Here is a 57,671-nt window from a genome sequence, read left to right as displayed (position 1 = left end):
CATACACGTCCCTTATCAGGGTGATGCACTCTCCTCTGGTAAAAAATACTACTGGCAGGTGAGGATATGGGATGAAAACGGCCGTGCTACTGACTGGAGTCCGGTAGCACAGTGGCAGATGGCATTATTACACTCCTCCGACTGGAAAGCCAGCTGGATAGAACCTGGTATAAAACTGGACAGTCTGACAAGACCCAGTCCGCTGTTCCGCAAGACCTTCAGCGCAGCTAAAAAGATCCAGTCCGCTACGGCCTATATCACGGCCCGTGGTCTGTATGAAGCCTATATCAATGGGCAGCGTGTCGGAGACGCTTTTCTGACACCTGGCTGGACCACCTACCGCAAAAGATTACAGTATCAGCAATATGACGTAACCGATCTGTTACGTCAGGGCAACAATGCCATCGGTGTTACGCTGGGTGTAGGCTGGTATAGTGGGTATCTGGCCTGGGGAGATAGCCGGAATCACTTTGGCTCACGTATCGGACTACTATTTCAACTGAATATCCAGTATACGGATGGTACAGAGGAGGTGATCACTTCTGATAATAGCTGGAAGTCATCCCTTGGCAGCATCCTTTATTCGGAGATCTATCATGGCGAAACGATCGATGCCCGCAAGGAAAAGCAGGGCTGGTACAATCCTGATTATAATGACAAAGACTGGGCGGCGGTACAACTAAGCCCCGATACCACAAAAAGCACGCTGATCGCTACGATCAACGAGCCTATCAGAAAACATGAGCAGATCAAACCGCTTAAAATATTGACCACTCCTGCCGGTGAAAAAGTGATCGATTTTGGTCAGAACCTCGTGGGATGGGTACAGGTACGTGTGAACGGACGTGCGGGTGACAGTATCGTACTGCAACATGCAGAAGTACTGGACAAAGCCGGTAATTTCTATACAGAGAATCTGCGTCTGGCCAAACAGAAAAACACCTACATCTTTAAAGGGAATGGCGTTGAACAGTTTGAGCCACATTTCACTTTCCAGGGCTTCCGTTTTGTAAAAATAACAGGTTATAAAGGCACGATAAAACCAGAAGATTTTACGGCGATCGTGCTTTATTCCGATATGCCTGCAACCGGTTCTTTCAGCTGTTCGCATCCGCTGATCAATCAGTTGCAGCATAATATTCAATGGGGACAACAAGGCAACTTCCTGGATGTACCTACTGATTGTCCGCAGCGTGACGAGCGTCTTGGCTGGACCGGAGATGCGCAGGCATTCTCGAGAACAGCTGCTTTTAACCGCCAGGTAAATAATTTCTTTGCCAAATGGCTGAAAGACGTGGCGGCAGATCAAAGAGCGGATGGCAGCGTCCCTTTTGTGGTGCCCAATGTACTCGGTAATGATGCGATGGGTTCTGCCGGCTGGGCAGATGTTGCTACTATCGTACCCTGGAATATGTACCTGGCTTACGATGATAAACGTCTGCTGGAGCAACAGTATCCCAGTATGAGATCCTGGGTGGAGTATATCCATAAAAATAGTCCGCAGGACTTATGGAATACCGGGTTCCACTTTGGTGACTGGCTGTTTTATCGCCCGGATGATGACAATGACGGCAGAGCTGCTATTACTGATAAATACCTGATCGCGCAGTGTTTCTATGCACACTCTACACAGCTGCTGATCAATGCGGCAAAGGTATTGGGTAAACAGGCTGACGTAGATACCTATACGGCGCTTTTACAGCGTATCAAAACTGCTTTTGGAAAGGAATACCTGACGCCTAACGGCCGACTGGTATCCAGTTCGCAGACCGCCTACGTACTGGCCCTGAACTTCGATATGCTGCCGGAGAACCTTCGCGCACAGGCAGCCCGCCGGCTGGCAGAGAATATCAAAAGTTATGATACACACCTGACCACCGGATTCCTTGGTACACCTTATCTCTGCCATGTGCTGAGCCGTTTTGGGTATACCGACCTGGCTTATTCCCTGTTGTTGCAGGAAAGCTATCCATCCTGGTTATATCCCGTAAAAATGGGTGCTACCACGATCTGGGAAAGATGGAATGGCGAAAAGCCTGATCATACCTTTGAAACACCTGGTATGAACTCTTTCAATCACTATGCATATGGGGCTATCGGCGACTGGATGTACAGAGTGATCGCAGGGATCGATACGAAAGAAGATATGCCGGGTTACAAGCATATCACCATTGCACCACATCCGGGAGGTACGCTGACACAGGCATCCGCCAATCTGCTGACCTACTACGGAAAGGTCAGTTCTTCCTGGAAGCTGGAGAATGGACAATTATCGCTGGATGTGGAGATTCCGGCGAATACAAAAGCAACGGTTTATATACCTGTGAAAGATGGAAATAAAGTACTGGAAGGCGGACAGCCAGTTGCCAGTCAGAAAGACATAAAAGTAGCCGGTACGGAGAAGGGGGTGACGACCCTGGAAGTAGGTTCCGGACAATATCATTTTGTAGTAGGAAGTTGAGATTGTTATTGCTGCAAATACAAGGGGCCGGATGCATGATCCGGCCCTTTTTGTTTTGCTTATAACTATATAAGCACTATTTTGGCGCAAATGTCTCAGATGTATACCCGTACCTTGTTTTGTTTATTTTTCCTATTGCAGTCACTGGTAATATCCGCTCAGCAGTTTACCGAATATCACAGAAGCGAAAATCACCTTTGTGGTGAATCGATCTTATTGTATCCCAATGGCATTTACAATTATGAAAGTCATTGTGAAAGAAGTTCCTTTTTTTCAATGGGATATTGGAAACGGAACAAAGACAGCATTCATTTTCGCCAGCTGGACAGCTCATTCAAGATCATTAACAAGATTGTCACCGCCAATACTGGTAAGAAGATGATCACAGTCAGATTATTTGATCTGGGTGGCAATAATATTACTGCAAAATACCGGGCGGCTCAATGGGTTAGAGGTAAAGGAAGTTATACGATGGATCTGGATAGCAGTCGTACTTTCCGTACGGATATCCGGAGAGACAGCGGTTTTATTATATTGGCTTCAATAGAAAACAAACTGGGCATAAAGAACAATATACCTGTAGTCCCTGATGCGGATACATATGACATATACCTGAACGATCTTAGTATACTTGACTGGGTTTACTTTAAAAATTCATATTGGCTTGCACGTGGAGACTTCTCCATGCTGATTGATAACGATGGGCTGATCACTACAACTGACTATCCGGATGAATATTATTTCCCGGCGAAACTGGTGTATTGTAAAGAGTAATAACGTTTGAATTATATTAGCAACATCATGGATAATATCACCCTTCTAAGAACTGCCAGTTCACATACCGATTTCCAGTTACTCATACACGAACTGGATGTTGATCTTCGCAAGCGTAACGGCGACATTATGGATATTTACGACCAGCATAATAAGCTGGAATTACTGGATACTGCCGTGATTATCTATCTGAATGACATACCCGTTTGCTGTGGTTGTTTCAAGTCTTATGATGAAGAAGCGGTAGAAGTAAAAAGGGTCTTTGTACGGGAACAGGCAAGAGGAAAAGGCATCAGTAAATTGCTGATGCAGGAACTGGAACATTGGGCGGTAGAACTGGGTTTCAGGAAAACCGTCCTTGAAACCGGCAGTCAGCAGCAGGAAGCATTAGGCCTCTATCAGCGGCTCGGGTATAAGCGTATTCCAAGTTATCCGCCGTATACAGACCTGCCGGACAGTGTCTGTTTTGAAAAGGAACTGACTATTTCCGGGCAATAAGCTGGAAGATCTCCGCCGGATTCCCATTCATAGTCTTTACCGGGATAATCTGTTCATCCAGCATGGTGAAGCGCTTTAAGAGTGTCTGGATCCATTCCCTGGAATGATGGCGAAGCGTAGCGCCCTCCGGTAAGGTAAAAACACCATAATTCTCCTGATCTCCTTCATACCAGGTATAGCGGTCCGTATTGGCCTGCAGGTAATAATCACTGATATAGATAACCCCTCCCGGCCGCAGCTTGTCATATAAAATGTCAATGAGGTGTTGCTGTCCTGCATTTGTAGGGATACAGGTGAGTACGGCAAAGAGCAGTACCGCATCTGCTGTGGCTTCCGGCACGGGTAGTGCATCGGGACTGTCCACATGCTGCAACGGCAGTTTATTACCCAATCCACGTTGAATTAGCTTTTCGGAGCTATCAAAACCGGTAACATTTGTGTAACCTGCTGCCAGTAATTCTGATACGATACGGCCATATCCGCAGCCATAATCGAGTATAGCAGCATCTTTACCGACGTGTTGCTGAAAGAGGGGAAGATCAAGTGGGTGGGTGAATACTTTCTGGTCGGCGACCTTATCCCAGTAGTTTGATTGATTGTTGATATCCATGTGCGAAGGTAATGGATAATTCCGGAACAACCATTTTAAGGTTTCGCCAGGTACGGATAAAGCAGTGCATTTACCAGTTGCTGGTAGGCTGCTGCCGCTTCTTTTCCCTTTAGGCGGTCCGTCATTTCATTCATGGACAACCAGTAATCATTCACGATAAAGATCTGTGTCACCAGGGCTGACCATATCTCATCAGGGATATCTTTTCTGAAAACACCGGCTGCTGCCAGCTGGTAAAAGAGCGCTTTAAACTCCGCTTCCCTCCTTTTTACCAGCTGATGATACGCGTTCCTTATATCCGGGACACGGGTGCCTATTTCAACAAAATGAAGAAAGATAAAGCGGTATTTATAAAGGACCTGAAAGGACTGTCCGAATGACCGATTAAGAGTCGCCAGACTCATCTCTCCTTCCTCCTGTACATTCCCCATTAATCCATCAAATTCTGCCTCCAGTTTCTCATACAGTGTACGGATGATATCATCAGTATGTTTGTAGTGATAGTGGAGATTACCGGCGCTGATGGACATGCTGGCAGCAATATGCCGGGTCGTCGTATTGATCCCTTTACTGTTGTATAGTTTAAGGGCTGCTGCCAGTATCTTTTCTTTTGTGTCCATGATCAAATTTAGAACATTTGTTCTATTTTATGAAATTTAGTACATTTGTTCTAAATTCAATCAGCATGGAGCAACAACCTGCCACAGAAAAGAAGACATTATTACAGACGCTCAGGGAAAGCGTATTGCCTGTAAAACCGAATGATCATGTCGTTGTAAAGTTTGGTAAGAACATAGGTTTTGGCGTATTTCTGGTGTTATTCTCATGCGTGTCACTAGCCATCGTATTATCCATTTCCCTGGCCTTATAGTCAGGCGGATCTTTGATCCCTTCTTCAGCTGCTATATCGGTCTATGGTGGGTTATACATCTTTTCAGATGGGGCGGTCACCCGATACCAGTGCTGAACAACTGGCTGACAGATTTCCTGTTCATACCCGTTGTGGCACACATTGCGCTGGTCTTCACAAGACTGCTCCTGCGTGATACCGGATACCGTTATCCCCTCTCCTTTCTGTTATGGATGGCTGCATATACAGCGATCGCGTTTGAGTACGTTTTGCCGTTTTTTTCTGCGAATACGACAGCAGATCTTTTCGATGTACTGGCTTATTTCACGGGGGCTGTATACTATTATTTTGTTCACCAGCAGCAGAGCGGCAAACAGACACAAAAAGCATCCTGATGATCAGGCCGATACTGCTGTTACTACCACTGGCTTCTTCTCTTTCCAGATATTCAGCCAGATGATCGCGCCAAGCATCAGCAGGATCCCAAGGATCTGCAGGGAGTTCACTTCCTCCTTCAGTATAAAATGCGCACAAAGCACGGCTACCGGCAATTCCATTGTTACCAGTATGGCACTCAGTCCTGCGCCAATTTTGGGCATTCCCTTCGTAAACAATACAGGTGGGATCACGGTACCGAAGAGCGCCAGGAAAGTACCCCATTGTAACAGTCTGCCGTCAAAATGTTCACTATGCCAGAGTGTATTAAAATTGATCATGAAAATGATAGCAGCAGAACCCGTGATCATCATGGCGCTCTTTTCAAACATGGGCACCTTTGTTCCGAGTCTGCTGGTACAGATGACAGCGATCGCATATGTCAATGCAGACAACAACCCATATACAATACCAATCAGGGAAAATTCAAATGTACCCGCATGTAACAGATTACCGGCCAGCACCGTTCCTATCAGGATCACGGCGGTGACATAAAGTTCAATTGTCAATGGTTTTCGTTTAAAAAGCAGCCATTCCATGAATATGCTCATCCAGGTCATCTGCATCAGCAGGATGATGGCAAGGGAGGCCGGAATGTACTGGACGGCCAGGTAATAAGTATAGGTAGAAATGCCGATGCCCACACCGGCGAGTAAGAGCCGCCAGTTGGCCAGTGAAGGCAGCTGTTTTTCCTTGATCCTCTTAATCAGCACCGGCATCCACAATAATAAAGCGCCGATAGCAGCCTGTGCGAAAGTGATCTCCGCCGCGTTATATCCTTCACGATAGGCCGTTTTGGCAAAAGAAGAGAGCATCCCGTAACTGGCCGCGCCAGTCAGGACAAATAGTATATACTTTTTCATCAATGGTACTTTTGGAAATGCCTGTTCCTGTCCGCATGAATGCATGCAGGTCGGGTACAGGTGATCCGTATGATTTAGCTTAGATTAACGGAGGGCTTTGTAGTCTTCCCTCACCGGACTGAATATGTCGAAAATTTTGCAATCTGTCAGGGCTACACCGCCATGTTCGGCCATAGAAGGAATCACTGCCACCATACCTTTTGTATACACACGGGTCTCTCCTGCTATTGTCAGTTCAAACTCACCTTCCTCTACCTGTGTCACCTGTTCGTGTATATGCTTATGCAGGGGTAATACCGCCCCTTTGGTAACATCCCAGTAGCTCAGGGTCATGTTATCAGTATGGACGAATCTCGCCTGAAAACCGGGCAGGATCTCTCTGCGCTCAATATCATTTAAAATAAACACATTGGACATGTAGCTGCATTTTGTGCGGATAAAATTATATCAATTTGAATTAAGTAGCAGACATTGCTCATAATTACGGAAAATGTCCAGACAAAACGATTATTTCCTGACTTCTGTACAGAAACATTCTCTGTTTTGCTTACCTTGGCGGAAAAAATCCGATGGAACAGCTGAATAAACAAGAACTTGAGCTGCTGAGGATCTTGCAGAAGAATGCAAAATTCGACATAGGAGACCTTACAACGCGTTTAAATATGTCGCGGAGTGCCATCTATGACAAGATCAAGAAACTCGAAAATGAGGGCTATATAAAGGAATATGTAGCTATTGTGGATCCCAGGAAGGTCGGTCTGAACTTTTCTGTCATTATATCCGTCTCTTTAAACAGCCAGCGCCTGGATTATGTCCAGGAATTCTCCAGACAGGTCACTGCCCTGGAAGAGGTAGCTGACGCGTACGTAACCGGGGGCATATTTGACTATATACTGCGGGTCGTGGTAAAAGACCTGGACGCCTTTAATGAATTTATCACGACTAAACTGGCCGTCATTCCCAATGTCAGCAAAATCCAGAGTTCTTTTGTGATCACCAATATCAAGCAGGCTACTGCGCTTCATTTCTAATTACCATGTGCATGACCTACGATCTGTTCTTCCAGCGATTCAATGAAAAAGTGCCTTTAACCGAAGAAGAAACGGCGATCATAAAAGCCCATCTCATTCCCCGGAAAATAAAGAAAAAACAGTTCCTGCTGCATGAGGGAGAAGTATCCCGACAGATCGCTTTTGTAGAAAAAGGCGTGTTAAGGATGTACCTGCCGGAGGAGAATGGTCATCAGCGGATTACACAATTTGCAGTAGAAGGATGGACGATCGCAGACCTCTACAGTTTTCTCACCGGCGAACCCGCGACCCAGAGTATCGATGCACTGGAAGACACAGAGCTCCTGTTAATCAGCAAGCAATCACATGAGGCATTGTTACAGCAACTGGGCAAATATGAGACCTATATGCGCCTGGTTATCACCAACGCCTATATCGCTTTACAAAAGCGATTTACCTCTACTTTCAGACTTCCTTTAGAAGAGCAATATCAGCTTTTCGTGAGTACATATCCGCAGATTGTGAACAGAGTCCCGCAGCATATGATCGCTTCGTACATGGGCCTGACACCCGCTACACTGAGTAGATTAAGAAGAAGAATATTAACGAAGAAATAAGATTGTAAACGCTGTATTTCCCGCACTTATTATCCATTATTTTCATTATATTTACAGTACATTTTTAGCCCGTTACATCACCTCAGAAATAATCAATCAACCCTATATTTTATAACCTATATAAGAACACAATCACCCACATCATGAGAAAACTCTACCTGTCTGGCAGCATGCTATTTGCTGTCTGTTCGGTCTATGCCAATACCGAACCTGTCATTGAGGATGCCACGCTTGATAAGATGAAGACCCAACTCACGCGTAGCGAATACTTTATTCACTGGGAAAACAATACCGGTATTTATCAGAGTACCAACCGAAAGAATAGTCTGCTGGCTACTTATACTGGTCGGGAGATGAGTATTACTCCCCGGGAAGCGCAACAACAATGGTCGTTCGGATTGAGCGTGAAAGGCGTAACTGCGGATGGTCAGCCGCTCTATCAGCCTGCCGCACAAACTGCTGTTAAAATGAATGACGGCACAGTGCAATTCAATCATGACAATCATTATACCGTTGAATATGTTAACAATGAAGACGGTATCCGGCAGAACTTTATCATTCAGCAACCAGCAGTAAAGCCCCATACCCTCAGCGTACAGCTGCAGACATCCGAAGGCTGGCAGACGTTTCAACGTAGTGAAACCAGTCTGGATTTCCGTCGTAAACACCAACTCCTTTCCTATAATGACCTGAAAGTATGGGATGCAAAGGGCACTATTTTACCTGCTCATTTTTCCGTGCATGATAACCAGGTGGAAATAGAAGTAGATGTCAAAAAAGCGGTTTATCCTGTTACGATTGATCCTATTGTATTGAATGGAACACCGCAGAATGCCAATACATTTCTCCAGAGCAATCGTGTGAATGCGTTGATGGGCTTTCGGGTGTCTACGGCGGGAGATATCAACGGTGACACCTATGATGATGTCATGCTGCTGGCTCCTGCTTACGAGCTCCCACAGGGTGGATATAGTGCGGTATTCATCTATTATGGCAGCAAACCACGGGGAATTAATCCTAATGTCAAAACAACAATAGGCCCTAGAATAAACGCATCACAATATTTCGCGGGGATGGCCGGCGGAGGCGATCTGAACGCTGACGGCTTCGATGATATTATCACAAACGCTACAGACAGTCTGGGTGGTATAGCTATATACTATGGTACCGGCAATGGTCTTGACACTACAGCACAGATCCTGCGTGGTGATCCGGCTTATGGTTCACTAAATGGATATCTGGCCATTGCAAAAGACCTGAATGACGATGGAATAGATGATATCGTTGTGGGCAGTAGCGGCGTCTCACGCGGACAAACAGGGGAAGGAGTTGTGACAATTATCTATGGTAACGCCTGGGGTATCGAAAATAGTGCATGGACCTATATAGAAGGCAATCAGGCCGGATTAAATCTGGGGACCAGAGTGATGGGTGCCAATGACATCAATCATGATAGTTACAATGATATTGTAGTGGTAGCGGAAAATAAGGTTTTCACCTATTATGGTGGTCCGGATGGCGTTGCGCTAACACCGTCCAGTTCAATGACCGTAAATTCACCAGCTGATTTTCCCACCTCCTTTGCTATTGCAGCTGGCGGAGATGTTAACGGAGATGGTTATAGCGATGTTATTGTCGGCAACCAGCAATACTCCGTTGGCCAGCAATCATACAGAGGGGCTGTATTTGTGTATCATGGTAGTACCTCGGGGCTTAGCGCAACGCCCGCACAGATACTGCAACCGGATGTTGATTCCGCTGGATTTGGCATTGAGGTCGCATTTGCCGGTGATATCAATGCGGATGGGAAAAGCGATATTGTGGTAGGCGCCATGGGACAGAGCAACAACATCGACCAGGACGGTGAAGGATTTGCCTATGTATTTTATGGAACGTCTACCGGCGTTAACCCCGTTCCTGCATCCATCATACAATCTAATCAGAGGAATGCAGGCCTGGGATTTAGTGTGGCAGGTGCAGGTGATGTGAATGGCGATGGCTATAGCGATGTGCTGGTCAGCGCATTTCTGTATTCTAACGGTCAGCAATTAGAGGGCGCCGGATTTGTCTATCACGGCGGAGCCGGCCTTGCAGGATTACTGGCGGCAACACCTCCGGAGACAAGCGCTAAAATAGAGACTCCTCTGCCATCCAACGTAAAAGTATTCCCTAATCCCGTAGTCAACAATCTCTCCGTTCAGTTGCAGGGCTTAGATAGCAAAACAGCTACGTTCATTCAGATCATGAATATACAGGGTGTCACTGTGCAAACTATCAATGCGGGTAATATAGAAAGCTACCGGCAATCTATTGATATCAGCAGACTCTCCCCTGGTATCTACTTCATGATTATCCGGAATGGCAGTAAAGTATTCCACGAAAAGATCATTAAACAATAAATCAATGCCCCTGCATTATCTGTAATAACAGTGTTCATCAGTAATGCTGTTGTTGCAGATAATCAGTCACTTATATTACCACAGTCATCATCAGTCAACCCTATATTTTATAACCTTATATACGACACAATTACCTCACCATGAAAAGAATTTATCTGCTTGGCAGTATGCTGCTTGCTGTCTGCTCAGTACATGCAAACACCGACCCTGTCATTGAAAAAGGTACCCTCAATCAGATTGAAGCACAACTCGCCCGTAGCGAATATTTTATCCAGTGGCAAAGCAATGCCGGCATTTACCAGAGTAATAACCGTAAGAATAGTCTGCTGGCTACCTATACCGCGCAGGAAATGCGTATTACTCCCAGGAATACACCACAACAATGGTCATTCGGATTAAGCGTAAAAGGTGTGTCTGCGGATGGTCGTCCGCTGTACCAGCCTGCTGCACAGACTTCCGTTAAACTGAATGATGGTACCGTACAGTTCAACCATGATAACCATTATACCGTTGAATACGTCAACAATGACGAAGGTATCCGCCAGAACTTTATCATTCAGCAACCGGCTGTACCCGCACAAACACTCAGCGTACAGCTCCAGGCGTCTGAAGGATGGAAGACTGTTAAACGTAACGAAACCAGTCTGACGTTCACGAACAAACAGCAGGTGCTTTCTTATAATGATCTGAAGGTATGGGACGCTAACGGTACCATTTTATCTGCTCATTTTTCATTACAGGATAACCAGGTACAAATAGCAGTAGACGTTAGAAAAGCGGTCTATCCTATCACCATCGATCCTATTGTATTAAACGGAACTCCACAAAATGCCAACTCTTTTCTTCAGAATAATATTGCATTCTCATTGATGGGATTCGCAGTGGCCAGAGGAGGGCATACTAATAATGACATTTATGATGATGTTATATTGGCAGCACCGGGATACCAGCCTCCAAATGGCGGACAGGGTGCCGTATTCGTTTACTACGGCACCAATCGGGGTATTAACCCTGCCAGACCGACCCTGCTGCCGAACATTGTTGGAGAAGATGGCATTGTTGTGATAGCTGGCGGTGGTGATCTGAATGATGATGGTTTTGACGATGTAGTAACTGCTGCCCCTTTTGACAGTATCCTTAATGTGGGTGGTATTGCTGTATTTTATGGTTCCCCGACAGGTGTTGTCCCGATAGCGGAGATCATACCCGGTGGTTCTAACGAGGGCCGGTTCGTAGACGCTATTGCAATATCAGAAGATCTTGACGGAGATTTTATCGATGATATCATTGTAGGCTCTCCATATGCGTCAAAAGGACAAGCCAATGAAGGCCTGGTGACCATCATTCCTGGTGGCCCCTGGGGACCGGCATATACTGTATGGACTATCATCGAAGGTAATCAGGCTGCCATGAATCTCGGTCGGCAGGTAAAAGCTGCAGGAGATGTTAATGGTGATTCCTACAATGATATTGTCGTTACTGCTACTAATAAAGTATTCGTCTATTACGGCGGACCTTCCGGTGTTTCAACAACACCCGGCAGTACCATGAATGTGAGCCATCATCCAATATATGGCGCCCTATTTTCTATTGCAGCTGGCGGAGATATTAATGGCGACGGTCATACAGATATTATTATGGGTAAAAGTGATTATCTAAATGACCTCTCTTATAAGGGTGCCGTATTGGTATTTTACGGTAGTACCACAGGTTTCGATTCGATACCTGCACAGGTTCTCGGCGGGACCATTGATTCCCTTTCCTACGGGTCAGTTGTCGCATTTGCCGGAGATATCAATAACGATGGATTCAGTGATATTATAGTAGGTGAACCTGATGGAAGCAACGATCTCAACCAGGTAGACGAAGGTATGGCATATGTTTATTATGGCAGATCCAACGGTATCAATCCCGTACCGGCATCAACGATACAATCCAATCAGCGTAACGGCATACTTGGTTATAGCGTAGCGGGCGCTGGTGATGTAAACGGAGATGGCTATAGTGATGTGCTGATCGGCTCTATAGCATTTTCCAACGGACAAGCACTGGAAGGAGCCGGATTTGTTTATCATGGTGGCGCGGGTTCTGCAGGTTTGGTGGCTACAACAGCCAGGACGACCACCAGTAAGACAGCATCAGTCCTTACTCCCACTCCTTCCAATATAAATATATTCCCTAAGCAGGTAATCAACAGCGTATCTGTTCAGTTGAAGGAACTGGATAGCCAGGTGTCTACGGAAATACAGATCATGACTTTACAGGGGAAAATCGTACAAACTGTGAAAGCCGGTAGCGTAGCGAACTATCAGCAGTCGATCGATCTTAGCAAGCTGACTCCAGGCGCATACCTGCTCATTATCCGGAATGGCGAAAAAACCTTCTATGAGAAGATCGTTAAACAATAAATAATCAACCTATATAGCGTCCCTGCCCCTGCAGGGGTGCTTATAACCTAATATTATGAGAAAACTTTACTTTTTAGGCAGTCTGCTGCTGGCCGTCGGTACAGCATATGCCGGCACTGATCCTGTTATTGAAAAAGGCACGCAGGATCAGCTACAGGCCTATATCGCGCGCAGCGAATACTTTATCAACTGGCAAAGCAATACGGGTATCTACCAGAGTAACAATCGTCAGCATAGTCTGTTGGCGACTTACACTGCGCAGGAAATGCTTATTACGCCACGGAATGCGGCACAACAATGGTCGTTCGGATTAACTGTAAAAGGCATCACTGCGGATGGTCAGTCCTTGTACCAGCCTGCCGCGCAGACCTCTGTTAAGATGCATGATGGTACCGTCCGGTTCAATCATGATGACCATTATATCGTTGAATATGTCAATAACGACCAGGGTATCCGCCAGAACTTTATCATTCAGCAACCGGCAACAAAAGCACGTACACTCAGTGTGCAATTGCAGACGGCTGAAGGCTGGCAGACGTTCAAACGTAATGAGACCAGTCTGACCTTCCGTAACGGGCAGCAATTGCTTTCCTATAATGACCTGAAGGTATGGGATGCGAACGGCACGATCTTACCGGCACATTTCTCCGTGCAGGATAACCAGGTACAGATAGCAGTGGACGTTGAAAAGGCGGTTTACCCTATTACTATTGATCCTATTGTCCTGAATGGGACACCACAGAATGCCAATACGTTCTTACAAGGCAATCAGGTGGGGGCTATACTGGGAATGGAGGTAGCACGTGGTGGAAAACTCAATAACGATAATTATGACGACATTCTGCTGGGTGCACCGGGATATCAACATGCAAATGGTGGAAATGGTGCTGTATTTGTCTACTACGGCAGTATCCGCGGAATTGTCCCATTCACCTATACATTGCTCACCCCCAATACTCCTGGCGGACAATATGGCGTAGCGCTGGGTACTGGCGGAGATCTTAATGGTGATGGTTACGATGATGTTGTATTAAATGCAGATGACAGTACGCACCAGCAGGGTGGCATCGCAGTATACTATGGCTCGTCTTCCGGCGTCACGACCACTCCGGAGATTGTGTATGGCGATCCGAGCTATGGCACCTTGGGCATCTCTATCGCCATATCAAAAGATGTGACCGGGGATGCTTTTGATGATATCATTATTGGGTCTGGCTCGGCTTCACACGGACAAGCTAATGAAGGAACCATTACGATCATTCCGGGAAGCGACTGGGGTGTATCATTTACACCATGGATCGTCATTGAAGGTAACCAGGCCGGACTCCGTTTAGGAAGCCGTATCGTGGCTGCAGGAGATATCAATAATGACGGATACAATGATATTGCGGTTACAGCTACTCATCAGGTACTGACTTTTATGGGTGGTCCTGACGGCATGGCGACAACACCAACAAATACGCTAAACATAAATTTATCAGTTGAAGATGCCCTTGCAATCGCAGGAGGTGGGGATATTAATGGTGACGGTTATACCGATATCATTCTAGGCATTCCGTACTATTCTAATGATCAGAGCGGGGAAGGTGCAACATACATATACCATGGCGGTAGCACAGGTATCGGTGCAACACCGGCTACTATTCTGGAAGGGAACCAGGAAGGTGCAGGTTATGGCTTCGACATCGAATTTGCCGGAGATATTAATAATGATGGTTATGCGGATATCATCGTAGGATCACCCAACCAGGAAAATGGTAGTCAGGAACGCGAAGGAATGGCCTTCGTATATTATGGACGTGCCACCGGCATTAATCCCGTACCTGCATCCACCATACAATCCAACCAGTCGGGTGCTATACTGGGATATAGCGTATCCAGTGCAGGCGATGTAAATAACGACGGCAACAGCGACGTACTGATCGGCGCAATTGCCTTTTCGAACGGACAAGTCGCTGAAGGTGCCGCTTTTGTTTATCATGGGGGTGCTGGTTCGGCGGGCTTACTCACTGCCGATGCTCCGGTGACAGCCAGCAAAGCACCAATGCCATCAACAACCGTTGCAGCTGTGAAAGTATTCCCTAACCCGGTAGTGAATGATCTCTTTGTACAGCTACAGGGCTTAGATAGTCAGACGCCTACTTACATACAGATCATGAATGTACAGGGAGGTTTCGTGCAGACTGTTAAAGCCGGAAATGTAGTGAACTATCAGCAGTCAATTGACATCAGCAGACTGACAGCTGGCATATACTTTGTGGTGATTCAGAACGGTAGCAAAGTGTTCCGGGAGAAGATAATTAAGCAATAAGCTGACCTACATAATTATCCGGAGAAGAGACAATGGCCTTGCTGCAAAGCAGGGCCATTGCCATTGTAGCAACACACAACCAATCTCATCTGCTTTACCTGATATATGATTACGAGCGCCCTTCAGGAATAGCAGCAATAATGACCTTTCGTTGAAAATAGCCTATAGGCATGTGGATATTGCGAGCCGGTACAATTACCGCCGCAGCGAGTTCTTTTACATTTATGAAGACTACTATTCTTAATTATTAAAACCCTGAGTAAAAATGCGAAAACTTCTACTCCTCGCAACTGCACTACTGTGCAGTACACTGTCGTTTGCACAGGACTACTGGAGGCCACACACTGACGGCGCCAGAATTAGTACCGATAAAGCTGTTGCCCGTCTTGCTTTTCCCACTGAGTTTAAACTGTTTGATCTCAATTTTACACCTTTCAGAGATCAGGCATTCAGATCGGTCGGTAATAAGTCCGCCCACGCCACCATTATTTCTCTACCCAACGCCGATGGACAGATTGAACAATTCGAAATTACAGAAGCATCCAATTTCGAACCTGCCTTACAGGCCCAGTTCCCGGATATCAGAGCCTTTTCGGGAAAGGGTATTACTGACAAATATGCCACGTTAAAACTGAGCATATCTCCGCAGGGAATACAGACGACTGTATTCCGTACCGGAAAAGAGAATGAGTTTATCGAACCCTATTCTGCTGACCATACAGTATATACTGTATTCAAAAAAAGGGCGAATACTTTACCGTGGAAATGTTTTACACCTGAGCAACAACTGGCGACTGACATAGACAGTCGCGTACCTGATGTTGCAGGCCGCTCTACCGGTGATTCCAAAACTTTACGGCTGGCCCAGTCAGTAACTGCGGAATACTCCAATTACTTCGGCGCCACCAGTGCTTCACAGGTTGCCTTAGTACTGGCGGCTGTCAACGCTACGCTGACCCGTTGTAATGGTGTCTATGAAAAGGATCTCGCGATCCATCTTAATCTGGTAGCTGCCAGTACCAGTGTATTCTATTACAATCCTTCCACAGATCCCTATTCTTCTGCCAGTTCAGGAGCCGGTGGGGCCTGGAACAGCGAGTTACAGAATACCCTGAACTCGGTGATCGGTGCTGCCAACTATGATATCGGTCACCTGTTTGGTGCTTCCGGTGGTGGTGGTAACGCGGGTTGTATCGGTTGTATCTGTGTTGATAATTCAAAAGGAAGCGGCTTCACCTCTCCTGCAGATGCGATCCCACAGGGCGACAATTTCGATATTGACTATGTGGTACATGAAGTAGGTCACCAATTAGGTGCTAACCACACCTTCTCTATGAGCAATGAAGGTACAGGCGTGAACGTGGAACCTGGTTCGGGTATCACCATCATGGGATATGCCGGTATCACCAGTCAGGATCTGGCACCGCATTCAATAGATATTTTCCATGCGGCTTCCATTGCACAGATCCAGGCAAACCTGTCTGGCAAGAGTTGCCCTGTAACCACCGTTATATCGGGCAATAACGCTACTCCTGTGGTAAGCGCCGGTGGTAACTACACCATTCCGATCAGCACACCATTTGCGTTGACAGGTACAGCTACGGATGCCAATACAGCTGATGTGCTGACGTATGCCTGGGAGCAATATGACAATGCTTCTTCTTCACAAACAGGCTCCAGCAGTGTGGCTAGTCCGACCAAGGCTGCTGGTCCGAACTGGATCTCACTGCCTCCTGTTACAACCCCTACCCGGTATTTCCCTAAACTGTCCACCATTCTTGCCGGCAATTTAGTATCTGGTCCTTTAACCGGTGGTGATGCTGGCGCAAATACCGAAGCACTGAGCTCCGTATCCAGAACCCTGCGGTTCCGTCTAACGGTAAGGGATAATGCGCCTTATAGTTCGACAGCACCGGTAACGATCGGACAGACCAACTTCTCTGATATGACGGTGACTGTGAGCAATACCTCCGGACCGTTCTCTGTAACGGCTCCTAATACGGCTGTTTCCTGGGCGGGTAATTCTTCCCAGAACATCACCTGGAATGTGGCGAATACAACCGCTTCTCCTGTGAGCTGTGCGAATGTAAAGATCTCCATCTCTACGGATGGCGGTAATACATTCAGTACCTTAGTTGGCAGTACGCCGAATGATGGTAGTCAGGCGGTTATCATCCCTAACACACCCACAACCACAGCCAGAATAAAAGTGGAATCTGTTGGAAACATCTTCTTTGATATTTCCAATACCAACTTTACCATTGTATCCGGATCCTCCTGTACATCTCCGACAGGTCTGAGTGATTCTGCGGTTACCTCAACTGCTGCAACCATCACCTGGACAGCTGCAAGTGGCGCTGTATCGTATGATGTTGATTACAAGGCTGCTGCTGATACTACCTGGATCAATGCTGCGACAGGCATTACCGTTACAGGCGTTAACCTGACAGGCCTCCTGGCAGGACATACCTATGACTACAGGGTAAGATCACATTGTGCCAGCGATAGTAGTTCTTATGCTGTTGGTCAGTTAACGACTACGCCAAGTGCATCGTGTAGCGCACCTACCGGTTTAACCAGTGCATCAGTAACTACTACGGCAGCTGCTATCAGCTGGTCAGCGGTAAGCGGTGCATTGAGTTATGATGTTGATTACAAACCAGCTGCAAGTGCTACCTGGATCAATGTCCAAACCGGAACGACAGCAACATCTGCGAACCTGAGCGGATTGACAGCTACCACTACCTATGACTGGAGAGTGAGGACAAATTGTTCTGATGGTAATGGTGCTTATGCCAGTGCGCAGTTCACTACCCTGACGCCGCCTACCTGTGCGAACAACCTGGATACTGCCACCAACGGTACTACTGCCGGTGCAGCTACTATTCCATTCAATACGGATATTACGGGTCTTATCAGTCCGTCAGGCGATATTGACCATTACAAGTTCGTGATCACTACAGCGGGTACGATCACTATTACCCTGGGTACCTTACCAGGCGACTATGACCTGAAACTGCTGAACAGTGCCGGTACACAGCTGGCAATTTCACAGGCGGGTGGTACCAGCAGTGAAACGATCAGCAGAAATATGACGCCGGGTACTTATTATGCACAGGTCTATGGTTACAATGGCGCTAACAGTACTACTTCCTGTTATACACTGCGCGTACAGTTAGGTACTGCCAGCCGTAGTACGGATGTAGTGAACAGCGATGTGCCTAAAGTGGCTGTATTCCCGAACCCTGCTAATAATGTGGTGAACGTGAATCTGACCGGTTTCAAAGGAAGATCTTCCGTAATGATGTATGATGTCAATGGCCGTGTGGTATTACGCCGTGAAATGAATCCGGTGAACACGCAGCTGGATATTTCTACATTACCGACAGGTGTTTATATCCTGAAGATCAGAAATGGTGCGAAAGAAGTGAATATGACGAAGATCATCAAGCAATAATTTTGATAATAAATAGATAAGAAATAGCCGGTGCCTGTCCAGGTACCGGCTTTTTTTATGGGCTGCTGACATAGGGTTGTCACTCGCCCCTTTTTACTTTGTGTCATTCTAAACAAAATCAACAGACATGACGCTTTCATCAGTCCGCATCATTACCGATGATATTAAACGCTTGGTAAATTTTTATGAGATCGCTTTGGGAGCGAAGTTTACCTGGTTTACCGACGATTTTGCTGAATTAAAGACTTCCCGTGCCGCATTGGCGATCGGCAGTACGCGTACATTGGCTTTTTTTGGCGAAACACCCATAGCTGTTCCTGCCAATAACCGCTCCGTTATCATTGAATTTCAGGTAGATAATGTAGATGAGCAATATCCGGCGGTAGCCGATATCGCAGGGAAAGATGTGGTACAGGTACCTACTACGATGCCCTGGGGCAATCGTTCTTTATTGTTCAGGGATCCGGACGGGAATCTGGTGAACCTCTTCACACCAGTGACGCAGGATGCGCAAAAAAGGTTCGAGTAAACTAATTTAAAAGAAGCTGTTTCAAAAGTATTGAGCAGCTTCTTTTTATTCGGACACCTGATAGAATCAGGTAGTCATTTAAACTATTCTGAAGACGTTCATTTGTTTTTGATACATCCTCTTTTTTATTTATCAGAGCGGCCTGATGGTTCGCTTTTTATACTTGTGGGACAAAATAAAGAACGGGATACTTGCCGAAGTGACTACTACGCCGGAGCCTATTAACCACTGATAGGTGGCGGGCTTGATGCTGTTTGTCTCTGCACTGGCGATGGCGGTCACGAGACCGAGTAATGTCAATGGCACTCCGACGCCGATGGATACCCAGCCCAGGGCTTTATAGGATCGCTGTGTTTTCCAGTCTTCACTGGTTTTATCATATACAGGACGCATCCTGTAAGGGGGCGGTGTTCTTTCTTTCATGATGCTGTCTACGGTATGCAGACCGCGAAGTGAAAAGGCGTATGCTACCCCGACGCCGACATGGCTGGCGGCGAATCCGCCTTTATTCCAGCGTTCATAGTTGGCCGACAGCGAGATATGTTTTGTGATATATGAACCGATGGTCAGTCCGTAGGTCGTTGACCCGCTTTGATAGAAAGTATGGTTATCTGCGAAGTAGGTGAATCCGAACTGTGGTTCTGCGAATAATGATCTATACCGGAATTGTGCGCCTATTTTAACGGGGATCGCTGTAAATCCACCGCTGGTATTTGTTGCCGATGCTTTTGGATGGTATCGCATAGCGCCTGTCTGGAGTGAAAATCCGTAGGTCTTATTCAGTCGTAACAGGTATTTTACGGCTCCTCCGATCCCATAATTGTAGCCGGGGTCTTTTACATCGAAGAAGGTGGCGCTGCCTTCTCTGAAATCTCCCAGGGGCATGGCATATTGGGCGCCAACGGAGAGTTCTGATGTTGGAAATGATCTCTGGTCCTGGGCGTACAATACAGGTGTAAGCAGGGATAACAAAATTGATAGAAAATATATTCTTTTCATCTTGTGCCTTATTATTTTGAGGCAGATTAAAGTTAACCTTTTACCTGATAATGCTTATTGATAATGTTTGCCCATGGTATCTTTCTGGTGTTTCCAGAGTTCCTGAAAGATAGGACTATGCTCCTTCAGGTGCTCAAAAGTGCCTTCGCCGACAATTTTCCCCTGTTGGAGTATATATACATAATCGAAGTGTGTCAGCAGATGCAGGCGGTGGATCGATGAGATCACTGCTTTATCTGCAAAAGCTTTGAACAACTTGGTATAGATCATGACCTCTGTCTTTGGATCTACACTGCTGGTTGGTTCGTCGAGCAGTACCACCTCACTTTCCCGGGCGGCGAGGATCCCACGGGCGAGGGCGAGGCGTTGTTTTTGTCCGCCGGAAAGGTTCACCCCTTTTTCCCGGATATCAGACTCCAGTCCGAGTGGGAGTTGACTGATGACATCCGTAAAATGAGCCCCTTCACATACTTCTTCAATATCTGCTTCGCTGAAAGGCAATCCAAGCGTGACATTATAAGCGATGGTATTCTCAAAGATCTCCGGTTCCTGCGGGAAGAGGGTGACGGTCTCATTGAGTGTATCCATGTCATATGATTTTCCATCGACTGATAACTCCATTCCTGGCTGCGGGTCATACAATCCTCTCAGCAATGACAGCAGGGTACTTTTACCGCTGCCGCTCTCTCCTATTAAGGCGATACGTTTACCACGGGGTATTTGAATATTCAGTCCGTGCAGGCTTTGCGGTGCGTGTTCTGCGTATTGCTCACGGTGAGAAAAGTTCAGGTCTTTTATACTGATCATTTCCCAGGTCTCCGGCAGATCGGTAGGCGCATCCGGACGATGTTGCTTTTTAAATGCGTCGTCAATATTAGTCGCCGTCTGTACGTAGGTATTGTATTGGGTGATATCAGTATACTGCCAGGCAAAGTCATAAAATACGCTGGTAAACTGGTTGACGTATCCCAGCAAGGTGACGAGTCCGGCGATATAAAACACCTGTCCGGGCTGCCAGTATTGTATAATATACCCCACAGCCACCACACAATAGATCACCGTGATCAATACATCTGCTACAAACCACTTCCATTCATTGATACGGATATTCTTTTTAAACGGTGGTACGATCTGGTGTACTTTCCCCAGGAGGCCGGTTTCCATGCTCTTTTCGAGTCGCAGGGTAATGACCGTCATGATATTGGAAAGGCTGTCGAACAAGGTCGAGGATACCACGTGTTCCTTTTCATTCACCTCATCCAGTGTACGGATAAAAGGCTTATCAAATTTAAAGATCACCCAGATCGTGATGATACCAAGCGCTACACCGATGCTACCAAACAAGGGGGAAAAGTAGACGATGGCTGCTACTGAAAAAATGAGTTTACCTACTGCCCGCAGATACATAAAGCCGTGATCGAAAAAAGTCTTCAATGCTTCGTATGCTTTACGGATACGATTGATGGTAGCGCCACTGTGATGATCCTGGTGCCATTTTACCGGCAGGTGCAGTACCTGGTGATAGCGTTCCTGCAGGAAGTTACGGCTGAGATTAAAGGCCAGTTCCCTTTCCATGACACGGGCGGGACCGTGAAAGGCCCATTCCAGCAACTTCAGGGCAAAATAACTGCCTGCATACAGGAATGCGTAATGCAGCACCTGCTGTGTATCCTGTTGGATCTTATTAATAAACCATCCCAGTAATACGGGGTACAAAGCATTGATGATGGCGGAAACAACGAACATGGCATATACCAATACATACCTTTTCCGTTCTTTTCGCGCATAAAGCCAGGCTGTCCGCAACAGGGATATATATGGGTTGGCCATAGTATTCGGTGGTTTGTAAGGTGCAAAGATATAAAAACATCCGGACGCGGTTGTCCGGATGTTCTTCCTTTCCCGGGTCAGAAAAACGGGACCAGCTTCTCTTCCAGCGTTCCCTGATCATCTATCGCCTGGATGTGCAATTTTGCACTCGGAAAGTCAGGATTAGGGATCAGGGTACGGTAGCTCCATACGTTGTTGTTATTATTAGCCTGACCGGACTCCAGTATATTGCCGTCCACGGAGATGATATTGACGAATACACTGGCGGTATTTCTGATGACCATGTAGATGACGTCATTGATAGCGCCTCTGTAGTAGTCTGTAATGACGAAGCGGATATTGGCGTGTACAGATGCCAGTAATTGTTTATTTCTCATGATAATTTAGCTTAATAGTGAGATAAAGAGCGTCCGCTCTATGCGGACGCCCGATGATTGTTTTAACTTAGGAGACAACTACTTCTTTCTCTGTGACGTTGCCAGGCAAGTCTGTTGCGGTGACTACGATGCGAGTCCCGGGTAATGTCGCGTTGGCGACGGTTGCCGTGTAAGTCCAGATTCGTTTGTCAGTTGCACCGATAATGGCAGCACCCTGTTCTAATACAGTTCCCGTCGGTGAGGAGATGGTTACTGTTACGGATTTAGGTGTGATGACATCTCTGGCGGAGATCTCTATCGTATCTCCGATCGCTCCTTTATAAGTGGTTAGATCTACACTACCAATGACTGGTGCTTTCGCTGCATCTTTGAAGGCAGCGTTATAGGCAGTCTGACCACCTTTCGCGGCCTTCTGATACAGCGCCTTCACCACAGGGTCTTTCATGGCGCTCTGCGCATATAAAGATGCTATAATGAATTGTTCGCGTACCTCCTGTTGTTCATCAGTTGGTGGTACCGTGTTCGGACCACGTTTAACAGCTACGACTGTCTTACCTTTTCTTACACGGAAGTTCATCTTTTTACCAACTGTACCGGATACACCGGTGATGAATATATTGTCTTTTACGTATGCCATTGTGAATCAGTTTTTGTGATTAAAAAATGTTGTTTAACCACAATCATGATCACCAGGTTAGACAAGAGGCGCCCCTCTCCTGTCTTAGACGCAGACCCGTTGTTCACGATTGCTGAAACAATATTAGGCCGATTATTTCAACAATTTCCGGCAATGTGCATGGGACGCAAAAACGTGTGCACAGGACGCAAAAACGCGGGCATGTAAAATTTTAAAAGACTTCAAAATTGCTAAGGAGTGCTTCTTTTAGTTCTCTGCTGATGGGTAGTGGATCACCGGTTTTCATAATGACCTCAGTGTCGATATACCTGATATGTTGCAGGCAGACGATATGGTTCTTGTGTATGCGAAAAAAAAGATCAGGGGGAAGGCTCTTTTCAAATCGCCGGAGGCTGGTTCTTACTGTAAATTTTCGCTTATCAATAAGCGTGACCAAAACATACTTGTCTTTAACACTGACAAATGCGATTTCTTCGTTTTCTATTTTTTCACGGGTTGTATCCTTAACAAGGAGTAATAGCGGCTTATACATAAGATTTGTCGGATTGAGTTAGGTAATATGGAATAGAAGCTATTGGAGATGGAAGACTTTCTAAGTCGAAGGACAGGAAGGAGACTAAGTCGAAGTCGAAGGGAGGATGGAGCAGACAGGAGATATTGAGCAATTGAGGAGTTGGCGATGGTTTTTACTTCGGTAGTTAAAGGGTTTGCGTAATACATAACTGTATTTTTTGTGGGTTAATTATATGTCCGGGATCCGGACGGGTTAAGACTCAATGTACAATTTTAAAGAAAATAGTAACCTCTAAATCATTTCGCTGCGAAATTCACGAAAAAAAATTCATTTGATAATTCTTATCCTACGTTGATCTTACGTTCATGAACGTAGGATTAACGTAGGATAAGAATTATCAAATGAATATCTGAAACGACTATAGTGGAGGATGTGTTGAGATAGCATAAATGTATTTTTATATTAATGTCCCAGGAAGTCTTTAATAGCGCTATGATAAACACTGCTACCAGGCCGTTTTTTATATGCTGCCTTTAATACAGGATCGTGTACAATGCGCTTTGCATATTTCACCGCTTCAGCGAACCTCGATTTCTCCTGTAGCTGGGCTGTGGAAGGGACTACATTACTCATGTCCGGGTACCTGGTAATGAATGTGCGTCCCTTTCTGCTCTTTAGGCTGAATTGCTTGCCAGTTGAGTTTTTACTAACCTTATACCCAGTTAGTAGTGGGTTGTTTGTTTTTGCCATAATGATGTTTTTATGGTAAAAATAGATAAATGATGTATGCGGGTTTTACGTAATTATTGTGTGTAAATTTTCTTCTACAATATTTAAATGCACAAATGATGCAGGTGGTTGTTTGTATTGTATAACCGTATTGGTTAGGGTGTTTTATCCTGGGTGTTTTGGGATGTGTTTTTTAAAGAGCATGGATTTTTTTATTTTGAAAAAAGGTTTAATTTAAAAGAAGAAGGATGTTGTGAATAAGTGTTGAAGATATTAGTTGCCCAGATGGCGGAACTGGTAGACGCGCTGCACTTAGAATGCAGTGCCCCCGTGGTGTGCAGGTTCGAATCCTGTTCTGGGCACCACAAACAGAAAATCCGCTCTAGTAGCGGATTTTCTGTTTTATGTATATTCCTGGGTCATCTATAATCTATTCATTATCAAAATACAATGGGTTCGATACGAAGGCTCAAGTTGGCTTCTTGTGTTCTACGCCTTACTTTTCGTATATGCTAACTAAAACTGGATCAAGTTGAAAACTTGGGGGATTGTCATTAGGCATATAGTTTAAATGGCGATGCTGTCAAACAACTATTAGCACGTAGCAGATATCTGTTGTTCAAACAGCCAAGACTGTGGCCAGAGAGCAACAGCAACGGACCGAGCTACTCTTTACCAGGTGTCCCGTTATACAAAAGGCTTATCAACTGTCGTTAGGGCTGGGAGATGTATTCAGAATATGCACCAGCAAAGAACAGGCTTTTAAAAGGCTTGCACTATGGCACAACGAGGTAGATGCCTCTGGTATACAGAGTAATACAGCCTCCCAAATATAGATTCGCATTTACATGTTCTTACTCTATTCTCCTATATACTCATTAATACAATTAAGGCATAACCTTGGCTTGAGGTTATAAGATTCCTTGTTAGTCCAAACAATGGTATTTTTAAATTGGACAGATAATTTATTTGTTAGATTAGTAACGATTATGTCCTTTTCAATGACGAATACATAAGCTTCGCCGATTTTTATCTTCTGATTCAATTTATTATTAATTTTTCTTACTCTGTCAGATATTATTACACTAGTATCATTTGTATTAAATGATGATACCACGCCGATAAGTATACATTCCTTTAATTTCTTTTTCCATATTACCGTAGCCGATAATGTGTCGTGTACCTGACATTTAGCGTTACAACAAACACTACCTAGAATAAATAAGAGTATAGTTATGCTCTTCATTATTTATTTCTTTCAAGATTATTAAGTAATTTTTCTTTTCCGTTACTTATAATATATATCTTATTGTCTTTAATCTTCAAATCGAAATTGCTTGTTTGTTTAGCTCTGGGATCTATTAAAATCGCTTTATCGTGGGCATCGTAAAAGTTTGAACTTTCAGCTTCACTATCAGTACCTATTGCAGAGTGAGTGTTAGGATGCTCTGTAGCACCTATATACGCTTCCAAAACCTCATGCAGCACTCCAACTCCAGGTTCAGATTTAGTAATGTCCTCTATAATTGCAAATTGGTCAGGATTTATTTCTTGTCTGGCCAATATTACCCCATCCTTGTTGCCTCCTGCAAAAGACCCACTTCCCAAAAATGCTCCTCCTGTAATAGCTATACCTTCACTTGTATAATTGTTTGACGAAGCATTTACATCCACGATAGCATATTTATCGTTAATCGCCGTCTGAAGCTTTTTATCTGCATCAGTTTTTGCATTTCCACCAGCGACAATTACTTTTCCAGCTTTATCTTGAGATAATTTTAAATTAGTAGACTGCTGTAGCTGCTCAAATGCCTTCTTTGACTGATTACCGCGGATTATGACATCGGTAGGAGTCATGCCGTCCGGATCAATGAAACGTAAAGGATTATCAAAAGAATAGTTATATACCGAGTGTCTTCGCATTTTTTCTGAAAGTGGATCCACAACACTCCACCTCCCGATTTGAGGGTCGTACATTCTAGCTCCATAATCATACCAATCCAGACCTGAACTATCATTAAACTCCCTATGCTGTAACAACTCCTTCCCATTATATTTAACGCGGTTCTCTGCATAATTCGTTCCTTTCAATGCATTAGCGGATATTCCCGCCATCGTCAATCCGTACAAATAATAATGCGTCTCCTCTAACAACGGCCCACTAATTGCTGCCACCGTAACATTATCAAAGAAAACATCCTGCTGACTCTCATTGCTTGTATAAACATACAAAAAAACCACTCTTTTCCACGGCCATTTTCCCGCCGCCAAGTTCCTGCAGTTCGTCCGGACTTGCTTTTACCTGATTTACGCCACTATTACCCTCTACTAATTTGAAATCATCATCGAATAAAACAAAGTTCAAATATGTCTTTGGTCGATCAGTCGGCCCATTGTCCTTGTTTTTCTCCTTCAAACGTTGATAGTTGCTATTATAAAAATCCGCATTAAAAGGCGTATTGTTAGAGACAACTTGACCAGCGTGTGAACCATTTTCACCTACGCCACCACCAAAAGCCTGTACCAATCCAGCGATTATATCCTCTACCGGGGCTTTTGCTTTGTTATCAGCGGGGCCCTCTGACTTATAGAACGCTTTTGCACCGATCTTCACTGTGTCCCCTGCCATTACACGTAGCACCAATGAAGGGCCGATCTTCTTCCCTCCTGCCTTTGCATTCAACTTAGCAACAAACTTGTTTTTTTCAGTAGTCTGATCACAACTTATCATAACCAAGATTACGTTGTTTTCTCTGATTGGAAAGTCCAAGTGACGGACTTTCCAATCAGAGAAAACAACGTAATACTATAAAGACTAAACTTGGTTTTGAAAGAAATATTATAACTATCGACTAAAATATAACCCTTTAAGATCCTTTGTATAATGGACATCATAAATTTCTTTACGTGGTTCCAGGCACATAGACGTTTGTTCATCGAGCATAAAACACGGAACATCGAGATAGTTAGTCGGTGCATTAGGATAATGTCGGGTCGAAATAAGCCTAAGGTTATATGACTTGTGCTTCATTATCTTGACACCTTGTAATTGGGTACATTTCTTTGATATTATTTTATATCTATATCCACTATTACGTGCATAAATGACATACCATGAATTAATAGAATCAATTTTATATATCTTATAAACAGCGCTTGTATCCTCGAATTGTGCATAAGAAGGCGCCCCAGTAATAGGCGATTTAGACAAAGAGCAGGACACCATGAGTAACGTGAAAATAATTGATATATATTTCATCTGTATGTTTTATTGTTTATTTAATTGTAAAATGGGCGCCGAGTAACCAGTTGGTAACACTAACTTAAATATGGACGTTGCGTGTTCTGGAGATCCTGGAAGAGCCAAATTACCATTGACATCTAAATGAATTCTGCAATATTAAATGGTTGTTTAGATGCCCTTTGGTGTGCTTTATTGTAAATGGACCCAGTACCCGGAGCAGATACGCCCGAGCGCTGAGATATTTTGGCTCCTTCATAGGCTTCAGTGACTTCATGTAATGCATATTGCCCTACGGTATTTGCTTCATGGTCTGCCGCACCTAGAATATTTGGATTGACGTCTTGAAAGGCATCGACTTTATTCTTACCATCTATTTTATCCGATAATACCTTATTACCCCCAAAAGCTCCACCTACAAATATTTTGTTATCAGACGTAATAACTCCATCAGTCACATTTACATTTACAGTAATTGAAGGATCCAACGTAGCATCGAATAGTTGTTGAGCACCTTTACTTAAAGTGGCGTCATCATTATATTTTTCTGCAATTAATTGGTTTGTTTGCTCATTGTACGTAAGTTGAAGTTGACCAGCTACTGCATCCTGTAGTTGATTCACATAGGCCTGGTTAAGTACTGCATCGCCAATAACTAACTTCTTAAGTATCAATTCCCATCGGTTCGATTCTTTACCGCTACCGGGCACAAAAGCGGCAAGGTCGGAGATATCTCCGACCTTGCCGCTTTTTAAGGTGGTCAAGATCCTTTCTGGGCCTGCTTATCAGGGATCAGGTTAAAAACCTGGGGGACTCCCTATTACAAAATAATTGGTTTCATCTTATTGATTAATATCTGAGCTATTATCTGGTGTCGCGAAATTTCTCAATTAGAAAATTAATTTTTGCGGATTTGCAAAAACACGCTTCGATATTTTTTTCAATAATTCATATACATCATCCGAACTAAACCCTCCAATAAAAGAATGATCATAATAGTTGCACTAATCCCCCCAGATATTGGTACTGTTAGAAGTTGCCTACCATCTATTCCATTTTATCTGCATCAGACGTTTACTCCAATATTTAAAATTGATCATTGATACCAACTTTTAGGGATAGCTTGACAATATTCACTTATTCTATCTTCAGAAACTCAAAATGTTTAGTTTTACCCGATTTCCTTTTCGTTTCTACAAAATACACACCGCCTGGTAACACTGATACATTGATGGCGATCTTTTCCTGTCTATTGGTGTTGTTCATCATCAGTACTCTTATGCCTAAAGTGTTGAAGACAGTGATCGTAGAAAGCCAGTCAAGTCGATTTTCATCCTGGATATAGAGTGTTGAGCTCACTGGATTGGGATACCAGCGGTAGCCCATACTGACTGAAGGATCTTCAGGTAAAGCCGTAAGCACACTAATCCTCATGGAAATTGGATTGCTAATAAATATGCAACCGGCATCGGTCTTCCCTATACACCTGACCTTATCCCCGCTTCTTGCTGGTGCATATTTTATCACGGCCCCAGCAGTTCCACTGATGTCCTCCCAACTGTGCAAATGGGTGCTATCCTGCCATTGATATTGTAAATCCGTACTCCAATAGGAGGTGATAGCTGTCAGCTGGTTCTTAATACCTCCAATAACTACTGTATCCCCTGAAATCCTGATATCAGGTGTGCCTACGGTCATTCTAATTATCCCGCTGCTTGCCTGAGGCTGACGACGACAAACAGAAGGACTGGTAAGCACACACTGAACGATGTCCTTATCCTGCAGCGTCGAACTGTGGAAAACGTTTGAGTTTGTACCAGTAGCAATCCCGTTAACCATCCACTGATAATTGTTCACCGGGCCGGCTTTCTCTGGAATTGCCAGAAACCCTACATCAGCTCCGTTACAAACAGTAGCGTTTGCGGTCCATATGCTAACTGTAGGAGCACTCGTATCCTTTAGTGCCATTGTAAGAAAATTGCTCGTGGCAGGATTGGGATATGCACAAATAGCAGCGCTTTTCATCAATACATGTACATAGTCATTTCTTTTGAGGCTGGAGCTGGTAAATGTTGCGGTATTGACTCCCTGGGATATATTATTTATCCTCCAGTCATATACTGGTTGGCTACCCGGATTCGTAGGCGTTGCCGTAAATGTAACAGGTGTTCCCATACAGGCTGTAAGGTCAGAAGCGCTTATCTGCACAGAAGCCGTATCGCCATTTACATGCACAGTGATAGTCCTGCTGGTATCACTATGTTCGAAGCCGCAAATATCACTATACGAAAGAATTACTCTTATCTGGTCCAGATCTTGCAGCGTATTGAAGGTACGCGTATCGTCCAGAAAGTAACCGGTATTTTTCCCATTGATCTGCCACTGCCAGCGATAATCATGTTTATAGCCGGTAGAATCGGTTGCGGCAAAGGTTACACTTGTTCCAAGACAGAAAGTGGTATCAGTAGCTGTAATGATTATGCCAGGATCGGTGGTATAATTTAGTTGCAGTACAAAAGTGCTGCTGTAACGCCCATCAACTATGCATCGGTATTTATAGCCATTCCAAGATACAGGAATACTATCAAATTGCAAGGTGTTTGTAGTCTCGCCAGACAGGTTGGCACTTTTAACAACATTGATAAACCCACTCCCCGTATCCTGCTGCCACTGATATACTGTCCCAGTGACATCGGATACCAGCGTGTTGCCACCTTCTCGACTGGTACACATAGAAGTGATGATCGGAACATTGACCGTATTTTTATATATAATAACTTGCATGTAATCTGTCCAGGTCGATGCAGCGAGGTCAGGCTTGCCATCTCCATCAAAATCCGCAGCGCCAACTGAATAGGCATACATATGGGTCGAGTTATTACCAGGTCCAGATACCAGACCGGCCAGTTGAGGACTACCAGGCAAGGAAGTATTCTTTCCCATCAAGAATTCGCGAGGCAGTCCGTGGGAGGTAGAAACTACATCCGGTCTCGTACTTCCGCTGAAATTTGAAACACATCCTCCATATCCATTTCTGCCTGGCAAGGACATGAAAACAGGAGATGAAAAGGATAAGTTTCCCGAAGTACTTTTGTTTCGAAGTATGCATATATTATCGTCATTGCAAATAACAATATCTGATTTACCGTCCATATCGAAGTCCACGATTGTAACAAAGCTGCCCGCAAAGCTGATGCCCGGCACGCTTACTCTAACAAACGGATCAAAAGAAATATTCCCTCTGATACTGCTATTCCGAAACAACAAAATACTGGTGTTTTCGAAAGTGTTAGGATAGGCTATAATATCTTTAAAACCGTCGCCGTCCAGGTCGCCGGCAGCAATCCCTACTACCGTCTCTGAGGCATCAAAATTTTGTGTGGCGCCAAAAGATAGTGAGCCCAACACGCTCGTATTCCTAACTACACATATGCGATACTCCTCAAATGACGTTACCGCAATATCATTCTTTCCATCGTTGTCCAGATCAGCAATGACCGCTTCCTGGGTACCTCTTCCCGTAGGGATCGGGTATTCCTTGTCAAACGAAACAATGCCCGGACTGCTAGTATTCCTAACTACTTTTACCAACTTATCATTTGTTGGCATCACAATATCAGGAAGCCCATCGCCATCCAGGTCGTTTATAGCAAAACCAGCGTCTGTAGGGTAATAAATATAACCAACATTCACCCTTGGCGCAAAGGAAAGCCACTTCCCCTTGGTTGTATTACGGTAAACCGCCAGCGAATCACCCTGACCTATGCTGGTATTTACAATCAGGTCAGGTTTACCATCTCCATCAATGTCTTTGCCTTGCACGCGCAAGGGGGTTCCACGGCCTTTATTTACAATAAGACCCTCACTAAAAGAGTTAGGTGTAAAATTCTCCGTGCTGTCAGCAAACGGCACATTGAAAGGCGTGGGAGACTCTCCCAAAAGACCATTATCTTTGTTAAGCACCTGAATAGTACCTAAGCTCGCTCCAACAGGTACAGTACATACAATTTGTCCCGTAGATACTGTCTGTAGCTGCGCCGGAACAGTTCCAAAAAACACTTTGTTTTGTGAAAGGATTCCACTAAATCCAATACCGGTGATTGTTACATTGGTGCCTATCATGCCCGCTGAAGGACTGACGGTCTGAATTACCGGAGGCTGCGCAACCGGTGGCGGATTATATGTGAATTCACCAACAGGAATGTTGCTATAAAGCAGCTTAAAGGTGATGGCTCCTGTAGCGCCGCCGGCAACGACAGCCGTAATCTCTTTGTCTGATAAAACAGTAAAGGACGCCGCAGGCGTACCACCAAACGAAACACCCGATACATTGGAGAATTTTGAGCCTGATATCGTTACAAATGTGCCTTCACTACCCGATTTTGGATAATAGGAGGAGATTTTTGGGGGATCCACAGCGTTAAACCGTGAGTACTTTGTTAGTGTGTCGGAGATTCCTCCAGCAGAGACGATCAATTGTATTGTATCAGTACTACTGCCGATATCATGTGTATAGGAGGCATTATAGCTTGTGCTTACCAATGATCCATTTACCAGCCATTGGTATTGGTCTCCTGTTTTGGAAAAATTCAACAGCCGAATGTTACCAGCTGTATACATTCCGGTCGTGTCTGTTTTGAAATAGGCAGCTATGGCGGTTCCTCCTGCGTTCGTCGTCATTTCCAGGTATCCATGGCCTCCACCTGCCCACAACTGTGTTGCGGAAAGGCACTGCAGATCATAATGGGAATAACCGAGGTAAGTATAATTATTTTGCCTTGGTAGTGGCTCCCAGGTTACGCCACTGTTTGTTGTTTTATAAATCTTGTAAGGAGCTACCAGGGCATAGCCGGTATTAACGTCGGTAAACCGCATCTTAGTGCAATTGAAGGGAGTAGCTTCAACGTCGTTTTGAAGGGTCCATTGCTGTCCCCCTGTTGTTGTTTTATAAAAGTAACGGGACTCTCCGCTATTCATACTTAGCCACCCGACATTGGCATCCAGAAAATAAGCATAGGTCAGGATGCCCGTGCGGGGCAATGTTATGCGTAACCAGGACGTTCCGCCATCACTGGTTTTTAACAATTTGCTTGCATAATAGCTGGTACTTATAGCAATTACATTATTGTTATCAGCCGCCTCGAGATGGTCCAGATAACTGCCGGACAGCTCTGTCTGCACAGACCAGTTCATCCCTTTGTCTGTCGTCTTAAGAATGCGGTCTGCATCGACAGCATAGCCAATATTATTATTTTGAGGGAAAACAATGTCCTTTATCCCAGTCCTCAGTGCTAAAGGATCATACTGTGAATGGAATACCAGCTTAAAAGAATTCCCGCCATCGACAGAATATAAAATAGACGGTACCCGCCCATAGTCTCCATATACGATAAGGGTGTTCTTATCAAAGGCCTTCACGCCTTCAATACCAAACCCAAAGGTGACATTAATGTTCGTATAGCTACCGTAATTGACGTTACTGCGTGTAATGAATTTCTTCGTATATGTCCTGCCGCTGTCAGCCGTATAGCCGACCCAGTCCCTAAAAGCGACAAATCCTTCATTCGGCGAATAAAAACTTACTTTATTGATACTATTATCTTCATCAGTATCCAGGTACATCTGTCGCATCTGCGCCAAAGCAGTCGAAAGGGAAAAAATATAAATAATGATAAGGAATAAAAAGCCTTTGAGAGCTGTTTTCAGGTAGGGATGCTGCATTAATATGAAATTGGTGGCAATATAGGGCTCAAATATATAAATTTCATTGTACATGTAAAGATAAATGAATTGAATCACACTATATCAGATATCACAAGCTGTAATATTATACCAGGCAGCAATACCTGCTGATGACTTCTTCAATCAAAGTTGGATAAATGGAGATTGGCCGAAACATTGGACTAGCTGCAAGAAGATTAAAGCCATACCGCTTTGTTTTTACCTCAATGGTACAGGAACAAGCTAAAGTAGCACATCCTGTATATTGAGCATATGTCTCTTCAATGTGTCTGATGCGGCAGTATTCATCAGCACAGTGTTTATAAAGGCCTGTAACTGCTCGTCCGGAAGATCATTGATAGCGATTTCCTCATCCTGTAATATTTGCTGTAACTCTTTATTAGACATAACCAATTGCATGAGTTCTGTTTCCAGCATTTCGCTTTGGGCGTCTTCTTCTTCCGTGAGTGACTTTGTGCCCAATATCAGCCTGAAGAAAGGAAAGCTTACCGTATCCCTTTCTTGTTTTTGCAAATCGGCGGCAAGGGGAACAGGTTGCTCCAGCATAGCTTTTGCCTGTAGTATGCCATTACCATAATAGGTAAAAGGCTCTCCATATCCTTCTTTAATATGTTTCCTGGCGCTGTTAAATAATGCAGCCCGGATGGCTTCCACTCTCATCCACGGCTCGGGCAGTTCGCTAAGGGCATCGTAGTATTTCTGGTAGTAAAGAGCGGCGGCGGCGGCCACCTGCGGCGTTGCGGAGGAAGTTCCCTCACGCATTAGGCATCTATCCGCAAATATGGGATCAGGCAGATTCTTTTGATGACCTCTACAATAATTTCACAGCGTTACAGCAAATATTCGCAAGCGCAGCTCAGAACGACCAGGCGATCATCACCTTCATCAATTAAACAGGTTATTTACATGCCTGCAGGGCCGCGAACAGTTGTAACCGGTAATGTTTGCTTGAAACGATCGTCAAACTTTTAGTCGGTAGCTGGCTTTTCCTCTTTATATCCATATCCCTCTTCATCCTCGACCCACACTCTATCTGGTTTCGGGTAAGCATTTCCTTTGACTTCGTCAGCAATCTGTAGTTTAAATTGTTCATCAGTGCCCTGGAAGCCATCGCGCATTAGCTTTGCCCAGCTATTCAGGTCCAGGTTTTCTTTCTTGTGCCATTCGGGAAAGCGACTGACTGAGTCTGTATAGAGATCCCAGATGTTTTGCTGGAATTGCTCCTCTGCTTTTTGTGCTTTTGCTTCTTACACTTCAGCTTTGGGACCTTCTTGTACGTATTGTTGCAATGCATTATAGTCTACACTGAAATACTGGTGACAAATCCAGTGATGGTGACGGGAATACGTAGCGACTGCATCTAAAAAGCGACAACGGCCTGAAAGGCTTTTTTAGGCTGAAAATCCCTGTCAAACAATAAAGGATAATCCTTTCTGCCTCTTACGGGGAAATCATCCAGCCAGCTATGCCTGTCTGATATATTCCAGAAAGTCACACCGGTCAGTAATGCTTTGTACTTACGGAATATTTCAAAGCATACCCGGTATTGTGCTGCCTGGGCGGTTTCTTTCTCCTTTGTAAAAATGGTATCATAGTCATTCGCCCGCTTTGCCCGGGCTTCATGCTCTTTCGGATAAACAGAAATATCGAGTTCCGTGATCTGCAATGGGATCTTTAAGACAGCAAAATCGGCAAAGGTCTTCTCCAACTGTTCCCCGGAAGGTTCGTTAATAGCCCAGTGTCCCTGTAACCCAACGCCCTGGATGGGTACGCCCTTGTTCCGCAACTCCTTTATCATCCGGATGATCTTTGACCGCTTATCGGGGTCTATCTCATTGTAATCATTATAAAAAAGCACAGCCTCCGGGTCTGCGGCATGTGCCCATTCAAATGCTTTTTCGATAAACTCAGGGCCACAGATCCGTAACCATGCTGAATTGCGGTAAAACTCGTCGTGTCTGTCACTGACCACTTCATTGACCACATCCCAGGCATATATCTTTCCCTTATACCTTGTTACGACCGTTGTAATATGTTCCTTTAGACGCTGCAATAAGGTTGCTTTGGATACTGTATCACCCTTATTATCTGTGAACATCCATCCGGCCACCTGATTATGCCAGCAAAGCGTATGGCCTCTTATCTTCATCCTGTTCCTGACCGCGAAGTCAACAATAGCATCTGCCCTTTTAAAGTCATATTCATGCTCACGTGGATGAATAACACCCATCTTCATATCATTTTCCGGGGTAACACTATTGAATTGTGAAATGATGAACTGTCCTTCGTTTCCCTGCAAGGCACGCGGGGAGACCGCTACGCCAATGGGAAACATAGTCTCATAGTAATCTTTTAAGCCTTTTCCGGGTGTACCCTGGGCTAAAGAGGAGTCTGCAAAAAAAACGCCTGAGACACATATCAGCAGGTGTTTTGTTATCTTATGAAAACCTGATAGTCTAAGCATAAACTAAAAGTGGCGTATAATTTCCTAACTGTCAAATTTTTCCGCGGATATTTCAGCCGTTTTTCAGGCTGTCCGCAAAAACAACGTCTTCCTTTTTCATTGTGCACAACCACTGCCTGGCCCCCTCCTACGGGGGGTAATGCTTACGGGCTTTTTTATTACATACGCTTCCGTAGCATACTTAGAAACACTGGCGTTATGCCCAGATAGGAAGCAATATGCTTTTGTGTAATACGCAATTCCAGATCAGGGTAGCGCTTACGGAAGCGTTTATATCTTGATTCTGCCGTCTCTGACAGATTGGAGATGGTACGGCGTTGATAAACGTACAGGCCATTCTGTGTGAGAATGCGGAAAAAGCGTTCCAGCTTAGGCACTTCCTTATACAATTGTTCCAGCGCATCGTAACTCAGGTAACAGACAGTCGTATCCTCCAGTGCATCAATATTCATGAAGGCCGGTTTTTGCATGGAAAAGCTGGTAATATCTACAGCCCACCAGTTCTCCGGAGAAAAGGATATATTGTGTTCATCACCATTTTCGTCGGTATAGAAAAGACGCAGGCACCCGCTAACCACATAATAAACATTCCGCGCGGTCGTACCGGCTTCCAGCAATAAAGTATGCTTAGGTACATCCCTCACCTGCAATACAGCAGATATTCTTTCAGCTTCGCTTTCATCCAGATTAATATGTAGCGCGAAGTTCTTAAAAATGGCATCAAACATCAGGAACGTTTTGACAAAAGTAATAGATTCGGTCGACAGCGCAGTTTAAGACAAATACAGTTATAAAATCTTCAAGTAGTTATATTTTATTCTCCGCCGCTGATGGTTTATTTGCAGTCTTAAAACTAGCAAACATGAGAATAACAACAATTGACCATAAAGGTCTGAAAGAAACCGCCTGTAACATTCCACCCAACATCCCTGTAGTGATGCTGAACCTGCTCCGCTTCAAGTCGGACGGTGGCCGCGAGATCTATTACCAGCAGTATATTCCCGCCTTCCGGGAATTGACCGCGAAGCTGCAGCTGGAAGGTATCAAACTCACGTGGGGAGGTAATGTATCAGGCAGACTGGCCATAGCGGATAATGAGTGCTGGGACGATGTATTACTGGTAGAATACCCTGATTTTGCCAGCTTCCTTTTGATAGCGGAGAGTGATGGTTACAGAAATGATGCAGAGCCCTTCCGCTTGGCTGCGATAGACGATTGCAGACTGATACCGATGGTGGGATTTATGAAGGAATGAATTTTCAGTAACCTACAAGTATGAAAATGAGTTCGTCACAGATGGTCCAGATACGGCAAATAGTCCTGGTATAATAATGTTCAGATAACCAATATTAATTGGTTCGAAAGCATGCCACTCCCGGGCACAAAAGCGGAAGATCGGAAATATTCCTCTGACCTTCCGCTTTTTGGAGGCGTCTGAGCCAGCGGTGAGCCTGCTTGCGGCAAACCAACTCTATCAAAATCTTATACGCGGATATCTATACTTTAACAAATCTCGTCTGATAACCCGATGAAAGTTAACTAACCATCCTTATATATTTAAATGCTTAGTCACAGGAACTATCTCCGTTATTACACTGCAAAGACCCTGAAACAAAATACTCTTCGCCGTTGGGCTTACGGCAACACCTCATTTCTCTGAGCCCCATGATCGGTTTTCTATCTTTCTCCGTCGCTACTGCATGCGCACTTCTTGTAGGTAAATGCTCAAAAGCTGATGTATCGACACTGGTGTTTTTATGTCTAAATACAAAACCGTCCACTTCGAGATCCGCCAGATTAGGATTAGTGGACAGGAATCCATTGACGATCCTTTCCAGCTGGTGAAGGTCGTCTTGCAGGTATTTTAATTTCTCACACATAATATTATATTTATTTTGTTACAAAAAAATAAGTCGTATCGCTTATTGTACTCCCATCTGCCTGTTGTGTAAAAGCAATGGCTAAGTGTTTGCCAGGTGAGGCGGCATCTGTTGCAATGTAACGGATGTTCGTTCTACCATTGCCATCTGTAATGGCGTTAGGATTTCCATTCAGGAAAAAACCAACAACATTGCCCGTGGTATTTACCACCCTAAACTCAACGGAATATCCCTGACTGGGAACACCCCCGTTATTCCTTTTTAGAGAGGCTGATAGTAATATCTCTTTGTTATAATTATTGTTTATAGAAAACGAATCCACACTGATCGTGATACTTTCCGGGTAGGCTTTAATAAAAGTAATATGCGTAGTATCCATTACGTCATGTCCTGCGATGGTAGCAGTAATAAGTGCCTGTCCGGTACGGGTGCTGACCAGTAACGCGCCGGCTTTAAATTGCTCGTCCGCTTCAACGATAATACTATCGCCGTTTCCGCCTACAAATGATCCCAGGCTGGTTTTTAATAATAGCTTTCTTTTAGAAGGAATTGCCTTTGAGTCGATCTTCAAACTAATGGTAGCCGGACTTGCACCATCTGCTAACACTGTTTGGGGGACGAAGGTGAAAGTGAGTAAATCACTCCCCTGCACACGGTCAAAATCCTGTTGTTTGAAGCAACCTGAGAATATATATAGAGAGCAGAAAAAAAATATAATCAGATAGTATTTCATTTGAACAATTTTACGAAACCACCAAAAAGATCCTGAAGCTCATAATCGACAGACAGACCAATAAACGGAGATGTGCCAATGGATGTCTCATTCGTAAGTTGGTTAACAGATAATTTTTTGAAGAACACGCCACCACCTGTTATCTTCAGGTAATTGTTAACCCGAAATCCCAGCCCACCTACCAGGTTCAAATTGCTAAACATATCCTCACGTTTTCCTTCTATTTTTATTGATGAGACGGTGATTCCACCTACAAAAGATAAACGATACCATAGCGTCTTGAACCTGATATGCCGTTGAGCGATATTCTTGTCAATACTTCTGAAATTGATATTGAAACCGACATAAGGTACAAGTGATTGCACACGCATTTGTTGTGGCAAGTCAAATATTGCTACCAGGCCAAAGTCTGGTACTATTTTGAACTGACTCGCCGTTTTAAAATTGAGCACCTCTGTAGAGCCTTGCGTCAGTGTTTCTTTTTCAGATAATTGTGTCTTTCTGGCTGCTTTTGAACGAACTGCTGCTATCAATTTGCTCAACGCGTCCAGGTAATTTCTATTTGACTGAAGCTGCTCCCTGAAAGTGGTCAGCTCCTCCAGAGAGGCTGATAGCTCTCGACGAACACCTATATCATCAACCGTAATCCTCACCTTTCGGACAAAATCCCTCAGCATATCGAGTTGCAACAAGCTCGAATCAAGCAGTTGCATTCTGTCATCAATTTCCTTTTTAGGTTCGATATCCGGTTGATGCAAGGCAATGGCGCCAGTCAGTACACTGTCAATTATATACTGGTCAGCTTTGTAGAACAATCCAAGTATCGTCGTCAGATTATTACGTTCCGCCATACTCTTGATACCATTTTCATTGCATGGGCAGCGAAGTGCCTCCCGCATTAAAAACTGAGAGATAAGGTGGCAAAACCTTAAGGCATGACTGTAGTGATTGGACAATGTGTTATAGATGTTATGTTTCTTTCTGATCATTGACACCAGACTTTCCTCACACCCTTTATTAGTTAGTGGCCGGTCCGCCCAACAGATTACGCCGGCAGTATCTTTATTAAAAGTGACGTCTGGTAAAGTCTGGAATTCATGGAAATCTGCAATTGACTTCTTCCCATCGAATGATTTTACGCTATCGTTAATAAGCACACTGACATGATATGTCGCGTTATCCCTCGAGTTAAATTCCACAGGACTATTCTCCGCGTCCTTCAGCCCTTGCATTGCTCCCTTCAAAAAAACGTAGGGAAGAAATATAGTATTTAAATTATGATCTGTCACAATACTCACATACCTCCCCTCGTCGAGTTTTTCCGCCGTATTTCTGTCAATTTCATTTTTACTAAGTATAAACCGGTATTCAATATGGGTGTTATACCTGTCGCTTTCGAAATTTCGCGCCCTGGTATGTTTCAGCAATGAATCACTACCGTTACAGTTATTATTGCTCAGGTATTCATAGTAGGTATCTAATTGTAGTCCGCCCTTAACCTTCTCTCTGAAAGAGTTGTATTGACTCTCCAGACTGGCCGATGCTGAGCCATCAATACGATTATCAGTCGGCAAAACACGGTCCAGCTGTTCGGATAAACGCTCAAAATCACCTATTCTTTTAGGATCTATTGTAAAAATGGCTATACGATAATCCCTGTTAGGATCCAGCGGCGGTATCTTCAAATAAAGGTCTGTAAACTCACCATTTTTCTGAACTTTCATGCGCTGATTACTGTAAAATGTGATCAACTGTTCAGGATCTTTAAACGCCTTAAATGTTTTTTGTTTCTTCTTACTTGTCATAGAATCCCTGGAAACATTCTCCAAAAGAAGCATCATTTTATAATCGCGGCGTGTAACATGGCGCTCCAGATGCTTATTAATGGGCGTAACATCAAACCCTTTTACTATAATATCTTTCGGCAACCGACACTGCAAGATAAAAAACCGGTCAAATGGCATTTCCCTTTTAATCGTGTAAAATATTGTATCTGTTGCTACCATGTCCGCATCCTGCAACACCTGGCCATTTTGTCCAAAAATCTGACCACGGGCGTCCTGGCATACAGATAACAACAGGCAATAAATAAGAAGGGAGAACTTAGCGTACATATGAAATATTAATAGTTATTAGGGAAACTCTGAATTCATGGCACAGACACATCCATCTAATTGCATATAAATAATACATCTGGATTTTTTTAAACTCAATAATATTATTAGAAACAAAGATGCCGGAATTGGGGCCGAATAACAATACCAACTAGTTTGTATTTTCCCAGTCATTCTTCAGGAGTATTGATCTGGTATAAATAGAACGGATTACCTCCCCAATCCGCTAACTGGTCATTAACTTATCAGTAAGACCTTTTTTATACTTTAGTCACTTTATTTATCCTCTTGCAAAAGATAGAACTGGATGAAGCTCTGATCTAAGGATATACGCTTCTCCTTCTTTGCTAAGACTAAATGGTTTATTATAATAACCATGCTCCCAATACCTCCCAATGAATTTAGCAGGTGGAGTTTTCCCTGCGGTCATTGCCTCCGCTTTATATATAAGGTCGTCAACATACAGACTGATGGTAGGTGATATCATTGCGTGGGTAAAGATGCCGCTTATCAGCGCAGCAAGGAAGCTATAGATGATACGTTTAAATAGGTTTTTTACATTGAGAAGCTTTAATAATAATATTCCGCCAACCAGTATTACCAGGAAAACTCCAGATGCCATCAGGTATGCATCAATTTCCCTTTTCATATCTTTATCATCCAGCGTAAAATACCAAATGAAGGGAGTAAGAATAAGCAACATGGCAATTAGGCCTAAAGTCCCTGCAGCTGGGTTGTCCACTGCAGCATCCCCACCAGATAGTTTTCTTAACTTTTCCTGAAACTAAGTAGTTTTTGTATTATTTAAAATCATTCACTCTACCTTATAAACACTTGCTATTCACTCTTACATTCATTCAATAAACCCTCATTCCGATCTCCAACAATTTCTCATCTGAAAACTCCTAAAACTTATACCTATCAAGGTTTTACATTTCTCTGTGCATCCCCACCTGCACCTGTTCCAACAACTGCAGTTCTCGCTGCAGTCCCAAGACCATCCCCTGTAGTTCTATCGACCCTTAATCCACCTGGTGCCTTAAGTTGAGCAGCTTTTTGGTTTTCTGTCAATTGAGATGTATTAAACTTACTCTCTACCGTTATTTCTTTACCAGTAATGCGGTTTATCATCTTGTGGTCATACTTCGCAACAGCATCCCTACCTGTTGCTGTCTTTCCTCCAGTTAAAACCTCAGACTTGCCTAAACTCTTATATCCCCGGGCGGCGTATCTGATCTCTGTAATAGCTTCGCCTAAGTTACCCTTTGCCGCATTAGACAAATTATTTGTCTTATCAGCTATCACTTTACCGATCTTTCCACCAACGGCTCCCATTGCCACTCCCACAGTTGCATCGGTGGCTACATCAGATACCGTTGTCTCCTGACCCTGAATAGCTCTGTTTGCCACCCCGCCAACAGCATTTGCACCACCTGAGGCTGCCGATATCGCCAACAGACTTGCGCCCCCCGTAAACCCTGCAGCAGCACCGGTAATAGCACCTTGCGCAGCGCCACCTTTTACAGCACTCCAATTATCCACTGTCCCTCTATCATAAAGCTGTGATGCTATTTCTATTCCACCACCAACCACTCCTCCTATAGCTACTCCAGCAACAGCAGCAAGGCAATTGGGACATCGGCCATCCGGGTCCGTATACTTCACCGGATTATTCCACGTATACGCATATGGACTTTTCTCAATCTGCTCCGGTTCATCCATCAACGGGTCCACCGACAACCATATCGACGTATGCGGATTATAATACCGCGCACCATAATAATACAACCCGGTTACCTCATCTCGCTCCTTCCCATTAAACTTATACGGCTGTGTATCCGGACCTTTATGCTCTTCAAAGAATATTTCCCCGTAAGCCGTATATTCCTGGTGTTGGCTGACCTCACCAAAAATATTTGTGATATAATTCGTGCTGCCTAAGTGATCCGGATGATAGAAATACTGCTCCTGTTCATAGAAATGTCCGGTTCCTACAAACCCATATCCGGCTTTGACACTATCATTACCGGGTATGGGTTCCTGATATGCCGGCGGACCAGTAGCCGGTGGCGTCGTATTACCCGGCCAACCCGGCGGAATAGTATTAACAGTACTATCTACAAGTATAGGTGCGGCGATCCCTGTGTTATGCGGTTCTGCGTAAAAGAACTTATCTGTAGGAGGCCCCGGCGCAATGTTCAGACTCTTATAATACGCATAACGGTCCCGCTGTAACTGCCCGGCGCGTTTCAGATAATCTATGCCGCCGGCAGTGAGGGCTGGCATAGAGAAGGAAATGTTCTTAAACCGGCCTATACCTACCTTGGTGGCGATACGCTGGTTTTCGACGTAATAGTGTTTTGTAAAGCCAAGGCGGCGGCAAACCAGGTACGGACTGACATACACTGTATAGTTTGTGTCATGGCGAACGACACCCGCAGGCGCTCCATTTATCCAGCCTCCCCGGAAGTCCCCATGACTCTTTACAACTCGTTCTCCCTGGGCATCATAGGTGTAATTGCAGATAGTGCCACCTTTAATAACCGCCATCAGTCTGTTCTCCTCATCCCAGAAATTACGGGATACCCCATCCGAGATGAGATTACCGTTCTGGTCATATTTGAGATGGCTGGTATCGATGGAAACCGGTTGATGAGGTCCCGCATCACCATATACGTAATTATTGTTATAGCTGCGGTAAGCAGGACGGCTGAAGTCAACCTTCTTGTTCTGGATGTTATATAGATTGTCGTATGACATCTCCAGGCGATAAGTACCTGTTTCCCGCCAACCGGTGTAATTACCTTCCGCACCTGTGAGCCGGTACAGGTTATCGTAGGTATAGGAATGTTGGGCTTTCCCACCTTGCATGCCTGGCTGCGCAACCACGTCGTTTACAATACTGCTCACATTGCTCATGGCGTCATACCTGTATACAGCATTCAGAAAGGTGTTGCCACTACGCGTCAGCGCTTTCAGATTGCTCAGACGCCTGCGAAGACTATCATAAGTGTAATAGGTCTCTACTCCGTTACCCTGACGGAAATACACCCGCTGTTCAAACTGATCGTAACCCAGTTGTTGCACGTAGGAATAGTGACGACCTGATTTGTCACCATACATGCTGTCCAGCGTACCTCCCCTGTTATACTTATACTGAACGATCTCCTTGTCAGGATAAGTGATCTTTTTAATACGGTTCCAGGTATCGTATTCCTGTTCGCTGACGTAAGTGGTAAAAAAGCCGTCACTCAGCGTAACTGTGCGGATGTTCTTCGTTATCTCGCCCAGCTTTCCATAATAGAACTCATGCCCGCCGCTGGCATCAATTTGCAGGATCAGACGTCCACTCCTGTCACCGGAGCCGGGAGCGCCGTATACAAATCTGACCTTGTTCTGGTACTGGCGTGGATAGTCGATATCCGTGCGTCGCTCATAGTCATAGAGATAGCGGATAGCGCCTCCCTGTGGGATCTCTTTTCTGATCTGTGCGGTGATCTCCTCGGTAAGATTACCACACAGGTCATAGTTCATGGCAGTGGTACCTGCATCGGGATGATAGAATGTTCGCTGGCGACCCAGGTTGTCATAAGTATACCTGATCTCGTTGTTGCCGGCATCTACTACGCGCAGCAGTTCATTGACCGCATTATAGTGATAACGGGTCGTGATAATGCCTGACGGACCATCCAGCATGCTCACTAAACGCTTGCGGCCTTTGATATCCGCCAGTGTTTCTCTGGAATGATTGAGCGCATCACGCTCTAACGTACTGAGGAAACCATCTTTGGTGCTGTATACATTGGTGGTAATGGCGCCATCTGCTAATTTGGTAGTAAGCGGCCTGTCAGCTACATCATAGGTCACCTGTGAGGTAATTCCTCCGCTGATGGCAGAGAACTGAACATTCTGTGCACCGATCGCCTCTGTAGCCGGGTAGTAGGTCGCAACAGGCCGTCCGTAGCCATCATAGATCGTTCTTCCGGAAACGATCATCTTCAGTTCATCCGCAACACCGGGCGCTTTGAAGATAGCTGCCTGTTTTTTAACCTCCACTGCCCTGCCCAGGCCATCTGCGAAAGTAACGGTATTGATATCCCCATTATGCTCCGGATCGTGGTGCCTGGTGATGGCGTAAGGGACCTTTGCTTCTGTGTTATATTCGAATGCTATGGTGTATGGTTTGCCAGCGGCGATCTCGTAGGGACCGGTGATCTTTACCAGCCTTCCACGGTTGTCTACTTCATACCGGGTCGGCTCTTCCTGCATATTCACGGTATTGATCACTTCACCAAAACGATAGTCGTATACGCTTGTATTCGTATAACCAAAAGCGTCTGTAATTTTAGTCACGTAAGATGCTACTTCCGGATCGTACTCATAGCTGAACCACATCCGCTGTTTCTTGTAGTTTTCCGGACGAGTGATCTTTCGCATGTTTCCGTAGCTATCATATTCCATATCATACGTAGCCACGGAGTCTTCTGTCTGGTATAATCTGATCTGTGTCACATTGCCACCATCATCGATTGTAGCACCACGTTTGCGAACGATGCCATTCATATCCCGTACCTCGATCTGCGAAGGACTTGACTTGATATACCTGGCATCATTGTCGTGATATTTAACGGACGCCATCAGCACGTCCTGTTCACTCCCATCTCCCCTGTCATTGATGACTGTCATATTGCCATAAGCATCGTAATCAAACTCCATAGAAGTTGTTACACCAGGAGTTGCGTTCCCCTCATAGATCAGTTTCGTGCTCCTGACCATCGCCGGGAATTTGGTACTATCTCCCACTTTCCTCACATCATAAGCCAGATCCGTCTGTGTGAACTTTCTACCTGCTGAATCCTGCAGCCATTCGCTTTTGAGTAACTCTCTGGTGTAATAATCTCTGTTCAGGTATTCCTGTACCCGGGTACGGTATACTGTGTTGCTACTACTGATCGTTTCTGTAGAGACCCTTCCAAATCCATAGAACTCCCTTTCATTACGATCATAGTAGCCGTCTTCGTACACAAAACGCGTACGTAATGTATCGATCCCATCTCCAGGGAAACCATCCGCTAAAACTACATTACTCACTACATATTTGCTCTGCGGCAAATCGTAGGTATTTCCAATCCGTGTATAATCAATTGTGAACGAACTGCCTACCGGCCCCTTTACCCCGCGCAACATATTAGTACGACCAATCAGGGAACGGTATACCGTCAGGTTGCCATCGTTGTTAGAATGCAGGATATCGGCATAGCCATCCCCATCTATATCTGACAGCTGATCTGTTTCTCTGGCTATACCGCTGCCACTGTTGAAACCGGGATTGATACAGATCTTCAAAGTGACGAATATCAGCGGTATAGGAATCGTGATAGTAAATGCAGCGTTAGCAGACTGTCCGGTAGAAGAACTATTCCTGATACTGTTCAATCCGTTCCAGGGCATAGCTGGTCCAAGGCCGTTACCCTTATTGATCTGTACTGTCCAGACACTGCCTTTAGATACTTTATCCATCAGGCCATCTCCATTGACGTCTACAAAAGAGACGGTGGCTTCACCTTCACTTTTTTCCAGACTAAAACCTGCCTGAAAAGAACCATTCATGATATTCAGCGCACCAGATAATCCGGCGTTCTTATTTTCAGTCGTATTCTGCTCTATGGTACCGGTACCCCAGTTTTCAACCGGGGCAAAGCTATAACCCAGGTTCAGCGCCACTCTCCCATTGTCGTATACCTTATCTGGCAGTCCGTCTCCATTGATGTCACTAAATTGTGATGTTACGTGGTCATCATTATCCATGGCGCTACCGTCTATAGATAGGCCAATATTGGCAGACGCACTGGCCACTACGTTTGCTGCAGACTCAGATAATGCGCTCAATGCCTGCGAAACCGGCAAACTCCCACCCAACGAAACACCACCTGATTCACCCTCATAGGTAGAAGTATGCTGCTGGTGAGACTTTGTACGGGCTTCGAGTCCGCCACCAGGCAATGTATACTGCACCTCATTTATGTGCAGAACGTCCGGGTGTTTGTCGCCGTTCATGTCGAACATGTTCAGCTTATCTATTGTACTGGAACTGGAAGAGTTTTTTGTAACCGTAGCATAGAACGACGCGCCAAGCGCCTGACTACTGGATTTGGTCTCTGTAACTTTGTTCACCACAGCGATACTGCCGCCTGTCATAAGACTGTCCACAGACACATCGTGTAACCACAGGCGGGCACTGCTCATCTGTGTACCTGTCAGAAACACGCTGCTGTCCAGTCCAACCCAGGATCCGTTATGAGCATCGGCATACAGCGGAATGAATTCCATCTCTGCTATATTGACAATATTCTTCAACAGACTGGTATCCGTATAAAAATCAGGATCATTTGAATACTGTGACTGCGCATTTGTATTCAGCCTCGATTCATCCAATGGTGCGTTTACTGCAGTACCCTTGAAAGCAAAATGGCCCCATCCCCGGAACGAGGTCCCTAAGTATTCTTCATCTGGTATTGTATAAAGATTGGCCGGCAGCGTATCACGAATGGTATCTTTTCTGATAATGCCAGCAGTCTGTTGTAAAGCAGCTGCCAGTGTTCTGTCAGCAGTGTGGAAGTCGAAATATAACTGATCATTGGGCAGGCGAACCAGCGGAATACTGTCAACAGCACCTACGCTTCCATTGTTGATCTGTATAAAACGTTTGGCTACGATATTGTTGCTTCGCTTTACTGTGAACACCACCGTTCCTGAAGGTGCACCATTTAGCACCAGCAATGGCCTTATCACTATGGTGTCTGGCTGTACTGACAGTACAGCTGCTGCTGTTCTCGCCCATTCGTTCACGCCGCTGTTGTCAGGTGTCACATCCCCTCCAATGCCTTCTGCATCGCTATTGGTGTATTGGTAATGTGGTGTCCAGTGTAGTGCGGCCCTGTCGATATAGGAATCACTGGATAATACGAAGCGCAGCCTGTCATTCGCTGCTACCTGCAATGCTGGTATTTCAACAGATACCGGCGCCACTGTTGCTGTTCCGTCGAAACGTTGTTGGTATACTACGCTGACCGTGCTACCTGATTCTTTGATGATCTGTACGGTTACGGTATCTGCAGTTATTCCTTTGGAGAACAGACCACTGATATGCACTGTGCCATCTTTAAACAGCTTGATACCTTGTTTACTACTCAGCACATAATCCGCAGAAGATTGATACAGCCCGGATGCCCGGCCACCTGCATCTGTAGACGGCACGAGGGGATTGTTGTATTGAATGACCGGGTCCCAGTTGACCAGATCGTCCTCTCCATTGTATACAGATTGTACACGGAAATAGATCCTCTGTCCTTTTGTGATCGGCCTGTTACTCACGCCTGTAGGTTGTTTCACGGTATGATCGTCAGCCCCGATAGTAGTGCTCCATAATACGCTCCCGCTCTGCTGTATGCTGACCCGCACACCATCGTGCTTGAGAGCAGTGTTTCCTGCATCCACCAGTTGTACCGGCGCCTGGATGGAAATATTACCGGTATGGGGCGCCACCCATACCCGAACGATATCATGTAGCGGATAGTCTCTTTCCTGCTCCCGTTGTAAGGCTGTATCCGGAGCAAAGAATACTTTGGATACGTTGCTTCCATTCACAATGGGTGCTGGCGTACCATCGCTGGTAGGCAGAAAAACAGGATCTCCGGTTTCATTCAGCCGGTTGAAATAAACAGTGCCGTTGACGGCGATATCTACCAACCCATCCCCATTGAAATCCGAAAAATACTCAGAGGTTGTGGACGTTGTACTGGAACTGGTGCTACCGAAAAATACATAGGTTGCATTCACCTCTACTCCGCGTCCTGTCGTACGGGACTTACCGGCATTGAAATTACCGACACCATGGATAGGCCTGATATCACCAAAAGAATGCGAGGCAAATCCCATATTGGGACGGTAGAACAACTGCCCTCCTTTCTTAAACACCTTATCCGGCAGGGCGTCGCCATTGATATCCACCAGTGCAAGCAGGCCCTCCGTCCGTCCGTTACCGGACGTAAAGTTTCCTCCTACTGTCAGCGACTTGTCCTGTTCTCCGTTGTAGATGCCCAGCGTAACTGCCATCCTGTTGCCACTACTACTGGAGGTGGTGCTCCCCAACGCCGTAGCCTCATCTGTAAAACCAGACAGTACCTTGCTTATATCTCCCTTAAGGTTATCATTGGCAGGACTCCAGTTCTCTTCAGGTGTCCATAGTACCTGTCCCGCAGCCGTGGCAATATCATTATAGTAGTCAAATCCATGTGTATAGAATAACTTTCCGTCTGCATCCAGTTCACTGATATTTTCAAGAAGCGTTTTATAGAAAGCGCCTTCTCTATATGTCAGATCATAGCTGCGGATAGTTTTTCCATTATATTTTACATACACCTTCCGTAGCAGATCGGCATTCACCATTTTAAAGCCTGATCTGCCGGTAATACTGATATCTTTACGTTCTGTTTCGCCCAGTTGGCGGTCGCGTACAAATTCAACCGTGTAACGGCCTTCCATATTGCCATGTCCCGTGTAGGATATTTTTACCGGATAGATCTGCCTGCCTGGGACAGTACCTTGCGCCAATCCGGAGGAAGTCACAGTTTCATACTGATAACGCAGAAAGTTATCATCCAGGTCCCTCGTTTCAACCAGCGACCATTGCGCAATATTTCCCTGTCCGTCTTTCAACACGGCTTCGTTGATCACACCTGTTTGTGGTGTCCCGCCATAACAACTGCGCATTCCGGTCTTATCCGTCACCTCCCACCAGTAATTAGCAGGGTGATCACCATGACGGATAATTCGCAGAAAAGGTCCTTCTACGCGCATATAGAAACGCTTTTCTGCCGATCGGACCAGGAAAGGTCCCCGTGCAGTGGTAGGTGACAATGCACCGCCATTCAGCAGGTAGCTTTCTGTTTCCAGGCCCGTATCATAACGGGGAGCGCCACGTCTCGTGTCTATACTGATGACCGGTGTACTCAGATTCCATCCAACTCCCAGCCAGCCATTGCCACCCTCATTATTATACCTGATACCTAATGAAGGTTGAATATCCTGTCTGCCTTCCGGTAACTTCAGATTGAATTGCATCGCAGCTTCACCGGAAGCTGTAGCCACCGGCGGCGCCATGATCTGTACTCCCTGTAAAGGATCAGCCACCTTAATATCCTTGATGGAAGTTGGTGAATAACCTTGTGTCTGCGGACTTTCAGGCACTTTGATGATCGCATTGATCATGTCCGTGAAATGCGTTGTGGCCGAACGTACAATACCTTCCTGCGCCAGTATCGTATCGGTTGGCAATGCTACCCATTCCCGGCTTTTTTCATCAAAGAAATATGTACGGACATCTTCTGCCGTATAACCTTCAGGAATTAATGTACTATCGAAAGGAAGCGTGAGCCTTGCTTCAGCTGCAAAACGCGCCCCATGCGGGAGGAAGCGGAAACCCTTTGCGCCACGGCTTACATTCACCATATCTGTATTCAGCGCTGGCAGGTCTATATCCCGCAATGCGGTCACAGAGAACTGTGCATTATAGGAAAGTGAATTGCCGGGCACCTGTAATGAAAGGCCAGGTATCTGCATTAAGCTGAGCGAAAGCGCATTCCCTTTCAGAAACAGTGCTTTTGCAGTAATCTGCTTCTCACTCATCTTGTAACTAAAGTCAGCCTCCTCATTATCAGATAATACGATCTTTTTAGTCAGCAAAGCACCATCAGCCAACCGGGCCTTCAATACAGCCGTAGTACCGGTTATCACCGTCTCAAACTCACCCTTGTAAACCGGCAGCACAATATCGTTACAAGTCATTGTAACAACCTTTTCAGGCAGTGTCAGCATCCCTTTCAGGTATGTTTCTCCTTCGCGTGAACGATATTTTCCTGTATGTACAACGATCTCCGGTTTGCTGACTACATGTGGTTCTACTACCACGGATATCTTTCTTACCTGGTAAGAGAAGGCGGCACTGTCGGGCAAGCCGAAGCGTATCACATTATCTCCTTTTATCAATCCAGCAACAGGAATACGTTCCTGTTGCAACTGCCAGCTGTTGCTGCGTTTTACCAGACAGCCACCTACAGCCTGCGCGTCGTTCAGACTTCTGGCTATACAGGTATGATCGCTTACGCCAAAGAGTTCGTATTGCAGGTAGATCGCGGCATCTGCCGCAGGCAATAGGGGTATTTGTATATGAAAGATATTATCCGCAGGATTATCGGCATCCCCGGCACTGGCAATGCCAATTGAACCTGCTGCAAGGTCAGCATGATAAACGGTGCGGTAAGCCCCTTCAGCAACCTTTGCGGCAACAGCTTCTGGTGTTCCGTTATCAGGTCCTTCCTTATGCCGGAAAACAGTGTTGTTGGCAGGCAGGGACAATACCGTTAAGAAACAGCAATATGATAGTAGATACTTAAACATGGTACGGGGTTATTTGAGTACGATGATCTTCCTGGTCGTTACAGATAAACCAGCGCTGAAATTGACATAATATAATCCGCTATAGGGCACATAACTACTGAAGCGATAATTAGCGAAACCATCCAGTTCGCGCGTAGTGATATGCCGCCCGTCTTCCGCAAAAATGCTCATTCTCACCGGTGATACCTTATCCAGCGATACGCTCACTTCAAAGGAACCGGTTGTAGATGGATTCGGATATATCAGTACATTCCTAAATGCGTTCTTTGGAGGATGGCTTACTACAAACTGCTTCACATATTCGCAACCGTTTTTACTGGTAATAAGACTGTACGGACCTGCTTTTGTCAGTGTTACGGATGCACCGGCATTAGCAAATCCCTGAGGACCTTTCCATTGGTAACTGATCCCGTCAACCATACGTTCGCTTGCATTCAGGGTCAGTGAAGCGCCTTCGTTCAGGAGATATTTACTTTGTAGTTCCGCAGGCTTAGGCCCATCTTCATTGTTCACGTAAAATGAATCAGTAACCACGTGTTGCATGGCATCTGTTACCGTTACTACATAATTCCCTGCATGTACGCCGTAGAAGTTAATACCATCTTCAGATGCAGCAGTTATCTCCTGTTGATATTTGTCGCTTTTAACGCTGACATGATAGGGATAGATAGCGCCATGCACTTTTACCCGGACCTTTCCGCTGGCAGGATCAGCGCATAAAGGTTCGGTAATGGTAGCAGCGAGTAATATGTCATTGCCTGCAATCAATCCAAGCCTGGTAGTACCGGTATTTTCTTTTCTTATTACCAGTTTATTAAAATGTGCGATCTGCTGCTCGTCCAACCGGTCCATCTTCACAAACTCCTGGAAGTTCTCTTTCCCGGTTCTGTCTATCGCGAGCCAATACACGGGTTTTAACGGATAAGCGATATCGGCTTTTTTGGTATCCAGTGCGATTGCAATCTGCATGCTATCTGTTCCGGAAAGATTAAATAGCAGTTGTCGCTGCAAATGTACCGGTTGCCCGGGTCTCTTCTCATCTGGTATCAGGGCGAGGTCATTATCACCCCATAAAAGTGCGCTGAGATCAGGCAGGGAATCTTTTGTGGAAACAATGAATGACCCGGGTGCATTGCTGGTACAGGCCTTCTTCTGCGATAAACCAGAAGAATCATCCCTGATAATACCGGCCATGTTATTGTGAAATTCACTATGTTGCGTACCATCCCATATTTCCCGGGCGGCACTGTTAAGATAAGTGGCTTCCGGTTCGCTTAAAGTCACCCCGTATTTAAGACACAGATAAGACGACACCCGCAACAACTCCTCATTACTTAATACACGATCATAGATCAACAGTTCCGGTAGCAGTCCTTTAAACGTAATCACGGGTAGCGTGGAGTCTTCTTTCTTACAACCGATATGTAGTTCCATTTTTTGCACAGCGCTACTGTCTGCAGTTTTCTGATGCAGATAGGCGTTCACCTTCGGACGGTCAGGGTGAAGGTCGGTGTAGTTAAGATACCTTTTGTCAGACAGGTCAGCTGTACGGCTGGTAGTCAGTACAAGTCGGGTGCTGTCATCATTACTGGTGTGCCATATAAGACTTTCCTTCGGCGCATTGGTAGCTTTGTAAACTGTAAAATAACTGGCTTTATGCAGATTACTTCCGGGGAGTGCAAACCTTACAGGTGTTACTCCGGAAAAGCCGGCAGCGGGACGGAAATTCAGGGAGCCGGTGTCTGTGAGAGAACCAGCTATACTATCTGCGGAGAATACGCTTTTCAGTACAGGCCGTTTGGTATTAGTGGTCAGGTACCAATAGCGGGGCGCTTTTACCCCTCCGGGAGATACGTTCTGCGCACTGGCGTGCAAAATAACAACCAGTAGCAGTAGTGTGGCACTAAATGCTTTCATGAGGTATAAAAACTAATGGTAAGGATTGATTATTATGATTTTCTGGGGAAGAAGTAGCCAAGTTTAAATTGGAAACAATGGCCGTTGTTGTAATTATCTATGAAATTGTAAGAGTTAGGATATGTTTCAAGCACATCTCTTAATCCAAGCACATACCGGAAATCAAAAGTTACAGGAAACGGAATATGAAAGATAGAGGTAGTATTCGAACATTCATACCCAATATTGACAACTATTCCATAACTGGTGCGAGCCTTCAGGACATTGCGTAATTGTCGTTGTTGCTCCAGGTCAGAACCGAAAGCCTCCAGGCTATTCCAGGACTTGTATTTAATATTGTCATGAGAAGTGACAGCATTAATTTCCACACCAGTACCTATATTAAAATTCTTCCAATTATTCTGTCCGTTTTCGCCTGGATAAAATTTCACAAGCAGATCAGTAGTAATACTCGCGGAAATAAACTTCAGTTCATAATTAAAGTCGGTCTGATTATTATAAAAGATCATTTTACCACCTTGTGTTGAAAAACTTACCTCCGCGTGACCGGCAATTGCGGGTGCTTCAGTTCCTCTCAAATTGACAAAGCCACCTACATTGATCCCTGGCAACCACTTATTGCGTGCTTTGTAGTCTGTAAAGTAAGGTTCCGGAATAATAGTAGTGGTAATGTCATCTGCATACGAATAGTTGGCGCCAAACTGTAGACCATAAATCAATTCATCGCGATATTGCGCATGCGCAAGGGTTACTGACAAACAACCCAGCATAGAGATCAGCAAAACTCTAGTATAGGACATAAAACACTGCGGTTTAAATAATGGAAAAATATTATTTTACTCTACTGTTACTTTCTTTTCCAAAAGGTAACCTGCCGTTCAAAAAGATAATGTTGGGATTAAAATTGATATCAGCTACATATAGTTACTGGCAAGTACCCTTTTGCACATAAGCCCCAAATGAAAACTAAATATTATTTGTTTTTTATTCATTTCCACCACCTCTTACTTCCTACTTAGTATATACCAGACAGGTAGATCGGTTTGTTACTTCCCTGTCCCCACAGATCCCCGTGGTTGGAGTTCCTGACGATTGGCGCAATTTCATATATACGTGGTTGTCTGCTCACTTTTTATTTATTCCAGTAATATTAATTTTTTCAAATTAATCATATCATAATAATACCAAGCACAAAAAAGCAAAGCCAATCTAAGATTGGCCTTGCTTTTTTGTAGGCATCGTCTATGTTGTATGTCAATAATTCCTAAAGTAAAAAATTAATGGAGACACTTTCTGTTTGAGATAATAGTCATCATATGTGAAAATTTATAAACTTATCCATATTAGATTCTATTGCCTGGGTATAAATTCATCACCACTTTACTCAGCAACCGCCTGTGCGGGGTGCACGTTTATAAATTACTTTACCCTCTCGTTCTATATAGTCGCCGGCTACGATTGCGTAAGAATACTTAGGTGCATACGATACAAAGTGACTTCTTATAATTATCTTGTCATTAACTTTCAGGCTATGCAGCTGCTGAAATTCATTAGACTTTTCCAGTCCAAAACTAAGAATATAATCCTCCCCATTAATCCTGGCCATCACGCCGAAACCTAATCTTGAACCTGCCGGAAGAGAAAGAGAGGTTATAACAGCCTCCATATTGGCAGAAGTACTTGTCGGCTTTCTTATTTTCGCGGCACTGGCAAGCACTTTTAGACCTGCGGGAGAAGCCTGCCATTGTTTGAACTTTATATCTTCAAGGGTAGCCTCCCATTGTTTGAATCCGGCATTCCTTCCAGGGGTAGAGACTATGTTTGGGGTTGATTTTTTAGAAGTTTCCTTTTTAATCTCCCGATTAGCAAATACTAATCCGCTTACCACAACCAATGGTAAGATCAGTGCATAAATAGCTTTTTTCATATTTTTTGTGCGTTTAGTTAATATAGATCTATCTCCTGATAAATCAGGTCCGTTTAGGGCATTTCTTTCGTTTTTCATATCCTTTTCAGGCTTGTGCAACAAAAGTACTTTGCTTTATTTCAGGCTAAGGGACATGGAATGTAAATAGTAGTGTAAAAATTTGTAAATACTGTCTTTACAGTATCCTTGTCAGGGAAATTTCATTCGATAAAATGTTGCAAATGAGCGGATTATCATGAAGTGCATCAGTTGTATATGAACACTAGATCACATTGTATATATTAGCTTTTTTTAACAACAGAGATATGCACTTAGAATTAAAATATTCAGAGGAGATCGATTACCTCATTCTGAATATCCGCAAAGCACACGAAAAGAATGACCTTGAAGCATTGGGTGACCTTGCCGAGTATGCTCGTGCTCACGGCGTCTTTTATCGTGATTTTGAAGAGAAACTTGCTGAACTTTTCGGACTTCTCCTGAATATTTCACTTGACCTTTTACGTAGTCCCCTGATTTTTAAATCCGAAAAGATCTGGTGGTTTATAGACAAATGTTATGATATCCACTTTCATCAGATCCGACTAGCGGAATATCCACCTGAAACCGCCAAATTGTTTTTTACTTTGACAAAAGCTGTACTCCAGCCCGAATTTCATAAACTAGATGAGAGCGATTCAGAACAATATATATATTGGTATAGTACCTGTGTCTATTTCATAATAATGGTAGACCACTGGTTTTCAACCAGACGAGATGAATTTCTCGAACTATATGCGCTTTTACAGCCCTGGGTCAGAAATGGAAAGAACGGTCACTTAATTGAATACTGGATGGAGAGCTACAATGAGTTTAACCCGGGAAGCGAACAACAATCCAGCGTATGATCTGCTAACGGGCATGAAAAAGCCAAAGCAGCTCTTTGAGCTGCTTTGGCCTGTTAAGCTATGCCTGTCAATAAATCACATATTTTCATCCGGAATCTCATCCAGACTGTAATAAACGTTTAACCCCATCTCAAGAGCCTTCCTTACATCCTCATCTGCTCCTTTGGATGCACCTTCAATTCTAAGTACAGCATCACATTTTTCCAGCATGCGATGCGCCACAGGATACTGGATCTCCGTCCATATTTCATCCCCCGTTTGTTGGGAGCCGGCAAGACGAATCAATGGCAACGCCATCCATTCTCCAATAAATGGAATATGTCCTTTCTTAAATATTGGTAGTGCAACTGATTCCAGCTTTTCCAGATTTTTCTTCATCAGGTCAGGGTTATCATTGGTCCCGCTCCGATAGGGTCCGGCAATTAAGATTAGCATGTTTGTTATTTCTTACAAAAGAAATCAGAATTCTGCAATCCAGACTTAAGGTAGATTAAGTTATTTATCGGGAAGCTGTCTTTTACGAATCAAACTCAGAAACTCAGGGGTAATGCCAAGATATGAGGCGATTTGCTTCTGAGAGACATTGCTTACAATCTGGGGGTATTTTTTGATAAACCGGACATAACGTTCTTCCGCATTAAGCGTCAGGTTCTCTATGCTACGCAATTGTTCCCGTGTATAAGCGTTTTGCATCAGAATGCGAAAAAATCGTTCAAACTTTGGAATAGCGGTTAACAACCGATCAAAATCGGCTTTATTTAACATTAAAACGCAGCTGTCTTCAATGGCTTCTATAAAGGTCATGCTTGGCTTTTCATTCAGGAAGCAATACATGTCTGTCAACCACCAATCCGCCATTGCAAACATAATAGTTGATTCCTTCCCCCTCCCATCGAGACAATAGGATCTTAAAACCCCTGTATTGATGTATATAAGCTTATTACAAATCTGGCCTTCTGTGATTATAGTTGTCTTGTTGGGTATCTCCTTATATATCAGTAGGGAAATAAAATGTTCTTCTTCTTCCGTGGAAAGAGAAATATGTTTGCCTATGCTTTGTAAAATTGCGTTATGTATTTCCATCAAATGGTTACGCCGGACAGCTGCTATCGGGTAATTTAATTTGTTAATATCCGCTAAGTAACAGCAATTTATTTACAATTAGTAGTAACTGATTCGGAAATATACGCCATAAGGGCACTTAGAATGCAACGCTAAGGGATAGCCAAGGTAATCTTTAATACCGCCGCATAAAATGGTAAAGCATTTCTTTCGGGAAAAACTATTGCAAGATCAGAAGAGGAACGCTCAAAAGGCAACTCTCCTGCCTTGCCCAACAATTCTATTTTCAGGATCTCCCGTGACTCAAGAGGACTACCAGCTGCCAGGCTCCTGATCTTCCCCTTACCCTTGTCCGGCCATTTCATAAATGTAGCATACAATACGTTTCCCTTCGTGCTAAATCGTATGTCCGCCGCTTCGTAAGGGCGATTTTTCCCTTCATTAAAACCCTGCGCACTCAAAGGAACAGCATTTTCCATCGATGGTCCTTCTCCAAATATTTTCCATGGTCTTGTACCATATATACTCTCGCCATTAGTATGCATCCACTGCCCTATCTCTTCCACGATCTGGCGTTCGTCCTCATCAATGCTACCATTACCACGTACCGGTATACTAAGCAGTAAGTTGCCATTCTTACTCACTACATCTACAAGCGTCTGTACAATGGTCTGCGCACTTTTATAACCATGTCTTTCATAGACACTACGGTCGTAATGCCAGTTGCCAATGCATGTATCCGTCTGCCATGGCAATGGTTCAATACTATTACTCTGTCCACGTTCAATATCCCATACCATACATTTACGCTGTTCTTCGTCCAGTATTTTGCCATTAATTACCACATCCAGCCTGTTTCTTTTCCTGATACTCCGGTTGTAATAATGTGCTGCGATTCTAAGTCCGGCGTCGCTGACCGGCCATAGTGGTAAAGCTGT

At 44.6% G+C, this 57,671-nt stretch carries 44 protein-coding genes and 1 tRNA gene (2 of these 45 only partly in view); 17 read left to right on the top strand and 28 right to left on the bottom strand.

The genetic code is table 11. The features are described 5' to 3' along the window. From BMZ72_RS06205 to BMZ72_RS06195, 3 genes are all read left to right on the top strand, one after another. Nucleotides 1-2,461, top strand: partial view of a glycoside hydrolase family 78 protein gene (locus BMZ72_RS06205; RefSeq protein ID WP_089806283.1) — the 3' portion only. 269 nt of this gene lie to the left of the window's left edge; only the last 2,461 of its 2,730 coding nucleotides appear in the window; its start codon lies beyond the left edge, outside the window; the stop codon is at nt 2,459-2,461. Between the two features lie 276 nt (nt 2,462-2,737). Then, nucleotides 2,738-3,235, top strand: a complete 498-nt coding sequence (locus BMZ72_RS06200) for a hypothetical protein (protein ID WP_143087621.1) — start codon at nt 2,738-2,740, stop codon at nt 3,233-3,235. Between the two features lie 27 nt (nt 3,236-3,262). Beyond that, a complete protein-coding gene (locus BMZ72_RS06195; protein ID WP_089806279.1) occupies nt 3,263-3,733 on the top strand; it encodes a GNAT family N-acetyltransferase in 471 nt (156 codons plus the stop codon). On the opposite strand, the gene BMZ72_RS06190 is transcribed toward BMZ72_RS06195, so the two are convergent. Together BMZ72_RS06190 and BMZ72_RS06185 are read right to left on the bottom strand one after the other, a co-directional pair. Then, nucleotides 3,717-4,343, bottom strand: a complete 627-nt coding sequence (locus BMZ72_RS06190; RefSeq protein WP_089806277.1) for a class I SAM-dependent methyltransferase — start codon at nt 4,341-4,343, stop codon at nt 3,717-3,719. The two genes, BMZ72_RS06195 and BMZ72_RS06190, sit on opposite strands and share 17 nt — an antisense overlap. Nucleotides 4,344-4,378: 35 nt before the next feature. After that, nucleotides 4,379-4,963 (bottom strand): TetR/AcrR family transcriptional regulator, encoded by a 585-nt coding sequence (locus BMZ72_RS06185; RefSeq protein WP_089806275.1) that lies wholly within the window; start codon nt 4,961-4,963, stop codon nt 4,379-4,381. 65 nt (nt 4,964-5,028) lie between these two features. Here BMZ72_RS06185 and BMZ72_RS06180 point away from each other — a divergent pair, with 65 nt between their 5' ends. Beyond that, nucleotides 5,029-5,214, top strand: a complete 186-nt coding sequence (locus BMZ72_RS06180; RefSeq protein WP_089806273.1) for a hypothetical protein — start codon at nt 5,029-5,031, stop codon at nt 5,212-5,214. Further along, nucleotides 5,169-5,588, top strand: coding sequence for a hypothetical protein (locus BMZ72_RS06175; RefSeq protein WP_177222690.1), 420 nt, complete (start codon nt 5,169-5,171; stop codon nt 5,586-5,588). The genes BMZ72_RS06180 and BMZ72_RS06175 overlap by 46 nt, the downstream gene beginning before the upstream one ends. 3 nt (nt 5,589-5,591) lie before the next feature. Here the strand turns inward: BMZ72_RS06175 and BMZ72_RS06170 are convergent, their stop codons facing one another. Continuing rightward, on the bottom strand, nt 5,592-6,491 hold the full coding sequence (locus tag BMZ72_RS06170; RefSeq protein WP_089807272.1) for an EamA family transporter: 900 nt from the start codon (nt 6,489-6,491) through the stop codon (nt 5,592-5,594). A gap of 84 nt (nt 6,492-6,575) precedes the next feature. Continuing rightward, complete coding sequence (locus BMZ72_RS06165) at nt 6,576-6,908, bottom strand: cupin domain-containing protein (RefSeq protein WP_089806269.1); 333 nt, start codon at nt 6,906-6,908, stop codon at nt 6,576-6,578. A 152-nt stretch (nt 6,909-7,060) separates the two neighbouring features. On the opposite strand from BMZ72_RS06165, the gene BMZ72_RS06160 reads away from it, so the two are divergent. From BMZ72_RS06160 to BMZ72_RS06130, 7 genes are all read left to right on the top strand, one after another. After that, nucleotides 7,061-7,522 (top strand): Lrp/AsnC family transcriptional regulator, encoded by a 462-nt coding sequence (locus BMZ72_RS06160; RefSeq protein WP_089806267.1) that lies wholly within the window; start codon nt 7,061-7,063, stop codon nt 7,520-7,522. Nucleotides 7,523-7,533: 11 nt separating this feature from the next. Beyond that, nucleotides 7,534-8,118, top strand: a complete 585-nt coding sequence (locus tag BMZ72_RS06155; RefSeq protein ID WP_089806264.1) for a Crp/Fnr family transcriptional regulator — start codon at nt 7,534-7,536, stop codon at nt 8,116-8,118. A gap of 143 nt (nt 8,119-8,261) precedes the next feature. Then, the gene (locus BMZ72_RS06150) at nt 8,262-10,517 is read left to right on the top strand and encodes an FG-GAP-like repeat-containing protein (RefSeq protein ID WP_089806262.1); all 2,256 of its coding nucleotides are present in this window, start codon (nt 8,262-8,264) and stop codon (nt 10,515-10,517) included. Between the two features lie 140 nt (nt 10,518-10,657). Beyond that, a complete protein-coding gene (locus tag BMZ72_RS06145) occupies nt 10,658-12,925 on the top strand; it encodes an FG-GAP-like repeat-containing protein (protein WP_089806260.1) in 2,268 nt (755 codons plus the stop codon). Between the two features lie 55 nt (nt 12,926-12,980). Beyond that, complete coding sequence (locus tag BMZ72_RS06140; RefSeq protein WP_089806258.1) at nt 12,981-15,236, top strand: FG-GAP-like repeat-containing protein; 2,256 nt, start codon at nt 12,981-12,983, stop codon at nt 15,234-15,236. A gap of 265 nt (nt 15,237-15,501) precedes the next feature. Continuing rightward, nucleotides 15,502-18,693: a reprolysin-like metallopeptidase gene (locus BMZ72_RS06135; RefSeq protein ID WP_089806255.1), complete on the top strand. Its 3,192-nt coding sequence runs from the start codon at nt 15,502-15,504 to the stop codon at nt 18,691-18,693. Between the two features lie 127 nt (nt 18,694-18,820). Continuing rightward, nucleotides 18,821-19,222: a VOC family protein gene (locus BMZ72_RS06130; RefSeq protein ID WP_089806253.1), complete on the top strand. Its 402-nt coding sequence runs from the start codon at nt 18,821-18,823 to the stop codon at nt 19,220-19,222. Between the two features lie 132 nt (nt 19,223-19,354). Here the strand turns inward: BMZ72_RS06130 and BMZ72_RS06125 are convergent, their stop codons facing one another. The 6 genes from BMZ72_RS06125 to BMZ72_RS06100 all read right to left on the bottom strand — a co-directional run bounded on the left by BMZ72_RS06125 (nt 19,355) and on the right by BMZ72_RS06100 (nt 24,329). After that, entirely contained in the window at nt 19,355-20,221 is an 867-nt protein-coding gene (locus tag BMZ72_RS06125) for a porin family protein (RefSeq protein WP_143087620.1), read from the bottom strand. A gap of 54 nt (nt 20,222-20,275) precedes the next feature. Further along, nucleotides 20,276-22,051: an ABC transporter ATP-binding protein gene (locus tag BMZ72_RS06120; protein ID WP_089806249.1), complete on the bottom strand. Its 1,776-nt coding sequence runs from the start codon at nt 22,049-22,051 to the stop codon at nt 20,276-20,278. A 77-nt stretch (nt 22,052-22,128) separates the two neighbouring features. After that, complete coding sequence (locus tag BMZ72_RS06115) at nt 22,129-22,428, bottom strand: hypothetical protein (protein ID WP_089806247.1); 300 nt, start codon at nt 22,426-22,428, stop codon at nt 22,129-22,131. Nucleotides 22,429-22,495: 67 nt separating this feature from the next. Next, on the bottom strand, nt 22,496-23,065 hold the full coding sequence (locus BMZ72_RS06110; RefSeq protein WP_089806245.1) for a hypothetical protein: 570 nt from the start codon (nt 23,063-23,065) through the stop codon (nt 22,496-22,498). A 211-nt stretch (nt 23,066-23,276) separates the two neighbouring features. Beyond that, entirely contained in the window at nt 23,277-23,597 is a 321-nt protein-coding gene (locus tag BMZ72_RS37150; RefSeq protein WP_089806242.1) for a LytR/AlgR family response regulator transcription factor, read from the bottom strand. 444 nt (nt 23,598-24,041) lie between these two features. Next, nucleotides 24,042-24,329, bottom strand: a complete 288-nt coding sequence (locus BMZ72_RS06100; protein ID WP_089806240.1) for a hypothetical protein — start codon at nt 24,327-24,329, stop codon at nt 24,042-24,044. Between the two features lie 258 nt (nt 24,330-24,587). Here BMZ72_RS06100 and BMZ72_RS06095 point away from each other — a divergent pair. Continuing rightward, nucleotides 24,588-24,673, top strand: a tRNA-Leu gene (locus BMZ72_RS06095). A 270-nt stretch (nt 24,674-24,943) separates the two neighbouring features. Continuing rightward, on the top strand, nt 24,944-25,144 hold the full coding sequence (locus tag BMZ72_RS37145; RefSeq protein WP_177222689.1) for a transposase: 201 nt from the start codon (nt 24,944-24,946) through the stop codon (nt 25,142-25,144). A gap of 409 nt (nt 25,145-25,553) precedes the next feature. Here the strand turns inward: BMZ72_RS37145 and BMZ72_RS36785 are convergent, their stop codons facing one another. The 5 genes from BMZ72_RS36785 to BMZ72_RS06065 form a co-directional block, all read right to left on the bottom strand. Further along, nucleotides 25,554-26,540 carry an RHS repeat domain-containing protein gene (locus tag BMZ72_RS36785; protein WP_255373126.1) on the bottom strand — a complete coding sequence of 329 codons (987 nt, stop codon included), beginning with the start codon at nt 26,538-26,540 and terminating at the stop codon, nt 25,554-25,556. After that, nucleotides 26,518-27,039 (bottom strand): hypothetical protein, encoded by a 522-nt coding sequence (locus BMZ72_RS36930; RefSeq protein ID WP_143087619.1) that lies wholly within the window; start codon nt 27,037-27,039, stop codon nt 26,518-26,520. Before BMZ72_RS36930 ends, BMZ72_RS36785 begins: the two co-directional genes overlap by 23 nt. A 650-nt stretch (nt 27,040-27,689) precedes the next feature. Further along, on the bottom strand, nt 27,690-28,313 hold the full coding sequence (locus BMZ72_RS06075) for a hypothetical protein (RefSeq protein WP_089806234.1): 624 nt from the start codon (nt 28,311-28,313) through the stop codon (nt 27,690-27,692). A gap of 373 nt (nt 28,314-28,686) precedes the next feature. Then, nucleotides 28,687-33,348, bottom strand: a complete 4,662-nt coding sequence (locus BMZ72_RS06070) for an FG-GAP-like repeat-containing protein (protein ID WP_143087618.1) — start codon at nt 33,346-33,348, stop codon at nt 28,687-28,689. Nucleotides 33,349-33,513: 165 nt separating this feature from the next. Continuing rightward, on the bottom strand, nt 33,514-34,053 hold the full coding sequence (locus tag BMZ72_RS06065) for a S8 family serine peptidase (protein WP_143087617.1): 540 nt from the start codon (nt 34,051-34,053) through the stop codon (nt 33,514-33,516). Between BMZ72_RS06065 and BMZ72_RS37140 the strand changes: the two genes are divergently transcribed. Further along, nucleotides 34,029-34,184 carry a DUF1877 family protein gene (locus BMZ72_RS37140; protein WP_177222688.1) on the top strand — a complete coding sequence of 52 codons (156 nt, stop codon included), beginning with the start codon at nt 34,029-34,031 and terminating at the stop codon, nt 34,182-34,184. The genes BMZ72_RS06065 and BMZ72_RS37140 overlap by 25 nt on opposite strands. A gap of 467 nt (nt 34,185-34,651) precedes the next feature. On the opposite strand, the gene BMZ72_RS06055 is transcribed toward BMZ72_RS37140, so the two are convergent. Beyond that, on the bottom strand, nt 34,652-35,755 hold the full coding sequence (locus BMZ72_RS06055; protein WP_255373125.1) for an endo-1,4-beta-xylanase: 1,104 nt from the start codon (nt 35,753-35,755) through the stop codon (nt 34,652-34,654). A gap of 158 nt (nt 35,756-35,913) precedes the next feature. Then, a complete protein-coding gene (locus BMZ72_RS06050; protein ID WP_089806226.1) occupies nt 35,914-36,483 on the bottom strand; it encodes a Crp/Fnr family transcriptional regulator in 570 nt (189 codons plus the stop codon). A gap of 134 nt (nt 36,484-36,617) precedes the next feature. Here BMZ72_RS06050 and BMZ72_RS06045 point away from each other — a divergent pair, with 134 nt between their 5' ends. Beyond that, the gene (locus BMZ72_RS06045) at nt 36,618-37,010 is read left to right on the top strand and encodes a hypothetical protein (RefSeq protein ID WP_089806223.1); all 393 of its coding nucleotides are present in this window, start codon (nt 36,618-36,620) and stop codon (nt 37,008-37,010) included. A 310-nt stretch (nt 37,011-37,320) separates the two neighbouring features. Here the strand turns inward: BMZ72_RS06045 and BMZ72_RS06040 are convergent, their stop codons facing one another. The 8 genes from BMZ72_RS06040 to BMZ72_RS06005 form a co-directional block, all read right to left on the bottom strand. Continuing rightward, nucleotides 37,321-37,635, bottom strand: coding sequence for a hypothetical protein (locus tag BMZ72_RS06040; protein WP_089806221.1), 315 nt, complete (start codon nt 37,633-37,635; stop codon nt 37,321-37,323). Between the two features lie 10 nt (nt 37,636-37,645). Next, on the bottom strand, nt 37,646-38,368 hold the full coding sequence (locus BMZ72_RS06035; protein ID WP_089806219.1) for a hypothetical protein: 723 nt from the start codon (nt 38,366-38,368) through the stop codon (nt 37,646-37,648). Further along, a complete protein-coding gene (locus BMZ72_RS06030) occupies nt 38,365-40,482 on the bottom strand; it encodes a hypothetical protein (RefSeq protein ID WP_089806217.1) in 2,118 nt (705 codons plus the stop codon). Before BMZ72_RS06030 ends, BMZ72_RS06035 begins: the two co-directional genes overlap by 4 nt. A gap of 280 nt (nt 40,483-40,762) precedes the next feature. Then, complete coding sequence (locus BMZ72_RS06025; protein ID WP_089806215.1) at nt 40,763-41,224, bottom strand: hypothetical protein; 462 nt, start codon at nt 41,222-41,224, stop codon at nt 40,763-40,765. A 179-nt stretch (nt 41,225-41,403) separates the two neighbouring features. Next, a complete protein-coding gene (locus BMZ72_RS06020; RefSeq protein WP_089806213.1) occupies nt 41,404-50,940 on the bottom strand; it encodes a SpvB/TcaC N-terminal domain-containing protein in 9,537 nt (3,178 codons plus the stop codon). 9 nt (nt 50,941-50,949) lie between these two features. Next, a complete protein-coding gene (locus BMZ72_RS06015; RefSeq protein ID WP_089806211.1) occupies nt 50,950-52,857 on the bottom strand; it encodes a T9SS type A sorting domain-containing protein in 1,908 nt (635 codons plus the stop codon). Between the two features lie 32 nt (nt 52,858-52,889). Next, on the bottom strand, nt 52,890-53,657 hold the full coding sequence (locus BMZ72_RS06010; protein ID WP_089806209.1) for a porin family protein: 768 nt from the start codon (nt 53,655-53,657) through the stop codon (nt 52,890-52,892). Nucleotides 53,658-54,241: 584 nt separating this feature from the next. Then, on the bottom strand, nt 54,242-54,862 hold the full coding sequence (locus tag BMZ72_RS06005) for a hypothetical protein (protein ID WP_255373124.1): 621 nt from the start codon (nt 54,860-54,862) through the stop codon (nt 54,242-54,244). A 227-nt stretch (nt 54,863-55,089) separates the two neighbouring features. On the opposite strand from BMZ72_RS06005, the gene BMZ72_RS06000 reads away from it, so the two are divergent. Continuing rightward, the gene (locus BMZ72_RS06000) at nt 55,090-55,671 is read left to right on the top strand and encodes a hypothetical protein (protein WP_089806207.1); all 582 of its coding nucleotides are present in this window, start codon (nt 55,090-55,092) and stop codon (nt 55,669-55,671) included. Between the two features lie 75 nt (nt 55,672-55,746). Here the strand turns inward: BMZ72_RS06000 and BMZ72_RS05995 are convergent, their stop codons facing one another. From BMZ72_RS05995 to BMZ72_RS05985, 3 genes are all read right to left on the bottom strand, one after another. After that, entirely contained in the window at nt 55,747-56,049 is a 303-nt protein-coding gene (locus BMZ72_RS05995; protein WP_218155209.1) for a hypothetical protein, read from the bottom strand. Between the two features lie 117 nt (nt 56,050-56,166). Next, nucleotides 56,167-56,754, bottom strand: a complete 588-nt coding sequence (locus BMZ72_RS05990; protein WP_089806202.1) for a Crp/Fnr family transcriptional regulator — start codon at nt 56,752-56,754, stop codon at nt 56,167-56,169. A 131-nt stretch (nt 56,755-56,885) separates the two neighbouring features. Then, on the bottom strand, nt 56,886-57,671 hold the end of the coding sequence (locus tag BMZ72_RS05985) for an alpha-L-fucosidase (protein WP_177222687.1). 849 nt of this gene lie beyond the right edge of the window; 786 of the gene's 1,635 nt are visible here — the last part of the coding sequence; its start codon lies beyond the right edge, outside the window; it ends in the stop codon at nt 56,886-56,888.

It is taken from the genome of Chitinophaga sp. YR627 (assembly GCF_900114995.1).
GTDB lineage: Bacteria > Bacteroidota > Bacteroidia > Chitinophagales > Chitinophagaceae > Chitinophaga.
Note: the sequence above shows the minus strand (reverse complement) of the source record. Positions and strands in the feature narration are given on the sequence as shown.

What these genes read in the sequence shown, in the direction of transcription:
- BMZ72_RS05990 (WP_089806202.1), bottom strand. Translation starts at nt 56,754, where the DNA reads ATGGAAATACATAACGCAATTTTACAAAGCATAGGCAAACATATTTCT.
- BMZ72_RS06030 (WP_089806217.1), bottom strand. Translation starts at nt 40,482, where the DNA reads ATGTACGCTAAGTTCTCCCTTCTTATTTATTGCCTGTTGTTATCTGTA.
- BMZ72_RS06150 (WP_089806262.1), top strand. Translation starts at nt 8,262, where the DNA reads ATGAGAAAACTCTACCTGTCTGGCAGCATGCTATTTGCTGTCTGTTCG.
- BMZ72_RS06015 (WP_089806211.1), bottom strand. Translation starts at nt 52,857, where the DNA reads ATGAAAGCATTTAGTGCCACACTACTGCTACTGGTTGTTATTTTGCAC.
- BMZ72_RS06190 (WP_089806277.1), bottom strand. Translation starts at nt 4,343, where the DNA reads ATGGATATCAACAATCAATCAAACTACTGGGATAAGGTCGCCGACCAG.
- BMZ72_RS06110 (WP_089806245.1), bottom strand. Translation starts at nt 23,065, where the DNA reads ATGGCATACGTAAAAGACAATATATTCATCACCGGTGTATCCGGTACA.
- BMZ72_RS06170 (WP_089807272.1), bottom strand. Translation starts at nt 6,491, where the DNA reads ATGAAAAAGTATATACTATTTGTCCTGACTGGCGCGGCCAGTTACGGG.
- BMZ72_RS06195 (WP_089806279.1), top strand. Translation starts at nt 3,263, where the DNA reads ATGGATAATATCACCCTTCTAAGAACTGCCAGTTCACATACCGATTTC.
- BMZ72_RS36930 (WP_143087619.1), bottom strand. Translation starts at nt 27,039, where the DNA reads ATGATAAGTTGTGATCAGACTACTGAAAAAAACAAGTTTGTTGCTAAG.
- BMZ72_RS06145 (WP_089806260.1), top strand. Translation starts at nt 10,658, where the DNA reads ATGAAAAGAATTTATCTGCTTGGCAGTATGCTGCTTGCTGTCTGCTCA.
- BMZ72_RS06160 (WP_089806267.1), top strand. Translation starts at nt 7,061, where the DNA reads ATGGAACAGCTGAATAAACAAGAACTTGAGCTGCTGAGGATCTTGCAG.
- BMZ72_RS06020 (WP_089806213.1), bottom strand. Translation starts at nt 50,940, where the DNA reads ATGTTTAAGTATCTACTATCATATTGCTGTTTCTTAACGGTATTGTCC.
- BMZ72_RS06050 (WP_089806226.1), bottom strand. Translation starts at nt 36,483, where the DNA reads ATGTTTGATGCCATTTTTAAGAACTTCGCGCTACATATTAATCTGGAT.
- BMZ72_RS06065 (WP_143087617.1), bottom strand. Translation starts at nt 34,053, where the DNA reads ATGCGTGAGGGAACTTCCTCCGCAACGCCGCAGGTGGCCGCCGCCGCC.
- BMZ72_RS06155 (WP_089806264.1), top strand. Translation starts at nt 7,534, where the DNA reads ATGACCTACGATCTGTTCTTCCAGCGATTCAATGAAAAAGTGCCTTTA.
- BMZ72_RS06120 (WP_089806249.1), bottom strand. Translation starts at nt 22,051, where the DNA reads ATGGCCAACCCATATATATCCCTGTTGCGGACAGCCTGGCTTTATGCG.
- BMZ72_RS06010 (WP_089806209.1), bottom strand. Translation starts at nt 53,657, where the DNA reads ATGTCCTATACTAGAGTTTTGCTGATCTCTATGCTGGGTTGTTTGTCA.
- BMZ72_RS06055 (WP_255373125.1), bottom strand. Translation starts at nt 35,755, where the DNA reads ATGCTTAGACTATCAGGTTTTCATAAGATAACAAAACACCTGCTGATA.
- BMZ72_RS06115 (WP_089806247.1), bottom strand. Translation starts at nt 22,428, where the DNA reads ATGAGAAATAAACAATTACTGGCATCTGTACACGCCAATATCCGCTTC.
- BMZ72_RS06165 (WP_089806269.1), bottom strand. Translation starts at nt 6,908, where the DNA reads ATGTCCAATGTGTTTATTTTAAATGATATTGAGCGCAGAGAGATCCTG.
- BMZ72_RS06135 (WP_089806255.1), top strand. Translation starts at nt 15,502, where the DNA reads ATGCGAAAACTTCTACTCCTCGCAACTGCACTACTGTGCAGTACACTG.
- BMZ72_RS06040 (WP_089806221.1), bottom strand. Translation starts at nt 37,635, where the DNA reads ATGTGTGAGAAATTAAAATACCTGCAAGACGACCTTCACCAGCTGGAA.
- BMZ72_RS06140 (WP_089806258.1), top strand. Translation starts at nt 12,981, where the DNA reads ATGAGAAAACTTTACTTTTTAGGCAGTCTGCTGCTGGCCGTCGGTACA.
- BMZ72_RS06185 (WP_089806275.1), bottom strand. Translation starts at nt 4,963, where the DNA reads ATGGACACAAAAGAAAAGATACTGGCAGCAGCCCTTAAACTATACAAC.
- BMZ72_RS06200 (WP_143087621.1), top strand. Translation starts at nt 2,738, where the DNA reads ATGGGATATTGGAAACGGAACAAAGACAGCATTCATTTTCGCCAGCTG.
- BMZ72_RS06125 (WP_143087620.1), bottom strand. Translation starts at nt 20,221, where the DNA reads ATGAAAAGAATATATTTTCTATCAATTTTGTTATCCCTGCTTACACCT.
- BMZ72_RS06045 (WP_089806223.1), top strand. Translation starts at nt 36,618, where the DNA reads ATGAGAATAACAACAATTGACCATAAAGGTCTGAAAGAAACCGCCTGT.
- BMZ72_RS05995 (WP_218155209.1), bottom strand. Translation starts at nt 56,049, where the DNA reads ATGAAGAAAAATCTGGAAAAGCTGGAATCAGTTGCACTACCAATATTT.
- BMZ72_RS06000 (WP_089806207.1), top strand. Translation starts at nt 55,090, where the DNA reads ATGCACTTAGAATTAAAATATTCAGAGGAGATCGATTACCTCATTCTG.
- BMZ72_RS06180 (WP_089806273.1), top strand. Translation starts at nt 5,029, where the DNA reads ATGGAGCAACAACCTGCCACAGAAAAGAAGACATTATTACAGACGCTC.
- BMZ72_RS06175 (WP_177222690.1), top strand. Translation starts at nt 5,169, where the DNA reads ATGCGTGTCACTAGCCATCGTATTATCCATTTCCCTGGCCTTATAGTC.
- BMZ72_RS37150 (WP_089806242.1), bottom strand. Translation starts at nt 23,597, where the DNA reads ATGTATAAGCCGCTATTACTCCTTGTTAAGGATACAACCCGTGAAAAA.
- BMZ72_RS06130 (WP_089806253.1), top strand. Translation starts at nt 18,821, where the DNA reads ATGACGCTTTCATCAGTCCGCATCATTACCGATGATATTAAACGCTTG.
- BMZ72_RS06035 (WP_089806219.1), bottom strand. Translation starts at nt 38,368, where the DNA reads ATGAAATACTATCTGATTATATTTTTTTTCTGCTCTCTATATATATTC.
- BMZ72_RS06005 (WP_255373124.1), bottom strand. Translation starts at nt 54,862, where the DNA reads ATGAAAAACGAAAGAAATGCCCTAAACGGACCTGATTTATCAGGAGAT.
- BMZ72_RS06100 (WP_089806240.1), bottom strand. Translation starts at nt 24,329, where the DNA reads ATGGCAAAAACAAACAACCCACTACTAACTGGGTATAAGGTTAGTAAA.